The sequence below is a fragment of the Paeniroseomonas aquatica genome, from assembly GCF_030409335.1.
Lineage (GTDB): Bacteria > Pseudomonadota > Alphaproteobacteria > Acetobacterales > Acetobacteraceae > Belnapia > Belnapia aquatica.
The window spans coordinates 1-55,006 of the sequence record NZ_JAUFPN010000059.1 but is presented as its reverse complement, the minus strand read 5'-3'; the positions used below and the strand labels follow the sequence as shown (position 1 = coordinate 55,006).

General features: G+C 71.4%; 53 protein-coding genes and 1 other RNA gene (1 of these 54 cut by a window edge). 38 read left to right on the top strand and 16 right to left on the bottom strand.

All coding sequences use genetic code 11. The annotated features are described in order from the left end of the window. The 5 genes from QWZ14_RS06595 to QWZ14_RS06575 all read left to right on the top strand — a co-directional run. A protein-coding gene (locus QWZ14_RS06595; protein WP_290315835.1) for a molybdopterin-dependent oxidoreductase crosses the window boundary here: on the top strand, positions 1-936 show its 3' end. Its footprint begins 1,749 nt before the window's first position; the window shows 936 of its 2,685 coding nt (coding positions 1,750-2,685); its start codon lies off the left edge, out of view; its stop codon occupies positions 934-936. After that, a complete protein-coding gene (locus tag QWZ14_RS06590; protein ID WP_290315834.1) occupies positions 933-2,420 on the top strand; it encodes a 6-hydroxynicotinate reductase in 1,488 nt (495 codons plus the stop codon). Before QWZ14_RS06595 ends, QWZ14_RS06590 begins: the two co-directional genes overlap by 4 nt. Further along, complete coding sequence (locus QWZ14_RS06585; RefSeq protein ID WP_290315833.1) at positions 2,405-3,250, top strand: UPF0280 family protein; 846 nt, start codon at positions 2,405-2,407, stop codon at positions 3,248-3,250. Before QWZ14_RS06590 ends, QWZ14_RS06585 begins: the two co-directional genes overlap by 16 nt. A 183-nt stretch (positions 3,251-3,433) precedes the next feature. Next, positions 3,434-4,510 (top strand): mandelate racemase/muconate lactonizing enzyme family protein, encoded by a 1,077-nt coding sequence (locus tag QWZ14_RS06580; protein ID WP_290315832.1) that lies wholly within the window; start codon positions 3,434-3,436, stop codon positions 4,508-4,510. Then, the gene (locus QWZ14_RS06575) at positions 4,507-5,676 is read left to right on the top strand and encodes a benzoate/H(+) symporter BenE family transporter (protein WP_353959277.1); all 1,170 of its coding nucleotides are present in this window, start codon (positions 4,507-4,509) and stop codon (positions 5,674-5,676) included. Before QWZ14_RS06580 ends, QWZ14_RS06575 begins: the two co-directional genes overlap by 4 nt. Before the next feature lie 7 nt (positions 5,677-5,683). Here QWZ14_RS06575 and QWZ14_RS06570 read toward each other — a convergent pair whose 3' ends face one another. Continuing rightward, positions 5,684-6,658 (bottom strand): Bug family tripartite tricarboxylate transporter substrate binding protein, encoded by a 975-nt coding sequence (locus QWZ14_RS06570; protein WP_290315831.1) that lies wholly within the window; start codon positions 6,656-6,658, stop codon positions 5,684-5,686. A 60-nt stretch (positions 6,659-6,718) separates the two neighbouring features. Continuing rightward, entirely contained in the window at positions 6,719-7,132 is a 414-nt protein-coding gene (locus QWZ14_RS06565; RefSeq protein ID WP_290315830.1) for a glycine zipper domain-containing protein, read from the bottom strand. 170 nt (positions 7,133-7,302) lie between these two features. Here QWZ14_RS06565 and QWZ14_RS06560 point away from each other — a divergent pair, with 170 nt between their 5' ends. The 9 genes from QWZ14_RS06560 (at position 7,303) to QWZ14_RS06520 (ending at position 17,668) form a co-directional block, all read left to right on the top strand. Continuing rightward, the gene (locus tag QWZ14_RS06560; RefSeq protein WP_290315829.1) at positions 7,303-7,872 is read left to right on the top strand and encodes a chromate transporter; all 570 of its coding nucleotides are present in this window, start codon (positions 7,303-7,305) and stop codon (positions 7,870-7,872) included. Further along, complete coding sequence (locus tag QWZ14_RS06555; protein ID WP_290315827.1) at positions 7,865-8,404, top strand: chromate transporter; 540 nt, start codon at positions 7,865-7,867, stop codon at positions 8,402-8,404. The genes QWZ14_RS06560 and QWZ14_RS06555 overlap by 8 nt, the downstream gene beginning before the upstream one ends. A gap of 86 nt (positions 8,405-8,490) precedes the next feature. Beyond that, positions 8,491-10,557, top strand: coding sequence for a 3-hydroxyacyl-CoA dehydrogenase NAD-binding domain-containing protein (locus QWZ14_RS06550; protein WP_290315826.1), 2,067 nt, complete (start codon positions 8,491-8,493; stop codon positions 10,555-10,557). Positions 10,558-10,680: 123 nt separating this feature from the next. Next, a complete protein-coding gene (locus QWZ14_RS06545; protein ID WP_290315825.1) occupies positions 10,681-11,883 on the top strand; it encodes an acyl-CoA dehydrogenase family protein in 1,203 nt (400 codons plus the stop codon). A gap of 5 nt (positions 11,884-11,888) precedes the next feature. After that, a complete protein-coding gene (locus QWZ14_RS06540; RefSeq protein ID WP_290315824.1) occupies positions 11,889-13,031 on the top strand; it encodes an acyl-CoA dehydrogenase family protein in 1,143 nt (380 codons plus the stop codon). A 163-nt stretch (positions 13,032-13,194) separates the two neighbouring features. Continuing rightward, entirely contained in the window at positions 13,195-14,364 is a 1,170-nt protein-coding gene (locus QWZ14_RS06535; RefSeq protein ID WP_353959276.1) for an ABC transporter substrate-binding protein, read from the top strand. 9 nt (positions 14,365-14,373) lie between these two features. Then, positions 14,374-16,221: an ABC transporter permease gene (locus tag QWZ14_RS06530; RefSeq protein ID WP_290315822.1), complete on the top strand. Its 1,848-nt coding sequence runs from the start codon at positions 14,374-14,376 to the stop codon at positions 16,219-16,221. Further along, the gene (locus QWZ14_RS06525; RefSeq protein WP_290315821.1) at positions 16,208-16,966 is read left to right on the top strand and encodes an ABC transporter ATP-binding protein; all 759 of its coding nucleotides are present in this window, start codon (positions 16,208-16,210) and stop codon (positions 16,964-16,966) included. Before QWZ14_RS06530 ends, QWZ14_RS06525 begins: the two co-directional genes overlap by 14 nt. Continuing rightward, entirely contained in the window at positions 16,967-17,668 is a 702-nt protein-coding gene (locus tag QWZ14_RS06520; protein ID WP_290315820.1) for an ABC transporter ATP-binding protein, read from the top strand. A gap of 82 nt (positions 17,669-17,750) precedes the next feature. Here the strand turns inward: QWZ14_RS06520 and QWZ14_RS06515 are convergent, their stop codons facing one another. From QWZ14_RS06515 to QWZ14_RS06505, 3 genes are read right to left on the bottom strand one after another with little or no spacing between them, the layout of a single operon-like run. Then, positions 17,751-18,884, bottom strand: a complete 1,134-nt coding sequence (locus QWZ14_RS06515; protein WP_290315819.1) for a zinc-dependent alcohol dehydrogenase family protein — start codon at positions 18,882-18,884, stop codon at positions 17,751-17,753. A gap of 10 nt (positions 18,885-18,894) precedes the next feature. Next, positions 18,895-19,854, bottom strand: a complete 960-nt coding sequence (locus QWZ14_RS06510) for a tripartite tricarboxylate transporter substrate binding protein (protein ID WP_290315818.1) — start codon at positions 19,852-19,854, stop codon at positions 18,895-18,897. A 22-nt stretch (positions 19,855-19,876) separates the two neighbouring features. Continuing rightward, positions 19,877-20,854, bottom strand: coding sequence for a tripartite tricarboxylate transporter substrate binding protein (locus tag QWZ14_RS06505; RefSeq protein ID WP_290315817.1), 978 nt, complete (start codon positions 20,852-20,854; stop codon positions 19,877-19,879). 139 nt (positions 20,855-20,993) lie between these two features. Between QWZ14_RS06505 and QWZ14_RS06500 the strand changes: the two genes are divergently transcribed. The 6 genes from QWZ14_RS06500 to QWZ14_RS06475 all read left to right on the top strand — a co-directional run bounded on the left by QWZ14_RS06500 (position 20,994) and on the right by QWZ14_RS06475 (position 26,962). Beyond that, positions 20,994-21,548 carry a type 1 glutamine amidotransferase domain-containing protein gene (locus QWZ14_RS06500; RefSeq protein ID WP_290315816.1) on the top strand — a complete coding sequence of 185 codons (555 nt, stop codon included), beginning with the start codon at positions 20,994-20,996 and terminating at the stop codon, positions 21,546-21,548. Between the two features lie 104 nt (positions 21,549-21,652). Next, positions 21,653-23,263, top strand: coding sequence for a gamma-glutamyltransferase (ggt, locus tag QWZ14_RS06495; protein ID WP_290315815.1), 1,611 nt, complete (start codon positions 21,653-21,655; stop codon positions 23,261-23,263). Beyond that, complete coding sequence (locus QWZ14_RS06490) at positions 23,264-24,181, top strand: ABC transporter permease (protein WP_290315814.1); 918 nt, start codon at positions 23,264-23,266, stop codon at positions 24,179-24,181. Then, the gene (locus QWZ14_RS06485; protein WP_290315813.1) at positions 24,178-25,002 is read left to right on the top strand and encodes an ABC transporter permease; all 825 of its coding nucleotides are present in this window, start codon (positions 24,178-24,180) and stop codon (positions 25,000-25,002) included. The genes QWZ14_RS06490 and QWZ14_RS06485 overlap by 4 nt, the downstream gene beginning before the upstream one ends. Beyond that, positions 25,002-26,024, top strand: coding sequence for an ABC transporter ATP-binding protein (locus tag QWZ14_RS06480; RefSeq protein ID WP_290315812.1), 1,023 nt, complete (start codon positions 25,002-25,004; stop codon positions 26,022-26,024). The genes QWZ14_RS06485 and QWZ14_RS06480 overlap by 1 nt, the downstream gene beginning before the upstream one ends. Then, the gene (locus QWZ14_RS06475) at positions 26,021-26,962 is read left to right on the top strand and encodes an ABC transporter ATP-binding protein (RefSeq protein ID WP_290315811.1); all 942 of its coding nucleotides are present in this window, start codon (positions 26,021-26,023) and stop codon (positions 26,960-26,962) included. The genes QWZ14_RS06480 and QWZ14_RS06475 overlap by 4 nt, the downstream gene beginning before the upstream one ends. Before the next feature lie 51 nt (positions 26,963-27,013). Here QWZ14_RS06475 and QWZ14_RS06470 read toward each other — a convergent pair whose 3' ends face one another. The 3 genes from QWZ14_RS06470 to QWZ14_RS06460 all read right to left on the bottom strand — a co-directional run bounded on the left by QWZ14_RS06470 (position 27,014) and on the right by QWZ14_RS06460 (position 30,807). Continuing rightward, the gene (locus QWZ14_RS06470; RefSeq protein ID WP_290315810.1) at positions 27,014-28,471 is read right to left on the bottom strand and encodes a calcium-binding protein; all 1,458 of its coding nucleotides are present in this window, start codon (positions 28,469-28,471) and stop codon (positions 27,014-27,016) included. A gap of 162 nt (positions 28,472-28,633) precedes the next feature. Further along, a complete protein-coding gene (locus QWZ14_RS06465) occupies positions 28,634-29,275 on the bottom strand; it encodes an MBL fold metallo-hydrolase (protein WP_290315809.1) in 642 nt (213 codons plus the stop codon). Positions 29,276-29,280: 5 nt separating this feature from the next. After that, a complete protein-coding gene (locus QWZ14_RS06460) occupies positions 29,281-30,807 on the bottom strand; it encodes an ABC transporter substrate-binding protein (RefSeq protein ID WP_290315808.1) in 1,527 nt (508 codons plus the stop codon). 112 nt (positions 30,808-30,919) lie between these two features. On the opposite strand from QWZ14_RS06460, the gene QWZ14_RS06455 reads away from it, so the two are divergent. From QWZ14_RS06455 to urtE, 6 genes are all read left to right on the top strand, one after another. After that, positions 30,920-31,855 (top strand): DMT family transporter, encoded by a 936-nt coding sequence (locus QWZ14_RS06455; RefSeq protein WP_290315807.1) that lies wholly within the window; start codon positions 30,920-30,922, stop codon positions 31,853-31,855. Between the two features lie 204 nt (positions 31,856-32,059). Beyond that, positions 32,060-33,301, top strand: a complete 1,242-nt coding sequence (gene urtA, locus QWZ14_RS06450) for an urea ABC transporter substrate-binding protein (RefSeq protein WP_408903641.1) — start codon at positions 32,060-32,062, stop codon at positions 33,299-33,301. 49 nt (positions 33,302-33,350) lie between these two features. Next, the gene (urtB, locus tag QWZ14_RS06445) at positions 33,351-34,919 is read left to right on the top strand and encodes an urea ABC transporter permease subunit UrtB (protein WP_290315806.1); all 1,569 of its coding nucleotides are present in this window, start codon (positions 33,351-33,353) and stop codon (positions 34,917-34,919) included. A gap of 71 nt (positions 34,920-34,990) precedes the next feature. Continuing rightward, a complete protein-coding gene (urtC, locus tag QWZ14_RS06440) occupies positions 34,991-36,010 on the top strand; it encodes an urea ABC transporter permease subunit UrtC (protein ID WP_456307225.1) in 1,020 nt (339 codons plus the stop codon). Further along, positions 36,007-36,798 (top strand): urea ABC transporter ATP-binding protein UrtD, encoded by a 792-nt coding sequence (gene urtD / locus QWZ14_RS06435; RefSeq protein ID WP_290315804.1) that lies wholly within the window; start codon positions 36,007-36,009, stop codon positions 36,796-36,798. Before urtC ends, urtD begins: the two co-directional genes overlap by 4 nt. Positions 36,799-36,801: 3 nt before the next feature. Continuing rightward, positions 36,802-37,494 carry an urea ABC transporter ATP-binding subunit UrtE gene (gene urtE, locus QWZ14_RS06430; protein ID WP_290315803.1) on the top strand — a complete coding sequence of 231 codons (693 nt, stop codon included), beginning with the start codon at positions 36,802-36,804 and terminating at the stop codon, positions 37,492-37,494. A 1-nt stretch (position 37,495) separates the two neighbouring features. Here urtE and QWZ14_RS06425 read toward each other — a convergent pair whose 3' ends face one another. Together QWZ14_RS06425 and QWZ14_RS06420 are read right to left on the bottom strand one after the other, a co-directional pair. Next, a complete protein-coding gene (locus QWZ14_RS06425; protein ID WP_290315802.1) occupies positions 37,496-38,038 on the bottom strand; it encodes a GNAT family N-acetyltransferase in 543 nt (180 codons plus the stop codon). Positions 38,039-38,157: 119 nt separating this feature from the next. After that, positions 38,158-39,357, bottom strand: coding sequence for an amidase (locus QWZ14_RS06420; protein ID WP_290315801.1), 1,200 nt, complete (start codon positions 39,355-39,357; stop codon positions 38,158-38,160). A gap of 378 nt (positions 39,358-39,735) precedes the next feature. Here QWZ14_RS06420 and QWZ14_RS06415 point away from each other — a divergent pair, with 378 nt between their 5' ends. The 4 genes from QWZ14_RS06415 to QWZ14_RS06400 all read left to right on the top strand — a co-directional run bounded on the left by QWZ14_RS06415 (position 39,736) and on the right by QWZ14_RS06400 (position 45,050). Next, positions 39,736-40,545, top strand: coding sequence for a ferredoxin--NADP reductase (locus QWZ14_RS06415; protein ID WP_290315800.1), 810 nt, complete (start codon positions 39,736-39,738; stop codon positions 40,543-40,545). 506 nt (positions 40,546-41,051) lie between these two features. Continuing rightward, the gene (locus tag QWZ14_RS06410; protein WP_290315799.1) at positions 41,052-42,725 is read left to right on the top strand and encodes an MFS transporter; all 1,674 of its coding nucleotides are present in this window, start codon (positions 41,052-41,054) and stop codon (positions 42,723-42,725) included. 94 nt (positions 42,726-42,819) lie between these two features. Beyond that, a complete protein-coding gene (locus QWZ14_RS06405) occupies positions 42,820-44,718 on the top strand; it encodes an AMP-binding protein (protein ID WP_290315798.1) in 1,899 nt (632 codons plus the stop codon). Between the two features lie 134 nt (positions 44,719-44,852). Then, a complete protein-coding gene (locus tag QWZ14_RS06400; protein WP_290315797.1) occupies positions 44,853-45,050 on the top strand; it encodes a hypothetical protein in 198 nt (65 codons plus the stop codon). 47 nt (positions 45,051-45,097) lie between these two features. Here QWZ14_RS06400 and QWZ14_RS06395 read toward each other — a convergent pair whose 3' ends face one another. The 5 genes from QWZ14_RS06395 to QWZ14_RS06375 form a co-directional block, all read right to left on the bottom strand. Further along, positions 45,098-45,913 carry a TIGR00282 family metallophosphoesterase gene (locus QWZ14_RS06395; RefSeq protein ID WP_290315796.1) on the bottom strand — a complete coding sequence of 272 codons (816 nt, stop codon included), beginning with the start codon at positions 45,911-45,913 and terminating at the stop codon, positions 45,098-45,100. A gap of 4 nt (positions 45,914-45,917) precedes the next feature. Next, the gene (locus QWZ14_RS06390; protein WP_290315795.1) at positions 45,918-46,511 is read right to left on the bottom strand and encodes a 5-formyltetrahydrofolate cyclo-ligase; all 594 of its coding nucleotides are present in this window, start codon (positions 46,509-46,511) and stop codon (positions 45,918-45,920) included. Next, a non-coding RNA gene (ssrS, locus tag QWZ14_RS06385) (6S RNA) lies at positions 46,498-46,652 on the bottom strand. The genes QWZ14_RS06390 and ssrS overlap by 14 nt, the downstream gene beginning before the upstream one ends. Positions 46,653-46,759: 107 nt before the next feature. Next, positions 46,760-47,086 carry a cell division protein ZapA gene (locus QWZ14_RS06380; RefSeq protein WP_290315794.1) on the bottom strand — a complete coding sequence of 109 codons (327 nt, stop codon included), beginning with the start codon at positions 47,084-47,086 and terminating at the stop codon, positions 46,760-46,762. A 10-nt stretch (positions 47,087-47,096) separates the two neighbouring features. Beyond that, positions 47,097-47,330: a hypothetical protein gene (locus QWZ14_RS06375; protein WP_290315793.1), complete on the bottom strand. Its 234-nt coding sequence runs from the start codon at positions 47,328-47,330 to the stop codon at positions 47,097-47,099. A 144-nt stretch (positions 47,331-47,474) separates the two neighbouring features. On the opposite strand from QWZ14_RS06375, the gene QWZ14_RS06370 reads away from it, so the two are divergent. The 5 genes from QWZ14_RS06370 (at position 47,475) to QWZ14_RS06350 (ending at position 51,166) form a co-directional block, all read left to right on the top strand. Beyond that, positions 47,475-47,936, top strand: a complete 462-nt coding sequence (locus QWZ14_RS06370) for a hypothetical protein (RefSeq protein WP_290315792.1) — start codon at positions 47,475-47,477, stop codon at positions 47,934-47,936. Positions 47,937-47,998: 62 nt separating this feature from the next. Continuing rightward, on the top strand, positions 47,999-48,925 hold the full coding sequence (locus QWZ14_RS06365) for a class I fructose-bisphosphate aldolase (RefSeq protein ID WP_290315791.1): 927 nt from the start codon (positions 47,999-48,001) through the stop codon (positions 48,923-48,925). Between the two features lie 67 nt (positions 48,926-48,992). Continuing rightward, positions 48,993-49,637, top strand: coding sequence for a thiamine phosphate synthase (gene thiE, locus QWZ14_RS06360; RefSeq protein ID WP_290315790.1), 645 nt, complete (start codon positions 48,993-48,995; stop codon positions 49,635-49,637). Next, positions 49,638-50,435, top strand: a complete 798-nt coding sequence (locus QWZ14_RS06355) for a metallophosphoesterase (RefSeq protein ID WP_290315789.1) — start codon at positions 49,638-49,640, stop codon at positions 50,433-50,435. Then, entirely contained in the window at positions 50,435-51,166 is a 732-nt protein-coding gene (locus QWZ14_RS06350) for an FkbM family methyltransferase (protein WP_290315787.1), read from the top strand. Before QWZ14_RS06355 ends, QWZ14_RS06350 begins: the two co-directional genes overlap by 1 nt. Here the strand turns inward: QWZ14_RS06350 and epmA are convergent. Further along, the gene (gene epmA, locus QWZ14_RS06345) at positions 51,135-52,160 is read right to left on the bottom strand and encodes an EF-P lysine aminoacylase EpmA (protein ID WP_290315786.1); all 1,026 of its coding nucleotides are present in this window, start codon (positions 52,158-52,160) and stop codon (positions 51,135-51,137) included. The genes QWZ14_RS06350 and epmA overlap by 32 nt on opposite strands. 38 nt (positions 52,161-52,198) lie before the next feature. Here epmA and QWZ14_RS06340 point away from each other — a divergent pair, with 38 nt between their 5' ends. The 3 genes from QWZ14_RS06340 to QWZ14_RS06330 all read left to right on the top strand — a co-directional run bounded on the left by QWZ14_RS06340 (position 52,199) and on the right by QWZ14_RS06330 (position 54,757). Then, positions 52,199-53,173, top strand: coding sequence for a lysine-2,3-aminomutase-like protein (locus QWZ14_RS06340; protein WP_290315785.1), 975 nt, complete (start codon positions 52,199-52,201; stop codon positions 53,171-53,173). Positions 53,174-53,284: 111 nt separating this feature from the next. Further along, entirely contained in the window at positions 53,285-53,854 is a 570-nt protein-coding gene (gene efp, locus QWZ14_RS06335) for an elongation factor P (RefSeq protein ID WP_290315784.1), read from the top strand. Positions 53,855-53,902: 48 nt separating this feature from the next. Next, positions 53,903-54,757, top strand: a complete 855-nt coding sequence (locus QWZ14_RS06330) for an inositol monophosphatase family protein (protein ID WP_290315783.1) — start codon at positions 53,903-53,905, stop codon at positions 54,755-54,757. Positions 54,758-55,006 lie beyond the last annotated feature (249 nt).

The following is a 55,006-nucleotide window of genomic DNA, read 5'->3' as shown; positions in this document are numbered from 1 at the left end:
CGGGCCAATGCGCGCGGCGGGCTGCTGCGGCATGGCGTGGGCGTTGCCTGCATGTGGTACGGCATCGGCAATACCGGCATGTCCAATCCCTCGACCATGCGGGTGACCTTGGCCCCGGAAGGGCGGCTGGTCTTCCACAACGGTGCGGTGGATATCGGCCAGGGCAGCACCTCGGTGCTGCTGCAGGTCGTGGCCGATGCGGTGGGGCTGCCGGTGGCGGATTTCGCCCTGGTGCTCGGGGATACCGACCTGACCGCGGATGCCGGCAAGACCAGCGCCTCCCGCCAGACCTTCGTCAGCGGCCGGGCGGCGCTGGAGGCCGGGCTGGCGCTCCGGGATGCGATCCTGCTGCGCGCCAATGCCGGGCCGGAGGCGCGGCTCGCCTTGGAAGCTGGGCGGTTGCTGGTGGATGGGCGGGCGATTGCGCTCGAGGCGCCGCTGGAGGGGATCGGGCGCTTCGATCCGCCGACGGTGCCGATGGACGCGGATGGCCAGGGTTCGCCCTATGCGACCTATGGCTTCGCCGCGCAGCTCGCGGCGCTGGCGGTGGATACCGAGCTGGGGACGGTGCGGCTGGACCGCATCGTCGCGGCGCATGACGTGGGACGGGCGATCAACCCGATGCTGGTCGAGGGGCAGATCGAGGGCGGCATCGCCCAGGGCATCGGGCTGGCGCTGCTGGAGGAATACCTCCCCGGCCGGACCGAGAACCTGCACGACTACCTCATCCCGACCATCGGCGACGTGCCGGTGATCGAGAATATCCTCATCGAGGATCCGGAGCCGCTCGGCCCCTATGGCGCCAAGGGGATCGGCGAGCCGGCGCTGGTGCCGACGGCGCCGGCGATCTTCTCCGCCATCCGGGATGCGACCGGGGCGGAGATCACCCGCGTCCCTGCCCTGCCCCACCGCGTGCTGGAGGCACTCCGCACATGAGCGACCGGACCGCGATCTTCGGCGCCCGCGAGGGCAACGAGGGCATCGTGCGCTGCGATGCCTGCCCGGTGCTGTGCCGCATCCGCCCGGGGCGCGCGGGCGCGTGCAGCCGCTATGCCAACCGGGATGGCGCGCTGGTCCGGACCGATCCGCTGGTGCTGATGGAGCGGACCGTCGATGCGGGCGGGGAGACGGTTCCCTTCCTCGAAGGCTCCGAGGATTGGGCCGGGGGCTTGGCGCCCCAAAGGGACAAGGCGACCTTCGTCACCGCCATCGGCGCTGGCACGACCTACCCGGACTACAAGCCGGCGCCCTTCATCGTCGGCTCGCGCCATGCCGGCGTCGATACCGTCACCGTCGTGACCGAGGGGATCTTCAGCTACTGCGGCCTGAAGGTAAAGATCGACACCGACCGGCACCTCGGCGCCGAGACCGCCGCGGTGCGGGTCGATGGCGAGCAGATCGGCCATGTCACCACGGCCGAATACGGCAGCCAGATGCTGAGCCTCGGCGGGGTGCGGCACCTGACGGGCGGCTCGAAGCGGGAGGGCAACGTCACCTGCGCGGCCATGCTGGCGCTCTGCAACAAGCAGGCGGTGGAGGTCTCGATCGACGGCGGGCCGAGGCTGGTGCTGCAGGCGGGCACGGCGCCCATCGTCGACGGCACGCCGGAGCGGCGGATGCGGGTCGGCTGCGGCTCGGCCGCCATCGGCATCTTCGCCCGGCAGTGGCACGGCCATGTGGACGAGGTGATCGTGGTCGACGACCACATCACCGGGGTGCTCAGCGAGCACCAGGCGGGCAGGTGCCTCGACGTGCCGCCGAGCGGCATCCGCGTGCGCGGCCGGCGCTCGACCCCGGGGCGGTACTTCCAGGTGGCGCAGCCCGGCAAGGGCTGGGGCGGCACCGATATCACCGACCCGCTGGCGGTGATCGAGCGGATCGATCCGAAGATCGCCTGGCCGGGGCTGCGGCTGCTGCTGACCAGCACCACGGGCGAGGACTCGCTCTACTGCGTGCTGGATGAATCGTTGCGGCCGGTGCCGGTTCCGGCGCCGGAAGCCGTGGCCCGGACGGTCGAGCGGATCGGCGAGAATTGCGAGCCGGCGCTCACCTCCATCCTCTTCATGGCCGGCGCGGGCGGATCGTTGCGGGCGGGTGTGACCGAGAATCCCGTGTTGCTGACCCGCGAGGTGCAGGCCTCGCTGGTGCGGGTGACGATCGGCGGCGCGCCGTGCATGCTCTGGCCGGGGGGTGGGATCACCATCATGGCGGATGTGCTGCGGATACCGGATGGCGCCTTCGGCCATGTGCCGACGCCGGCGCTGGTGGCGCCGATCGAGTTCACCCTGGGCGCGGAGCTCTATGCCCGGCTGGGCGGGCATGTGGATCATGCGGTGCCGCTGGAGGCGCTGCTGGCCGAGCATGGCGGCGGCGCCCGGCGCGAGGGCTGGATCGCGGGGAACCCATGGCCGCTGCCCTAGCCTTGCTGCCGGACGGCCGGCTGCACCTGCAGGAAGGGCCGATCGACCTGGTGATCGGGCTGGAAGGCACCCGGGCCGGGATCGCCGAGGCGGCCCGGCGGGCGAGCGCGCGCTTCGACGGGCTGCTGGCCGGGCTGGTGGCCGAGCTGCCGCTGCTGCGCCAGCCGCTCGGCGTCGACCGGCCGGCGCTGCGCGGCGCGGTGGCGCGGCGCATGGCGGATGCGGTCTGGCCCTTCCGCGCCGGCTTCATCACCCCGATGGCGGCGGTCGCCGGGGCGGTCGCCGAGGAGGTGCTGGCCGCCGTCGCCGGCCTGCGCGGGCTGACCGCGGCGCATGTGAACAACGGCGGCGACATCGCGGTGTACCTGGCGCCGGGCGCCACGCTGCGGGTCGGCGTGGTGCAGCGGCTGGCGGTGGCCATGCCGGAGGCGCTGATCCGGCTCAGGGCCGGCGACGGGGTGCAGGGCATCGCCACCAGCGGCTGGCCGGGGCGAAGCTTCTCCTGCGGCATCGCCGATGCGGTGACGGTGCTGGCCGCCGGCGCCGCCCGGGCCGATGCCGCGGCGACGGTGATCGCCAATGCGGTGGATGCCGCGCATCCGAGCATCCGCCGGATGCCGGCGCAGCTGCTGGACCCCGACAGCGACCTCGGCGACCGGGAGGTGACCGTCGCGGTCGGGCCGCTGCCGGCGGCGGTGGCGGCCGAGGCACTCGATGCCGGCGAGGCGCGGGCCGAGGCGCTGCTCGCGGCCGGGCTGATCCAGGGCGCGGCGCTGGTGGTCGGCGACGCGGTGCGCCTGGTGGGCGGCAGCCTGGGCGACTGGCGGTAGGGCGGCTAGAGCGGTTTCCGTTCGCACTGGCTCACGGAGCCCGCTCTAGCTTGTTGTTCTGGCGAGCGAATATCTCCGGTCTGATGCGTCCATCAGATCGGAGTTTGCTCTAGGGTCGCGCCGGGCCGCGGATCCCGCGGCCGGGGCCGCGGGATCCGCGGCCGGGTCCAGGGGATACCATCCATGCGCATCACCGCCGTCACCGGCCGGATACTCAGCACGCCCTTCAGCTACGGCAATCCGGCCGGGCGGGGCGGCAACCTGCACCTCCGGGCCATGGACACGCTGCTGGTCCGGGTCGAGACCGATGCCGGCCTCACCGGCTGGGGCGAGGGCTTCGGCTTCTCCCTCGTCGGCACCACGCAGGAGGCGCTGGTCGGGCTGCTGGCCCCGGCCTGCCTCGGCGAGGACCCGGCGGACATCGCCGGGCTGATGCTGCGGCTGCAGCGGCGCTTCCACAATTTCGGCCGCAACGGGCCGATGAGCTTCGCGCTGGCCGGCCTCGACATCGCGCTCTGGGACATCGCGGCCCAGGCGGCGGGGGCGCCGCTGCATGCGCTGATCGGCCGGGGGAACCGGGACCGGGTGCCGGCCTATGCCAGCCTGCTGCGCTACGGCGATCCGGAGCTGGTCGGCCGCGCCGTCGCCACCGCGGTGGCGCGCGGCTATGGCCGGATCAAGCTGCACGAGGTCGACCTCGCCTGCATCCGCGCGGCGCGGGAGGCGGCGCCGGCCGAGATCCCGCTGATGCTCGACATCAACTGCGCCTGGGACACGGCGGAGCAGGCCGTGGAATTCTGCCGCGCCGTCGCCGGCATGAACGTCCGCTGGGTCGAGGAGCCGGTCTGGCCGCCGGAGGATTTCGCCGCCATCGCCGCGGTGCGGGCGGCGGGCGGCGTCGGCATCGCCGCCGGCGAGTGCCTGGGCGAGCCGGCGAGCCTCGGCGCCATGATGGCGGCCGGCGCGGTCGACGTGGTGCAGCCGAGCGTGACCAAGATCGGCATCAGCGGCGTCCTGGCGGTGCAGGCGCTGGCGAAGCGGCACGGCGTCGCGGTGGTGCCGCATTGCCCCTATTTCGGCCCCGGGCTGCTGGCCAGCCTGCACCTGCTGGCCGCGGCGCCGGTGGAGGAGCCGCTCGAGGTCTATTTCGCCGACCTGGCGACGCCGCCCTACCCCGGGCTGATCCCGCGCCAGGGCTTCGTCGCGGTGCCCGATGGGCCGGGCCTGGGCATGGAACTGGACCCGGTGGCCCTGGCTTGAGCGGGCTGCGCTCCGGCCTCTCCTGGCCGGCGCTGGCGGCCGGGCTGCTGGCGGGCTTCGTCGGCTTCGCCTCCTCCTTCGCCGTGGTGCTGCAGGGGCTGCGCGCCATGGGGGCGGATGCGGCGCAGGCAGCCTCCGGCCTGATGGCGCTGTCGATCGCGATGGGGCTCTGCGGCATCATCCTCAGCGCCTGGCGGCGGATGCCGATCAGCGTCGCCTGGTCGACGCCGGGGGCGGCGCTGCTGGCGGCCTCGGCCATGCCGGAGGGCGGCTTCCCGGTCGCGGTCGGCGCCTTCCTGATGTCCGCCACGCTGCTGGTGGCGGCGGGGCTGTGGCGGCCGCTGGGCCGGGCGGTCGCCGCCATCCCGGCGCCGCTGGCCAATGCCATGCTGGCCGGGGTGCTGCTCGGCCTCTGTCTCGCGCCGATGCGGGCGGTGGCGGAGGCGCCGGCGATGGGGCTCGCCATCGTGCTGGCCTGGGCGCTGGTCGGGCGGGTGAACCGGCTGCTGGCGGTGCCGGCGGCGGTGCTGGTGGCGGGCGGGCTGATCGCCGCGACCGTCGCGCTGCCCGAGGGCATCCTGGCGGCGGCGGGCCCGGTGCCCGTCTGGGTGACGCCGGCCTTCACCTGGCCGGCCGCGGTCGGCCTGGCGCTGCCGCTGTTCATCGTCACCATGGCCTCGCAGAACATCCCGGGCATGGCGGTGCTGGCGGTGAACGGCTACCGGCCGGCGCCGGGGCCGCTGTTCACCGTCACCGGCCTGTTCAGCCTGCTCGGCGCCCCGCTCGGCGGCCATGCGGTGAACCTCGCGGCCATCACCGCCGCGCTCTGCGCCAGCCCCGAGGCGCAGCCGGACCCGGCGCGGCGCTGGTGGGCGGCGGTGGTGGCCGGGCTCGTGTATGTCGGCTTCGGGCTGCTGGCCGGGGCGGCGGTCGCCTTCGTCGGCGCGGCGCCGCCGGTGCTGATCCAGGCGGTCGCCGGGCTGGCGCTGCTCGGCGCCTTCTCCGGCGCGCTGCACGGGGCGCTGGCGGTGCCGGCGCAGCGGGAGGCGGCGGTGATCACCTTCGTGGTCACCGCCTCGGGCCTGTCGGTGGCCGGGGTCAGCGGCGCCTTCTGGGGGCTGCTGGCGGGCGGGGCGATGCTGCTGCTGCATCGCCGCCGGGGGTAGGGCCGGCTCAGTCGGTGCGGATGTTCGCCGCCTCGGCGATGCGCTTCCAGACGGCGGATTCGCGGGCGATGGTCTCGGCGAACTCGGCCGGGCTGGTCCAGTTGGCGGCGGCGCCCTGCCCCGCCAGGCTGTCGCGGACCTCGGGCGTCTCGCTGGCGGCCTTCAGCACGGCCGAGAGCCGGTCGCGGATCGGCGCCGGCAGCCCGGCGGGGCCGAGGATGCTGTACCAATTGTCGGCCAGCAATTCGGGGTAGCCGAGCTCGGCGGTTATGGGCAGGTCGGGCGTCGCCGGGTGGCGGCGCCTGCTGGCCAGGGCGACGGCCACCAGCGCCCCGCTGCGGATATGCGGCATGATGACGGGCAGGTCGGCGAAGAGCAGCTGGATCGAGCCGCCGAGCAGGTCGACCACCGCCGGCGCCGCGCCGCGATAGGGCACCACCGTCACGTCGAGCCCGGTCTGGCTGCGGAACAGCTCGGCCGCCAGGTGGGAGATGCCGGCCGAGCCGGCGGTGCCGATATTCAGCTTGCCCGGGTTGCGGCGGCCATACTCCAGCAGCCCGGCCATGTCCTTCACCCCGAGCGAGGGCGTCGCCACCAGGGCTTCCGGCACCAGCGTCAGGATGCTGAGCGGGGTGAAGTCCTGCGGCACCCGGTAGGGCATGTTGGCGCTGACATGCGGCAGGATGACCAGCGGGCCGCTGCTGGTGACGACCAGGGTATGGCCGTCGGGCGCCGCCTTGGCCGCGGCATCGACGCCGATGGTGCCGCCGGCGCCGCTGCGGTTCTCGATCACCACCGGCTGCTTCAGCATGGCCGACATCGGCTGGGCATAGAGCCGGGCGATGATGTCGTTCGGCCCGCCGGGGGGATAGGGTACCAGCAGGCGGATCGGGCGGGAGGGCCATTCCGCCGGCTGCGCCAGGGCGGGACGGGCGAGGCTCGGGACCGCGGCGGCGGCCAGCAGGTGGCGACGGTGCAGCATTGGCGTTCCCCCGGTTTTGCCGGGGATGATGCGGCGCCGGGCCGCATCCGCCAAGGGTGGCTACCAGCGCGGCTGCGGCTCCGCATAGGGCCTGTCGGGGTAGGGTTCGTAGGACTGCGGCTGCTCGTAGGGCTGCTGGTACTGCGGCTGGTAGTCCGGCTGCTGGTATTGCGGCGGGTACTGGGACGGCTGGTATTGCGGCTGGGCGTAGTAGCCCTGCGCCGCCGCCGCATTGCGCTGATCGGCGGAATTGCCGAGCACGCCGCCCACCAGGGCCCCCGCCGCGGCGCCGCCGATCACCGCGCCCGGCCCGCGGCCGATGACCGCACCGAGCAGGCCGCCCGCCGCCGCGCCGCCGATGGCACCCGTCGCGGTACTGGAAGCCGGCGCGGCATAGTACGGCTGCGGCTCCACCACCACGCAGCCGCCCAGCGGAAGGACGGCCACGGCGGCCAGCCAGAACTTCGAGGTCATGCCGAGTTGTCTCCGATCCGCCGCCGTAACGCGCGGGGGCGGGGAAGGTCGCATCAGGCAACGGCGATGCGGTGGCGGCATGGCGATGGGGTGGCGGAAGCAAGGCCATGGCCTCGACACGCCGGGCGGATTGCCGGAGCATCGGTGCCTTGCCTAACCCAGGGGATTCGATGCCCGAGACACCCCTCCCCCCGGCCGCACCGCAGGCGGGGCTGGGCGAGATCCTGCGGGTCTTCACCAGCCTCGGCATGGCCAGCTTCGGCGGCGGGCTGGCGGGGTGGATGCACCGGGAGGTCGTCGAGAAGCGACGCTGGCTGAGCGAGGAGGGCTTCCTCGCCGGCGTCGCCCTGGGCCAGGTGCTGCCGGGGGCGAACAGCGTGAACCTGGCGCTCTATATCGGGCAGCAGCTGCGGGGCGTACCCGGAGCGGCCGCGGCCTTCCTCGGCATGCTGGGGCCGCCCTTCCTCTTCATCCTCGGGCTGGCCCTGCTCTATGGCTGGGGGGTGGGCTTCGCCGGCATGGGGGTGGTGCTGGGGGGCGTCGCCGCGGCGGGGCTGGCCAACTCGGCCTATACCGGGCTGCGGACGGCGCGGCACCTGCGGGGACTCGGCCCCTGGGCGGTGGCGGCCGGGACCTTCGCCGCGATAGGGCTGCTGCGGCTGCCGATGATCCCGGTGGTGCTGGTGGCGGCGCCGGCCAGCATCGGCCTCGCCTGGTGGCGGGAGACGCGGCGTGCCTGACCGCATCCTAGCGCTGCTGGCGGTCTTCGCGCCGCTGTCGCTGGTCTCGCTCGGCGGCGGGCCCTCGGTCTTCGCCGAGATGCAGCGCCAGGGCGTCGAGGTGCATGGCTGGCTGACCGCGGCGCAGTTCGTCGACCTCTTCGCCATCTCCCGCGCGGCGCCGGGGCCGGGGTCGCTGATCGCGGCGCTGATCGGCTGGGAGGCGGCGGGGTTCTGGGGCGCGCTGGCGGCGGCGCTCGGGCTCTATGTCCCCTCCTCCTGCCTGCTGCTGCTGGTCGGGCATTGGTGGCGGCGGCGCGGCGACAGCCCGCTGCGGCGGGTGATCGAGCGCGGGCTGGCGCCGATCGCGGTCGGGTTGATCTTCGCCGGGGTCTATACCCTGATCCGCGCCGATGGCGCCGGCTGGCTGGAGGTCGCGACGCTTCTGGTCTGCACCCTGGCCTTGTGGCGCGGCGCCAGCCCCTATCTGGTGATGGGGGTGGTCGCGCTGCTCTACACCGGCCTGCTGCAGGGCGGCGCGATCGGCCGATAGCAAGCTATCTAGTCGTGTTGACAGCGGTCGGGGCCGGCAACAGGATGCGCCGCCGATCGCACCATGAAGCAAACGAGGACCGTCCAATGGCCCAAGGCCCCCAATTCGTCGAGCATGCCCGGGACGGGGATGTGCATGTCGTCCGCATCGCCAATGCGCCAGTCAACACGCTGCGGACCGAGGTGCGGGCCGGGCTGATGGCCGGGCTCAAGGCGGCCGCCGGGGCCAAGGCCGTGGTCATCATCGGCTCGGGGCGCAATTTCAGCGCCGGCGCCGAGATGACCGAATTCGGCAAGCCGCGGGTCGCGCCGTCCCTCACCGATGTCTTCGATGCGATCGAGGCCTCGCCGGTGCCGGTCGTGGCCGCGATCCATGGCAATGCGCTCGGCGGCGGGCTGGAGCTGGCGCTCGCCTGCCATGCCCGCGTCGCCGCCCCCGGCGCCCAGGTCGGCCTGCCCGAGGTGAAGCGCGGCTTCGTGCCCGGCGCCGGCGGCACCCAGCGGCTGCCGCGGATGATCGGGCTCGAGGCGCTGAAGATCATCGTCGGCGGCGAGCCGGTGACCGCCGAGCAGGCGGTGAAGATGGGCTTCGTCGACGCGGTGGTGACCGGCGACCTCGAGAAGGCCGCGGTCGACTGGGCGCGGGCCAATGCCGGCAAGTCCTTCACCCTGGCGCGCAACCGCCAGGACAAGATCGGCGGCTACGACGCGACCGCCTTCGATGCCGCGGTGAAGCCGCTGCTGGCGCGCGCGCGCGGCCAGGAAAGCCCCAAGGGCTGCGTCGAGGCGGTGCGGGCCGCCTTCACCCTGCCCTTCGAGGAGGGCATGAAGGTCGAGCGCGACCAGTTCCAGCGGCTGGTCGCCGGCGAGCAGAGCCAGGCGCTGCGGCACATCTTCTTCGGCGAGCGCGAGGCGCAGCGCGTCACCGACCTGCCGGCCGATACCAAGCCGCTGACGGTGAACAAGCTGGTGGTCATCGGCGGCGGCACCATGGGCGGCGGCATCGCCATGTCGGCGGCGAATTTCGGCCTGCCCGTGACCATCGTCGAGACCTCGGAGGAGGCGCTGCAGAAGGGCCTCGAGCGCTGCGCGCAGAACTGGCAGCGCAGCGTCACCTCCGGCCGCATGTCCCAGGCCGAGGTCGACAAGCGCAAGTCGCTGCTCACCGGCAGCACCGATTTCGAGGGCACCGTCGGTCAGGCCGACCTCGTCATCGAGGCGGTGTTCGAGAACATGGCGGTGAAGAAGGAAGTCTTCGCCCGGCTGGACAAGGCGGCCCGTCCCGGCGTGGTGCTGGCCTCCAATACCTCGACGCTCGACATCGACGAGATCGCCTCGGCCACCGCGCGGCCCGAGCTCGTCATCGGGATGCATTTCTTCAGCCCGGCCAATGTCATGCGGCTGCTGGAGAACGTGCGGGGGACCAAGACCGGCTATCCTGCCATCGCCACCGCGACCGAGATCGGCAAGCGGATCGGCAAGCTGCCGGTGCTGGTCGGCAATTGCGACGGCTTCGTCGGCAACCGGATGACCGGCAAGCGCGGCCCGCAGGTGGAGAAGCTGCTGCTGGAGGGCTGCCTGCCGGCCGACATCGACCGGGTGATGGAAGCCTACGGCATGGCGATGGGGCCGCTGGCGACGGGCGACCTCGCCGGGCTCGATATCGGCATGGCGGTGCGCAAGGCGCGCGGCACCGTGGCGCCGATCGCCGATGCGGTCTGCGCGCAGGGGCGCTTCGGGCAGAAGACCGGCAAGGGCTGGTACAACTACGACGAGAACCGCAAGCGCATCCCGGCGCCGGAGGTCGAGGCCATCATCCTCGACGTCGCCGAGAAGATGCAGGTGCGGCGCCGCACGATCGACGACCAGGAAATCCTCGAACGCCTCCTGCTGCCGATGGTGAACGAGGGGGCGCGCATCCTCGAGGAAGGCGTCGCCGCGCGGGCGATCGATATCGACGTGATCTTCTGCAACGGCTTCGGCTGGCCGGCCTTCCGCGGTGGCCCGATGTTCTGGGCGGACCGGATGGGGCTGAAGGCGGTGCGCGACAAGCTGGCGCATTATGCCGAGGCGACGGGCGACCGGAACATGGAGCCTTGTGCGTTGATCGAGAAGCTCGCTGCCGAGGGCGGGAGCTTCGCCAAAGGCAAGTGAAGGTTGGGGAGAAGGTATTCTCCCCAAGCCCCTCATCTATTTCTATAAGTTAACTAATAAAAATAGAGGAGGGTGCGGGAGGATACTTCCTCCCGTGCTTTCTTCTCCCAGAAGGAGCCCCCCATGGACCTCCGCTTCACCGACGCCGAGATCGCCTTCCGCCAGGAAGTCCGCGACTTCATCGCCAAGGAACTTCCCGCCGAGACTCGGGCCCGCATGGTCGCCGGCCGCAGCCCCACCAAGGCCCAGGTGGTCGAGTGGCAGCAGAAGCTGAACAGCCGCGGCTGGGCTGCGCCGGAATGGCCGAAGGAGGCCGGCGGCCCCGGCTGGACGCTGGCCCAGCGCTACATCTTCCGCGAGGAGCTGCAGCAGGCCCCGGCCCCCTCCCCGCTCGGCTTCAACATCAACATGTGCGGCCCGGTCATCATCGAGTTCGGCACCGAGGAGCAGAAGAAGAAGTTCCTGCCGCGGATGCTGAACCTCGACGATTGGTGGTGCCAGGGCTTCTCCGAGCCGGGCGCCGGCTCCGACCTCGCGGGCCTCAAGACCCGCGCGGTGAAGGAGGGCGACCACTGGGTGGTGAATGGCCAGAAGACCTGGACCACCCTGGCGCAGCACGCCGATTGGATCTTCCTGCTGGTCCGCACCGACCCCGCGGCGAAGAAGCAGGAGGGCATCTCCTTCCTGCTCTGCGACATGAAAACGCCGGGGATCACCGTCCGCCCGATCATCACCATCGAGGGCGGGCATGAGGTCAACGAGGTCTTCTTCGACGACGTGAAGGTGCCGCTCGAGAACCTGGTCGGCCAGGAGAACCGCGGCTGGGATTGCGCCAAATTCCTGCTCGGCAACGAGCGCTTCGGCCAGGCGCGCGTGGGTGCGAGCCGCGAGCGCATCCGCCGCCTGAAGCTGATCGCGCAGGAGAGCATGGACGGCGGCGAGCCGCTGATGAACGACCCCGACTTCCGCCGCAAGGTGACGGAGATCGAGGTCGAGCTGAAGGCGCTGGAGATGACCGTCATGCGCGTCATCGCCACCGAGACCAAGCGGAAGGACAAGAAGCCGGACCCCGCCACTTCGGTGCTGAAGATCAAGGGCACCGAGATCCAGCAGATGTGCTCCGAGCTGCTGATGAAGGCGGCCGGGCCCTATGCCTGGGTCGATGGCGACCCGGACGAGGAAGAGGGCAGCAACGACGTGGACGTGGCGCCCGACTGGGCCTTCGGCCTCGCCGGCGTCTACTTCAATTGGCGCAAGCAGAGCATCTACGGTGGGTCGAACGAGATCCAGCGGAACATCATGGCCAAAGCATTCCTGGGGCTCTGAGACACATGGACTTCGACCTGACGGAAGAGCAGCGCCTCCTCCAGGACAGCGTGGCGCGCCTGCTCGGCGACAAGTACGGCTTCGAGCAGCGCAAGGCCTACATGAAGACCCCCGACGGCTGGAGCCGGGAGATCTGGGCGCAATATGCCGAGCTCGGTTTGCTGGGGTTGCCCTTCGCCGAGGATGAGGGCGGCTTCGGTGGCGGCCCGGTGGAGACCTTGCTGGTCGCGGAGCAGCTCGGCCGCGCCATCACCCTCGAGCCCTGGCTGAGCACGGTGGTGATCGGCGGCGGCTTCCTCCGCAACGGCGCTTCCGCCGCGCTGCGCAGCAAGCTGGTGCCGCAGGTCGCGGCCGGCGAGCTGCTGCTGGCCTTCGCCCAGGCCGAGCGGCAGTCCCGCTACGATTTGTTCGACGTGCAGACCACGGCGAAGAAGGACGGCGACGGCTGGGTCATCACCGGCCGCAAGGGCTACGTGGTGCATGGTGATTCCGCCGATACGCTGATCGTCACCGCCCGCACCGCCGGCGGGGCGCGGGACCGGAAGGGCGTCGGCGTCTTCCTGGTGGATGCCAAGGGGCCGGGCGTGCAGCGCCGCGGCTACCGCACCGTGGACGGCCAGCGGGCGGCGGAGGTCGAGTTCTCCGGCGCGCGGGCGACCGCGGTGCTGGGCAACCCCGAGGACGGGCTGCCGCTGGTCGACCAGGTGGTGGACGAGACCATTGCGGCGCTCGCCGGCGAGGCGGTGGGCGCCATGCAGGTCGCCCATGACATGACCATCGACTACATGAAGACGCGCCAGCAGTTCGGCCGGCCCATCGCCTCCTTCCAGGCGCTGCAGCACCGCGCGGCGGATATGCTGGTGGCGCTGGAGCAGGCGCGGTCGATGTCCTACTACGCCGCGATCTCGGCCGAGGAGCGCAACCCGGCCGAGCGGCGCAAGGCGATGGCCGCGGTGAAGGTGCAGATCGGCCGCTCGCAGCGCTTCGTCGGCCAGCAGTCCATCCAGCTGCATGGCGGCATCGCCATGACCATCGAGTATGCCTGCGGCCATTACTTCAAGCGGCTGACGGTGAACGACGCGATGTTCGGCGATGCCGACCACTACGTCCGCTTCCTGGCCGATACCGGCGGGCTGGTCGCGGCCTGAGGCAACGCCTGGGCGAGGCCGCGGCCTCGCCCGGGATTAGCAAATTCCGTTTGCACAATAACGGCTGGTGGGCTTCCATGCGGCCTTCGCAGCTGCAGCGATACCGGGGGCTTGCATGACGGAACGGGCGATCGGGCGCCGCCATATTCTGGCAGGCGCTGGCATGGCATTGGCGGCACCGCGCATTGGCAACGCCCAGGCGGCCGGGCCCATCCGCATCGGCGAGATCAACAGCTACACCGCCCAGCCGGCCTTCCTGCAGCCCTATCGCAACGCCTGGACCCTGGCGCAGGAACAGGTGAACGCCGCCGGCGGCATCAACGGCCGGCCGATCGAGACGGTCTTCCGCGACGACGCCGGCCGGCCCGAGGATGCGGTGCGCCTCGCCGGGGAGCTGGTGAATGCGGAGAAGGTGAGCCTGCTGGCGGGTGGGTTCCTGTCCAACGTCGGGCTGGCGCTCGGCGACTTCGCCAACCAGAACAAGAAGCTCTTCGTCGCCAGCGAACCGCTGACCGATGCGCTCGTCTGGGCGCGCGGCAACCGCTACACATTCCGGCTGCGGGCCAGCACCTACATGCAATCCGCCATGCTGGTCGAGGAAGCCGCCAAGCTGCCGGCCAAGCGCTGGGCGACGGTCGCGCCGAACTACGAATACGGCCAGTCCGCCGTGCGCTGGTTCAAGGAGTTGCTGACCAAGGCCCGGCCTGACGTCAGCTTCGTCGCGGAGCAATTCCCCGCCCTCGGCCGGATCGATGCAGGGGCCACGGTGCAGGCGCTGGCGGCGGCCAACCCCGAGGCGATCTTCAACGTCACCTTCGGCGCCGACCTCACCAATTTCGTCCGCCAGGGCAGCACCCGCGGGCTGTTCGAGCGCCGCCGCGTCGTCTCCCTGCTGACCGGCGAGCCGGAATACCTCGACCCGCTGGGCGACGAGGCGCCGGAGGACTGGATCGTCACCGGCTATCCCTGGGACCAGATCGACACGCCGGCGCATACCCCCTTCCGCGATGCCTACCGGAAGCGTTGGAACGACTACCCCCGGCTCGGCAGCGTGGTCGGCTACGACACGGTCATGGCGATCGCGGCGCTGCTGAAGAAGGCGCCCGCGCTGGAGACCGAGCCGCTGGTCGATGCCATGGCGGGGCTGCAATTCCAGTCGGTGCTCGGGCCGGTGGAATTCCGCGCCATCGACCACCAATCCACCATGGGGGCCTTCGTCGGCCGCACCGTGCTGAAGAACGGCAAGGGCGCGATGGCCGATTGGCGCTATGCCGATGGGAAGGACTACCTGCCCGCGGATGAGGTGGTGCGGACGCTGCGGCCCCAGGCGTAACACGCGACCTTGGAGAACCTGGTCCTCCAGGCCCTCAGCGGCCTGGCGAGCGCCTCCTCGCTCTTCCTCGTGGCCTCCGGGCTGACCGTCATCTTCGGGGTCAGCCGCGTGGTCAATTTCGCCCATGGCTCGCTCTACATGCTGGGCGCCTATCTCGCCTGGACCCTGGTGACCAGCCTGCCGCGCGGGCATCTCGGCTTCTGGGGCGGGGTGCTGGGGGCGGCGGTGCTGGTCGGGCTGATCGGGCTGGTGGTGGAGGTGCTGCTGCTGCGGCGCATCTATCGGGCGCCGGAGCTCTTCCAGCTGCTGGCGACCTTCGGCGTGGTGCTGATCGTGCAGGACCTCGCGCTGCTGACCTGGGGCGCGCAGGACCTGCTGGGTCCGCGGGCGCCGGGGCTGCGCGGCAGCACCGAGATCCTCGGCCTGCGCTTTCCGCTGTACGAGCTGTTCCTAATCGGGGTCGGGCCGGTGGTGCTCGGGCTGCTGTGGCTGCTCTTCCACCGCACGCGCTGGGGCACGCTGGTGCGGGCGGCGACGCAGGATAGGGAGATGGTGGGGGCGCTCGGCGTCAACCAGCGGATGCTGTTCACCTCGGTCTTCTTCCTCGGCAGCCTGCTCGCCGGGCTCGGCGGCGCGCTGCAGCTGCCGCGGGAGAGCGTGAACCTGCACATGGACCTCTCGATCATCACCGAGGCCTTCGTGGTCGTGGTGGTGGGCGGGCTCGGCAGCCTCTCGGGCGCGGCGCTGGCGGCGCTGCTGATCGGGGAGCTGCATGCCTTCGGCATCCTGATCGTGCCGAAGATCACACTGGTGCTGGTCTTCCTGGTGATGGCGATCGTGCTGGTGGTGCGGCCGCATGGGCTGCTCGGCAAGCCGGAGGCGGCGGCGCGCGGCGGCCAGGGCAGTGCGGAACCCTTGGTCGGGCCGGCGCCGGCGGCGCTGAGGTGGGCGGCGCTGGCGGCGGCGCTGCTGGCGGTGGCGGTGCCGCCCTTCCTCGGCGACTACGGGATCAGCGTGCTGACGGAGATGGCGATCTTCGTGCTGTTTGCCGCCAGCCTGCACCTCATCATGGGACCGGGCGGCATGGCGAGCTTCGGGCATGCGGCCTATTTCGGCCTCGGCGCCTATGGGGCGGCGCTGGCGGCGCAATGGCTCGGCGCGCCGATGCTGGCGGGGCTGGCGATCGCCCCTGTCATGGCCGGCATCTTCGGCCTGGTCTTCGGCTTCTTCTGCGTGCGGCTTTCCGGCGTCTACTCGGCGATGCTGACGCTCGCCTTCGCGCAGATCGCCTGGTCGGTCGCCTTCCAATGGGTGGAGGTGACGGGGGGCGACAACGGCATCCTCGGCGTCTGGCCGGATGCCTGGGCGGCGCCGAAGCTGGTCTACTACTACCTGGCGCTGGGGCTCTGCCTAGGCGCCACGCTGCTGCTGCGGCGGGTCATCCATGCGCCCTTCGGCTACGCCCTGCGGGCGCAGCGGGACAGCAGCCTGCGGGCCGAGGCGATCGGCATCGATGCCTTCCGCATCCGCTGGCTGGGCTTCGGCCTCGCCGCCGCGGCGGCGGGCGTCGCCGGCGGGCTGTTTGCCTATGGCAAGGGCAGCGTCTTCCCGACCTATATGGGCATCCCCCGCAGCGTCGATGCGCTGCTGATGGTGCTGCTGGGCGGGGTGCAGACGCTCAGCGGGCCGATCGTCGGGGCGCTGGCCTTCACCGGGCTGCAGGAACAGCTGGTGCGGCTGACCGATCTCTGGCGGCTGGTGCTGGGCTGCGTCATCGTCGCGCTGGTGCTGTTCTTCCCGCAGGGGCTGGCGGGGGCGGCCCGGGCCCGCTGGGAGGCATCGCGTGGCGACGCTTGAGGTCGAGGGGCTGGCCAAGAGCTTCGGCGGCGTGCGCGCCGTGCAGGGTGTCTCCTTCACGGTGCAGCCGGGCGAGATGCTGGCGCTGATCGGCCCCAACGGCGCCGGGAAATCCACCTGCTTCAACATGCTGAACGGCCAGCTGCGGCCGGATGCGGGGGTGGTGAAGCTGCTGGGCCGGCCCATCACCGGGCTGGCGCCGCGGGCGGTGTGGCGGCTCGGCGTCGGGCGGACCTTCCAGATCACCGCGACCTTCGGCTCCATGACCGTGCTTGAGAACGTGCAGATGGCGCTGCTGTCGCACCAGCGGCGGCTCGGCGGGTTGTGGCGGCCGGTGGCGCGGATGGACGCGGCGCCGGCCCGGGCGCTGCTGGAGCGCCTCGGCATGGCCGAGCAGGCGGCACGGCCCTGCGGCATCCTCGCCTATGGCGACCTGAAGCGGGTGGAGCTGGCGATCGCCCTGGCGAATGCGCCGAAGCTGCTGCTGATGGACGAGCCGACCGCGGGCATGGCGCCGCAGGAGCGGGTGGCGCTGATGGCGCTGACCGCCGCCATCGCGCGGGAGAGCGGCATCGCGGTGCTCTTCACCGAACACGACATGGACGTGGTCTTCGCCCATGCCGACCGCATCCTGGTGCTCGACCGCGGCGCGCTGATCGCCGAGGGGGCGCCGGCCGCCGTGCGGGCGGACCCGCGGGTGCGGGAGGTCTATCTCGGCTCCGGCGCGGTGACGGGGGCGCATTAGATGCTGCAGGTCACCGGCCTCTCGGCGCATTACGGGCGGGCGCATATCCTCGACGGCGTGGCGCTGGAGGTGGCGGCGGGCGAGGTCGTCGTGCTGCTTGGGCGCAATGGCGCGGGCAAGTCGACCACGATGAAGGCCATCATGGGCCTCGTGCCGCCGAGCGGGGGGCAGGTGTGCTTCGCGGGCGCCGAGATCGCCGGGTGGGAGCCGTTCGAGATCGCCCGCCTCGGCCTCGGCTACGTGCCGGAGGAAAGGCGGATCTTCACGGGTCTCACCGTGATGGAGAATCTGGAGGTCGGGCGGCGGCCTGCCGGGCCGGGGCAGCGGGCCTGGACGCCGGAGCGGTTGTTCGAGCTGTTCCCGAGCCTCGGCGCCATGCGGGACCGGCCGGGCGGGCGGATGAGCGGCGGCGAGCAGCAGATGCTGACCATCGCCCGGACGCTGATGGGCAATCCCAGGCTTGTCTTGCTCGATGAGCCGAGCGAGGGGCTGGCGCCGGTGATCATCGAGCGGATGGCGAGGGCGATCGGCCGGCTGAAGGCGGAGGGGCTGGCGATATTGCTCTCGGAGCAGAACCTGCATTTCGCCCAGGCGGTGAGCGACCGGGCGACCATCATCGAGAAGGGGCGGATCCGCTGGAGCGGGACGATCCCGGAGTTGATGGGGGCGGAGGCGGTGCGGGAGCAGTACTTGTCGGTGTAGGTAGCCTGAAGGGGCCTTGCCCCTTCAGGCTACCCCACCAAAGGCCGGAGGGCCTTTGGAGACCATCGGTCTGCTGCCCGGCCTAGCCGTTCGGCCGCAGCACCTGGCGCAGCACGTTGCCATCCGCCAGCCGGTCGAAGCCGGCGTTGATCTCGGACAGCGGCAGGCTGCCCGACTTCAGCCGCTCCACCGGCAGCTTGCCGCGCTTGTACATGCCGAGGAAGCGCGGGATGTCGCGCTCCGGCACGCAGCTGCCCATGTAGCTGCCGAGGATGGATTTCTCGTCGCCCACCAGCCCGGCATGCATGTAGCTGAAATTGGCGCCCTGGGCCGGCAGCCCGGCGCTGACCACGCTGCCGCCGCGGGCGGTGACGGCATAGGCGAGCTCCATCGCGCGGATGTTGCCCGCGGTTTCGATGACGGTATCGACCCCGCCATCGGTGGCCGCCTTGATCTGCTCGACCACATCCTTGTCGGTGGCGAGGAAGGTATCCGTCGCGCCCCATTGCCGGGCGAGGCCGAGCTTCTCCGGGCTGGTGTCGATCGCGATGATCCGCTCCGCCCCGCCGGCGACGGCCGCGAACAGCGCATTCATGCCGACCCCGCCGAGGCCCAGCACGGCGATGGTATCGCCCGCCCGCATCCCCGCGGTGTTCAGCACCGCCCCGGCACCGGTCATGACCGCGCAGCCGAAGATGGCGGCATCGTCGAGCGGCACGGCCGGGTCGATCTTTACCGCCGAGCGGCGGCCGACCACGGCGTATTGCGCGAACAGCGACAGCCCGCTGCCGTGGTTGATAGGCGTGCCGTCCAGCCGGCTGATCCGCTTGGCCCCCGAGAGCAGCGTCCCCGCCGCGCGCGCCGCATTGCCGACGTTGCAGATGTTCGGCCGGCCCCGCACGCAGTTGCGGCAGACCCCGCAGGAGGCGACGAAGACGGTGATGACGTGGTCGTCCCGCTTCAGGTCCGTCACCCCCTGGCCGACCTCGCGCACGATCCCCGCCCCCTCGTGGCCGATGACCACGGGCAACGGCCGCGGCCGGATGCCCTCGATGGCGGAGAGGTCGGAATGGCAGAGCCCGGCGGCGGCGACCTCGATCAGCACCTCGCCGGGCCCGGGGCCCTCGAGGTTCACCTCCTCGATGACCAGGGCGTTGCTGCTGGCATAGGGGCGCGGCAGCCCCTGCTGGTACATGATGGCGGCCTGCATGCGCATGAGGCGGGTCCTATTCGATGTGGATATTGGCCGCGCGGGCCACTTCGGTGTTGATGGCGATCTCGCGCGGGATGCGGGCGCGGAATGCCGCCGGCCCCTCGCCTTCCACCACGCCGCCGCTCTCCTCGATCCGGGCGATGACGTCGGGGCGTTGCAGCAGGCCCTGCACGTCGGCGACGATGCGGTCGAGAAGCGGGGTGGGCAGCCCGGCGGGGGCGACGAAGCTGTACCAGGGCGAGGTGTCGCGGATCGGGAAGCCGGCCTCCGCCATGGTCGGCACCTCGGGGAAGACCTTGGACCGCCGCGGCGCGGCGATGGCGAGCGGCCGCAGCTTGCCGTCGCGGGCCAGGGCGATGACGCCGGAGAGCGTCGAGAAGGTGATCGGCACCCGGCCGCCGATGACGTCCTGCACAGCCGGCATGGCGCCGCGATAGGGCACGTGGGTGAGTTCCACGCCGGCCGCGCGCATGAACATCTCGGTGGCGAAGTGGCCCGAGGTGGCGACGCCGGAGGAGGCCGCGGCCATGCCCGGCCGGCGCTTCGCCGCCTCCACCACGTCGCGCACCGTCCGGTAGGGCTGGTCCGGCCCGGTGAACAGCACGGTCGGCGAGGAGTAGATGACCACGATCGGGGTGAAGTCGCGGATGGTATCGTAGGGCAGCCGCGAGAAGACCGCCGGGTTGGTGGTCAGGTTGCTGGTGCAGAGCATCAGCGTGTAGCCGTCGGGGGGTGATTTCACCACCGCCTCGGCGGCGATCATCTGGCTGGCGCCGGGGCGGTTCTCGATCACCAGCGGCTGGCCCCAGAGCTGCTGCAGCGGGTCCTGCAGGATGCGGGCGGCGAAATCGGTCGGGCCGCCGGCGGGGAAGCCGACCAGCAGGCGCACCGGGCGGTCCGGCCAGGCACCCTGGGCATGCGCTGCCACCGGCAGCAGGGCGGCGGCGGCGAGCGAGCGGCGGGTCAGCATCATCCTGGACCTCCCTGATGGTTTCTCATTCGGCCTTGATGTCGGCGGCGCGGGCGATGGCGGTCCAGCGGCCGATCTCGGCGCGGTAGCGGGCGGTGAAGGCGGCCGGGCCCTCGGCCAGCGGAATGGCGGCGCTGTCGAGGAAGCGCTGGCGGATCTCAGGCCGGGCCAGCAGCCCGGCGATGTCGTCGGCGATCTTCTGCTGGATCGGCGCCGGGGTCCCGGCGGGGGCGATGATGCCGTACCAGCCATTGGTATCCGCCACGTCGAAGCCGGCCTCGACGAAGGTCGGCACCCCCGGCAGGCTCTCGATCCGGTCGGGCCCGGAGACCGCGATCGGCCGCAGCTTGCCGTCGCGCAGCAGGGCGATGGCGCCCGACAGCGTGCTGAAGGTGATGGCGACGCGGCCGCCGACGACATCGGCCAGCGCCGGCGGCGCGCCGCGATAGGCGACCGGGGTGATGTCGATGCCGGCGGCAAGCCTGAAGACCTCGCCGGCGAAATGCCCGGGCGAGCCCATGCCGGAGACCGCATAGGCCATCCCCGGCTGCGCCTTGGCCGCGGCGACGACATCGGCCAGCGTGTGCAGCTTCGTCTCCGGCCCGGTGAAGAGCACCGTGGGCGAGACATAGATCAGCACCACCGGCGCGAGATCGGCCAGGCTGTCGAAGGGCATCTGCGGCTGGATCGCCGGGTTGATGGTATTCGGGCTGTTGCCGAGCAGCAGCGTGTAGCCGTCGGGCGCGGCGCGGGCGACGGCCTCGGAGCCGATGATGCCATTGGCGCCGGCGCGGTTCTCGATCACCAGCGGCTGGCCCCAGAGCGCCTGGAGATGCGGCTGCAGCAGCCGGGCGGCGAAATCGGTCGGGCCGCCGGCGGGATAGCCGATGACGAGGCGCACCGGACGCTCGGGCCAGCCGCCCGGCCCCTGGGCCCTGCCCGGCCCGGCCGCCGCCAGGGCCAGCGCGGCCGTCCCCGCCAGCATCCCGCGTCTCTCGATCATCCGTTTCCCCGCCATCGCCTGGCTTGCGCCGTTTGCCGGACGATCCGCCGTGCGACGGATGCCGTCAAGCGAAGGGGGGCGGCGCAACCCGGGCCGGGGGGCGCCGTTGTCGCGGCCATCCGGCAAGCAGGAGATTGCAATGGCAGGCGAATTGAACGGGCGCTCGGTCGCGGTCCTGGCCACCGACGGGGTGGAGCAGGTGGAGCTGACCGAGCCGGTGAAGGCGCTGAAGGCGGCCGGGGCGAAGGTCGTCGTGGTCGCGCCGAAACCCGGCACCATCCAGGGCTGGAACCACATGGACAAGGGCGATGCCATCCCGGTGGACCAAGCGCTCGACCAGGTGGATCCGGCGGGCTTCGACGCTCTGCTGCTGCCGGGCGGCGTGGTGAACCCGGACCAGCTGCGGCTGGAGCCGAAGGCGATCGACTTCATCCGCCACTTCGTGCAGGCGAAGAAGCCGATCGCGGCGATCTGCCACGGCCCCTGGACCCTGATCGACGCCGGCGGGGTCAGCGGCCGGCGGATGACGAGCTGGCCTTCGCTGAAGGCCGATCTCGGCAATGCCGGGGCGCAGTGGGAGGACAGCGAGGTGGTGACCGACCGCGGCCTGGTCACCTCGCGCAAGCCGGATGACATCCCGGCCTTCAACCGCAAGATGATTGAGGAATTCGCCGAGGGCCGCCACGACCGCTGAGGCGGCACCGGGGGGCGCCGGCCGAGGGCGCCCTGGCCTCGGCTTCGGCGCTTCCCCGGGCGGGCGGTCCGTGCTGGTGTGACGGCTCCCGAGGGAGCCTCGCCATGTACCCGACCCTGCGTTCCCACCGTCCGCTGCTGATGGGCCGCAACGGGGCGGTGGCGACCAACCATCCGGTGGCGACCCAGGCCGGACTCGACGTGCTGCGGGCCGGCGGCACGGCGATGGATGCGGCGGTCGCCGTCTCCCTCACCCTCGGCGTGGTCGAGCCGCATATGTCGGGTCTCGGCGGCGACGGCTTCTTCCACGTGCATGTGCCGGGGCGCCCGGGCTTCTGCGTGAATGCGACCGCGGCGGCGCCGGCGGCGGCGACCGCCGAGCGGTATCGTGCGGCGGGCGGCGTGCCGGTGGCCGGGCCGCTCAGCATCCAGACGCCGGGGCTGCTGGCCGGGCTGGCGCTGCTGCATGCCGGGCATGGCACGATCCCCTGGGCCCGGCTGGTGGCCCCTGCCGAGGCGGCGGCGCGGGACGGCTTCGCCGCGACCCATGCCTTCCGGCATTTCGCCGGCGACAACCTCGGCCGGCTGCGGCCGGATGCCGGCAGCGCCGCGCGCTTCCTGGCGGCGGGCGAGGCCCCTGCCCTGGGTGCCCTGGTGGTGCAGCCGGAACTGGCGGAGACCCTGGGCGGGATCGCCCGCGACGGGGCCGAGGGCTTCTACCGCGGCGCGCTGGCCAAGCGGCTGGCGGCCGGCATCGCCGCGGCGGGCGGGCTGGTGGCCGAGGCGGATCTCGCCGCCTGCACGGCCGAGCTGCAGGCGCCGATCATTGTGCCCTACCGCGGCTTCGAGGTGCGGCAGACCGGGCCGAATTCCACCGGCTTCACCTTCCTGCAGATGCTGCGGATCATCGAGCGCTTCGACCTGGCGGCGCTGGGCCGGGACAGCGCGGCGCTGATCCACCTGCTGGTGGAGGCGAAGAAGCGGGCCTTCCTCGACCGCGAGGCGCATGGCACGGACCCGCGGGCGCGGGCGGTGCCGCTGGAGCGGCTGCTCTCGGCCGAGCATGCCGCGGCGCATGCGGCGGCGATCGACTTCCGGCGCGCCGCCGACCTGCCGGTGCGGCCGATGGCCGAGGGCGACACGACCTATTTCTGCGTGGTCGACCGGGCGGGCCATGCCGTCTCGGCGATCCAGTCGATCAACTCGGCCTTCGGCAGCGGGGTGACGGCGGGGGATACCGGCGTGCTGATGAACAACCGCATGGCCTATTGGCACCTGGACGAGGGGCATGCGAACCGGCTGCGGCCGGGGCAGCGGGTGCGGCACACGATGAATGCGCCGATGGTCTTCCGCGACGGGAAGCTCTGGGGCGCCTTCGGCACGCCCGGGGCGGACAACCAGGTGCAGGTCAACCTGCAGATCCTGGTGGGCATGGCGGATTTCGGCCTGGATCCGCAGCAGGCGGTGGAAGCGCCGCGCTGGACCAGCAGCCAGCCGGGCCAGGCGGCGAACTACCCGCATGGCGGGGATGCCGTGCTGACCATGGAGGCCGGGCTGGCCGCGGCGGCGCCGGGGCTGGAGGCGCTGGGGCATAGGGTCAAGCTGGTGCCGCCGCTGGAGGGGGCCTGCAGCGTGGCCGCCATCCGGGTGCTGGAGAACGGGGTGCGGGCGGCGGGCAGCGATCCGCGGCGGGATGGCTGGGCGGGGGCCCATTAGGTGCTGAAATTCGCGCTGCGGCGGTTGGTGCTGGCGCTGCTGGTGGCGCTGACGGTGATGACCCTGAGCTTCGCCCTCACCCGGGTCTCCGGCGATCTCGCCATCTCCATCGCCGGAGCCTCGGCGACCGAGCAGGATGTGGCGCTGATCCGCCACGCCTACGGGCTGGACCGGCCGCTGGCGGTGCAGTTCCTCGACTGGGTCGGGCGCGCCGCAGTGGGCGACTTCGGCGAGAGCTATTTCTTCAAGGCGCGGGTTTCCGACCTGATCCTCGAGCGGATGCCGATCACCCTGACGCTCGGCCTGACCGGGCTGGCGATCGCGCTGGTGGTCTCCATCCCGCTCGGCGTGCTGGCGGCGGTGCGGGAGAACAGCTGGATCGACCGGCTGGTGCAGCTGTTTGCCATGATCGGCCAGGCGATGCCGAGTTTCTGGCTGGGGCTGATCCTGATGATCACCCTCGGGCTGAACCTCGGCTGGCTGCCCATTTCGGGGACGGGGTCGTGGCAGCATTACGTCATGCCGGGGATCGTGCTGGCGTTTTCCGCCATCCCGGCGCTGACGCGGCTGACCCGCAGCGGCATGATCCAGGCGCTGGGCTCGGATTACATCCGCACGGCGCGGGCCAAGGGGCTGTCGCGGCTGTCGATCCTGGGGAAGCATGCGCTGCGCAACGCGGCGATCCCGGTGGTCTCGATCGCGGCGGTGCAGCTCGGCTTCATGCTGGGCGGGTCGATCGTGATCGAGACGGTCTTCGCGCTGCATGGCGTGGGCTTCCTCGCCTGGGAGAGCATCAGCAAGAACGACTTCCCGGTGGTGCAGGCGGTGGTGCTGGTCCTCGCCCTGATCTACATCGCGCTGACCATGGCGGCGGATCTGCTGAACGGGCTGCTCGACCCGCGGCTGCGCGCGCAATGAGAAAGGCGGGGCTGATCCTCGGCGGGATCATCATTGGCATCGTCCTGGTCTGCGCGGTCTTCGCGCCCTGGATCATGCCGCAGGATCCCTTCGCCCAGGACCTCGACAACCGGCTGGCGGTGCCCTTCTGGATGGAGGGCACGAAGCCGGGATACTGGCTCGGCACCGACGGGATCGGGCGGGACTACCTCTCGCGGCTGATCTACGGGGCGCGGATCTCGCTGCTGATCGGGCTGCTGACGGTGGTGACCTCGGGGGCGATCGGCATCACCCTCGGCGTGGTCGGCGGCTTCTTCGGCGGCCGCGTCGATGATGCGGTCCTGTTCGCCATCACCTGCCGGCTGGCGATCCCGGTGGTGCTGGTGGCGCTGGCCGTGGTCGGGCTGCTGGGGTCGAGCCTGACCTTGGTTATTCTCGTGCTGGGGCTGCTGCTCTGGGACCGCTTCGCCGTCGTGGCGCGGTCCACCACCATGCAGGTGCGCAACCTCGATTACGTCGCGGCGGCCTGGGCGGCGGGGTGTTCGACGCCGCGGATATTGCTGGCCGAGGTGCTGCCGAACATCGCCAGCCATCTGGCCGTGGTGGCGACCCTGGAGATGGCGCTGGCGATATTGCTGGAGGCGACCTTGAGCTTCCTCGGCCTCGGGGTGCCGCCGCCCCTGCCCTCCTGGGGGCTGATGATCGCGGAGGGGAAGGACTACATGTTCTTCTCTCCTTGGGTGATCTTCATTCCCGGCGTGGCGCTGTTCGTGCTGGTGATCGGCATCAACCTGCTGGGCGACGGGCTGCGCGACCTGCTGGGGACGGGGGATACGCGGTGATGGCGTCCGATCGTGGAGCGCCGCAGGCGCGGAGCGTGAATCGGCCGCCGCCAGAGGCAAAGTCACTGCTGGAAATCGAGGGGCTGCGGGTCACCTTCGGGCAGACGGCGGCGGTGCGCGGCGCCTCCTTCAGCGTGGCGCGGGGGGAGACGCATTGCGTCGTCGGCGAGAGCGGCTGCGGCAAGTCCGTCACGGCGCTGGCGGTGATGGATCTGCTGGTGCAGGGCGCGCAGCGAAGCGCGGACCGCCTGCAGTTCGGCGGGGAGGATCTGCTGACCCTGCCGGCCAAGCGCATGGCGGCGCTGCGGGGCGACCGCATGGCGATGATCTTCCAGGAGCCGATGACCAGCCTGAACCCGGCCTATACCATCGGCTCGCAGATGGCGGAGGTCTTCACCCGGCATCGCGGCGGCGGCCGGGCGGCGGCGCTGGAGCGGGCGGCGGGCTTGCTGGGCCGCGTCGGCATCACCGCGCCGGGGATGCGGCTGGGGCAGTTTCCGCACCAGCTCTCGGGCGGGCTGCGGCAGCGGGTGATGATCGCCATGGCGCTGATGTGCGACCCCGAGCTGCTGATCGCGGATGAGCCGACGACGGCGCTGGATGTCACGGTGCAGGCGCAGATCCTGCGGCTGCTGGCGGAGTTGCAGCGCGACTTGGGGCTGGCGATCCTGCTGATCACCCATGACCTCGGCATCGTCGCACGGATCGCCGACAAGGTGAGCGTGATGTATGCGGGCGAGGTAGTGGAGAGCGGGGCGACGGCGCCGATCTTCGCCGCGCCGTCGCATCCCTATACCCGCGGGCTGCTGCGCTGCGTGCCGGTGCCGGGCAAGGTGAAGCGGGACGAGCTGCTCGGCAGCATCCCCGGCGTGGTACCGCGCATCCCGCCGGGTTTTGTCGGCTGCGGCTTCCGCGACCGCTGCGAGCATGCGGTGGCCGGGTGCGCGGCGCCGGTGCCGCGGCAGAATGCGGGGGGTGGGCATGAGTATCTCTGCCGCCTGGCGCCGGGATGGGCGGCATGAGCGGGCCGGCGATCGAGGTGCGGGGGCTGCGGCGGGTCTTCCGCGTGGGCGGCGGGCTGCTGGGGCGGGACCGGGAGGTCGTCGCGGTCGACGATGTCTCCTTCAGCGTGCCGAAGGGCGGCGTGCTGGGGGTCGTCGGGGAATCCGGCTGCGGCAAGTCGACCCTGGCGCGGGTGATTTTGGGGCTGCTGCCGCCAACCGCCGGTGAGGTGCTGGTCGAGGGGCAGCGGCTGGACACGATGGACCGGCGGGCGCGGGCGCGGCTGATCCAGCCGGTGTTCCAGGACCCCTTCGCCTCGCTCAATCCGCGGCGGCGCATCCGCGACATCGTGGCGATGCCGCTGGAGGCGCAGGGGGGCATCGGGCGGCGCGAGGTGGAGGCGCGGGTCCTCGAGATGCTGGGGCGGGTGGGCCTGTCCGCCGAGCAGGCGGGGCGGTATCCGGCGCAGCTCTCGGGCGGGCAGCGGCAGCGGGTGGCGATCGCGCGGGCGCTGGTGCTGCGGCCGCGCATCGTCATCTGCGACGAGCCGACGTCGGCGCTGGATGTCTCGGTGCAGGCGCAGATCCTGAACCTGCTGGCGCAGTTGCGGCGGGAACTGGATCTGACGTTGCTGTTCATCAGCCACAACCTGGCGGTGGTGGAGCATGTGGCGACGGAGGTGGCGGTGATGTACCTCGGGCGCATCGTCGAGCGGGGCGAGGCGGATGCCCTGTTCCGGGCGCCGCGGCATCCCTATACGCGGGCCCTGCTGGCGAGCGTGTTGACGCCGGAGCCCGGGCTTGGCGTGCCCGACGTGGGCCTGGGGGATATCCTGCCGGACCCGGCGAATATCCCCCCCGGCTGCCGCTTCCACCCGCGTTGCCCCGTGGCGGAACCTCGCTGCGCGACGGACGTCCCGCAACGCGGCGCCGTCGAATGCCTGCTCGCGGCGGACTAATAAAAATAGAAGGGGGCTTGGGGGGATACCTCCCCCCAAACCTTTCTTCCCTTACGCGATCACGAAATCCGCCGCCGACACCCCCGCCGGCTTCGTCGTCAGCACGGCGAAGTTCAATAGATCATCGCGCGAGCCGCCATCCGCATCGAAGAAGAGGTTGCCGGTGTCCGCGTCGTAGAGGATGCGGTCATCGGCGGATTCGGCGGCGGAGAGCAGGGCGAAGGATTCCGCCGCCAGCACGCCGGCGGGCAGGCCCTGGAAGATCCGGCCGTCGAGCTGGATGGTGTCGTCGGCCGCGACGAAGTCGACGAGGCTGTCCGGGCTGGTGTCGCAGGTGTTGAAGACGAAGGTATCGGCGCCGCCGCCGCCAAGCACGGAATCCTGGCCGGCGCCGCCGGTCAGAGTATCGTTGCCGGCGCCGCCGACGAGGAAGTCACGGCCGCTGCCGCCGGTGACGGCATCGTCGCCCATGCCGGCGTTGACGTAGTAGGCCTCATCGTCGCCGCCGTGGTCGATGACGTCGTTCGCCATGGTGCCGAGCTGGACCGCCTCGAACTGATCGCCGCGCTGGGTGCCGGCGACCAGGTCGCGGACGTCGAAGGTGGAGCCGGCCGTCGCCTTGAAGGTGATGCCCTCGTCGTCGAAGCGGCTGATGGGGCCGGCCAAGCCATCGGCGCCGTCCTCCATCTGGAAGCGGACCGCGAGGCCGCCATCCTGGTTCAACATGGTGCCGGCGTCGTTGGCGTTGCCATTGCCGACCTCGGCGCTGGTGAAGGTCAGGCGGATCTGCTCGCCGTGACCGTGCTTCACCAGGACCGTGTCGTCGCCGGCGCCGAGGTCGATGACATCGGCCCCGTCGCGGGAGGGCTTGAAGACGGCGGTGTCGTTGCCGGCGCCGCCAAGCAGGGAATCATCGCCGCGGCCGCCCTTGAGCCAATCGTCGCCGGCGCCGCCGACGAGGAAATCATTGCCCTTGCCACCGGTCAGGCTGTCGTTGCCCATGCCGGCGTTGATGTAATAGGCCTCGCGGCTGCCGCTGACGTCGGTGCGGTCGTCCTTGGCGGTGCCGAGGGTGACGGCGTCGAACTGGTCGCCGCGCTGGGTGCCGGCGACGAGGTCCCGCACGTCGAAGGTCAGGCCGGGGCTGGCCGACTTGAAGGTGATCCCCTCATCGTCGAAGCGGCTGATGGGACCGGTCAGGCCATCGGCGCCGTTCTCGGCCTGGAGCCGGACGGCGAGGCCGCCATCCTGGTTGGCCATGGTGTTGGAATCGAGCGGGTTGCCGTTGCCGACCTCGGCGCTGGTGAAGGTCAGGCGGACCTGCTCGGCCGAGCCCTTCACCAGGACGGTGTCCTCACCCTTGCCGAGGTCCTGGCTGGTGGCGGCGTCCCGGGTGACGTCGAGGCGGGCCACATCATTGTGGCCGCCGCGCCAGAGTCCGGCCAGCGGCGCCTTGGCATGCTGCAGGAACTCGGCGATCGGGGCGAAGTCGAAATGCTTCCAGGCCATGCTGATGCTCTCTCCCAATATGACGCGCCTCGCGGCGCGTCGCATGGGTTACGAACAGGCAATCCGGACGGATGCGCAACCAGCGGGAATTTCACTGAACTCCGGCCGAGCCGAAGGTCGCGCATGATCGGTCATGTTACAGCGCGTTTACGCGCGCCGGCCTCAGCCCTGCAGGAAGGGGTTCCGCTGCCTCTCATGCCCCAGGGTCGAACCCGGCCCATGGCCGCAGAGGAAGGAGATGTCGTCGCCGAGCGGCAGCAGCTTGCCGTGGATGGCCGCGAGCAGCGCCGCGTGGTCGCCATAGGGGAAGTCGGTGCGGCCGATCGAGCCGCGGAAGACCACGTCGCCGACCACCGCCAGGCGCAGCGCCTCGCTGACGAAGACGACGTGTCCCGGGGTGTGGCCGGGGCAGTGCAGCACGGCGAATTCCTCGCCGGCGATGCTGACCGCATCGCCTTCGGCCAGCCAGCGGTCGGGCGTCACGTTGCGGGCGGTGATGCCGTATTTGGCGCCCTGGGCCTCGAGACCCTCGAGCAGGAAGGCGTCGCGCCGGTCCGGGCCGATGATCGGCGGCGCGTCGGGCAGCGCGGCCTTGAGTTCGGCGGCGCCGCCGGCATGGTCCATGTGGCCATGGGTCAGCAGGATCGCCTCGATGCCGAGCTTGAGCTCGGCGACGGCGGTGAGGATGCGCTCCACCTCGCCGCCGGGGTCGATGACCACGCCGCGCAGGGTGACGTCGTCCCAGAACAGCGAGCAATTCTGCTCGAAGGGGGTGACCGGGATGATCGCGGCTTTCAGCGCCATGCGGCCTATTTCCATTTCGCCAGGTAGAACCGCGGGAGCTCGTCCCGGTACGGCCTGAAGTCGAGCTGCCGGCTGAAGCCGTAGATGGTGACGTAGGTGTGCAGCGGCAGCCAGTAGGCGTTCTCGGTGATGCGGCGGATGGCGGCGCTGTAGGCGGTCTTGCGGGTGGCCTCGTCGGTGGTGGCGCCGCCCTCGAGGATCAGCTTCTGCAGCTCCGGGTCGCGGGTGTAGTCCTCCGAGCCGCCGCCGAACATGACCGGCAGCACGGCGGAGACGTCGTTGATCGAATAGCTGCCCCAGCTGCCCATGTACAACGGGTTGCGCCCCTCCCAGGCCCGCTGCACCGCGGCGGCGACCTGCATCTGGTTCACCTTGGCGCGGATGCCGACGGCGCCGAGGTAGCTCTGCACCGAGGCGGTCCATTGCGGGGTGACGTAGCTGACCAGCTCCATCTCGAAGCCGGCGGCGAAGCCGGCCTCGGCCAGCAGCGCGCGCGCCTTGGCGGGATTGTAGTCGTACAGCACCGCGGCCGCGGCGTCGCAGCCGAACTGCGAGGGGTAGCAGGGCGCGGCGGGCACGCGGGAGCCGCCGGTGATGAGGCGGGTGGCGATGGTCTCGCGGTCGATCGCATGCCAGATCGCCTGGCGGACCTTGAGGTTGGTCAGCGGGTTGCCGGACCCGCTGCGGCCGGCGGCGTCGATCGAGAGGTAGCCGATGCGCATCGATTCCTGGCGCACCGCCTGGACCATCGGCAGGCGGTTGATGTTCTCGTACTGGTCGGGGTTGACGTTCCAGACCCAGTCGGCGCGGCCCGAGAGCAGCTCCGTCATCTCGGTCGTCGCGTCGGGGACGAAGCGGACGTGCAGGCGGCGGATCGCCGGGCGGCCCTTCGGGCTGCCGGCCCAGTACTCCTCGAAGCGCTCGTACTCGACGCTGGCGCCGGGCTCGAATTTGGTGATCCGGTACGGGCCGGAGCCGACGGGGGCCTTGGTATAGGCCTCCGGCCCGACCCGCTGGCGATAGGCCGCGGGGTAGATCGGGATGACGAGCGCGAAGTATTCGAGCGCGGCGGGCGTCGGCTGCTTCAGGTTCACCCGGACCTTGAAGTCGTCGATCTTCTCGGCGTTGGCGATCCAGGAGAAGTTGCTGGGCGTCGCCACCCGGCTTTCCGGGTTGCTGGCGAGGTTCAGCGTATAGACCACGTCATCGGCGGAGAAGGCGCTGCCGTCGTGGAACTTCACGCCGCGGCGGAGGGTGAACTCGAGCTGCTTGGGGTCGACCCAGCGCCATTCGGTGGCCAGCAGCGGCTTCAGCTCGAAGGTCTCGGGGTCGCGGTGGACCAGCGTGTCCCAGGCCTGGTGCGCCTGCACGAGGCCGGTGCGGAGCGAGTTGTAGTAGGGGTCGATGTTCGGCAGGGCGAAGCGGTCGACGATCCGCAGCGTGTCCTGCGCCTTCTGCGCCGCCGCCTGCTGCCCGAGGGCGAGGCCCGCCGCCGTGCCGGCGCCCGCTAGCAGCATATCCCGTCGCAGCATGCCCCCATCTCCCGCTTGCCCGGAGCGAGGCTAGGGCAGCCGCCCCGGTGGCAGCAAGCCGCGGCGCGGCAGGCGGGCTGGACGGGCCGCGCCGCGCCCCGCAGGCTGCGCCATGCCCGAGTCACCGCGCGCCACGACCGGCGGAGCCCTGCCGCCCCGGGCGGTCGCCGTCATGCTCCTGCTCTGCCTGGTCTGGGGACTGAACCTGGTCGCCATCAAGCTCGGCAATGCCGGCATCCCGCCGGTGCTGCAGGCCGGGCTGCGGTCGGTCATCGCCACCGCGGTGCTGTTCGGCTGGTGCGCCTGGCGGGGCGGCGGCATCGGCGCCGCGCTTGGCCCCTGGCGGCAGGACGGCAGCCTGCTGCCCGGGGTGGCGGCGGGGCTGCTCTTCACCCTCGAGTTCGTCGCCCTCTTCATCGGGGTCGGCCTCACCACCGCCTCCCGCGCCGTGGTCTTCCTCTATGGCGCGCCCTTCTTCGTGGCGCTGGGGGCGCATTGGCTGATCCCGGACGACCGGCTGACCCGGGCCAAGGCGGTCGGGCTGCTGGTCGCCTTCGGCGGGCTGGTGCTGGCCTTCGCCGAGGGGCTGCGGGCGCCGGCCGGGGATGCGGCGCTGCTCGGCGACCTGCTGTGCCTGCTGGGCGGGGCGCTCTGGGGGGCGACGACGGTGCTGGTGAAGGCCTCGCGGCTGCGGGCCTCGCCGCCGGTGACGGTGCTGCTCTACCAGCTTGTCGTCTCGGCGCCGCTGCTGCTGCTGGCCTCCTGGGCGCTGGGCGAGACCTGGCGGATCGTGCCGACGCCGCTGGTACTGGGGGCGCTGGCCTACCAGGGGATCGGCATCGCCGGGGTCAGCTACGCCGCCTGGTTCTGGCTGGTCTCGCGCCACTCGGCCTCGCGCTTGGCCGCCTTCAGCGTGCTGACGCCGATCTTCGGCGTGCTGGCGGGCTGGCTGCTGATGGGGGACCGGCTGGGCAGCCTGTTCGGCGCGGCGGTGGCGCTGGTGGCGCTGGGCCTCTGGCTGGTGAACCGGCCGGCGCGGCCGGGGTAAGGGCGGCGGACCCGGCCCGCTTCGCTGCGACGCAACATGCGTCGCTTCCTGGCACGGCTGCCTGTTTTTTGAGCGGAAAGAATCGGCGCCGGCGCGGTGCAGGCCGGCAACCGTTTGGCACGCATCTCGCAACGCCGCTTCGCATCCGAACGCCCGGCAAGGGTGACGCGGCTGCTTGCCGCCAACAGGAAGGAAAAATCGGTGATTTCGAACGCCTCCCGTTTCACCCGGCGCGCGACGCTCGGCGGCCTCGGCGCCGCCCTCGCCCTGCCCTATGTCAAGCCCTCCTTCGCGCAATCGGCGCCGATCAAGGTCGGCGTGCTGCATTCGCTCTCGGGCACCATGGCGATCAGCGAGACGGCGCTGCGCGATACCGTGCTGATGATGGTCGAATACGCCAACAGCAAGGGCGGCGTGCTCGGCCGCCGGCTGGAAGCCGTGGTGGTCGACCCCGCCTCCAACTGGCCGCTGTTCGCCGAGAAGGCGCGGGAGCTGCTGGCCGTCCACAAGGTGGACGTGACCTTCGGCTGCTGGACCTCGGTCTCCCGCAAATCGGTGCTGCCGGTCTTCGAGGAGCTGAACGGGTTGCTCTTCTACCCCGTCCAGTACGAGGGCGAGGAGGAGAGCAAGAACATCTTCTACACCGGCGCCGCGCCGAACCAGCAGGCGATCCCGGCGGTTGAGTACCTGATGTCGAAGGACGGCGGCGAGGCCAAGCGCATCGCCCTCCTTGGCACCGACTACGTCTATCCCCGCACCACCAACCGGATCCTGCGCGGCTTCCTGAAGTCGAAGGGCATCGCCGATGCCGACATCATGGAGGAATACACCCCCTTCGGTCATTCCGACTGGCAGGGCATCGTGGCACGGGTAAAGCGCTTCGCCGGCGAGGGCAAGAAGACCGCCATCGTCTCCACCATCAACGGCGATGCCAACGTCCCCTTCTACCGCGAGCTCGGCAACCAGGGGATCAAGGCCGAGGACATCCCCTGCGTCGCCTTCAGCGTGGGCGAGGAGGAGCTGGCCGGCATCGACACCAAGCCGCTGGTCGGGCACCTCGCTGCCTGGAACTACTTCATGTCCACGCCGGGGAAGCCGAACGAGGAGTTCAAGGCGCTCTGGCAGTCCTACATCAAGAACCCGAAGCGGGTGACCAATGACCCGATGGAGGCCACCTACACCGGCTTCCGGATGTGGATGCAGGCCGCCGAGAAGGCCAAGTCCACCGCGGTCGCCGCCGTCACCCCGGCGCTGATCGGGCAGAAGCTGATGGCGCCCTGCGGCTACGAGGAGGAGATGCTGGCGAACCACCACCTCTCGAAGCCGGTGCTGATCGGCGAGATCCAGGCCGATGGCCAGATCACCACGGTCTGGAAGACCCCGGATGCGGTGAAGGCCGAGAATTGGTCGACGTACATTCCGGAGAACGCCAACCGCCGTCGGTAAGCATGTGGGGCGGCGCCGCGGTCGCGGCGCCGCTGGTCCGAAGGGCATTATGGAAAAACTCATTGCAGGACTCCTGCTGCTGCTGGTGCTGGCCTTGCCGGCCCGGGCGCAGGACGCATTCACCACCGCCCTGCCCGGACTGGCCGGCGGCTTCAGTGAGGCGGCGGCGGCGGTGGAGCAGTTGGGCGCCTCGGCGGATCCCCGCGCCCTGCCGGTGCTGCGCGCCATGGCCGAGGGCCGCCTGCAGAAGACGCCGGAGGGGGCGCTGCGCGTCCCGCAGGGGGATGGCTTCGTCGACCCCGCGACCGGGCAGCCGGCCGATGCGGCGGGCGCCGAGACGGTGCGGCTGAACAACCGGGTGCGCCAGGCGTTGCGCGGGGCGCTCGGGCAATTGCAGATCATCTCGCCTGATGCGGGCGAGCGGCTGGCCGCCGCCGAGGGCGTGTTCCGCAGCCGCAGCGCCGCCAACGTGCCGCTGCTGGAGGCGGCGCTGGCGAAGGAGACGGTGCCGCGCATCCGCGAGCAGATGGAACTCGCCCTCGCCGCCTCACAGCTCGTCGGCACCGAGGCCGAGGGCAAGCGCAGCGCCATCGCCCGGCTGGGCTCGGCGGGCACCACCGAGGCGCGGGCGCTGCTGATCGAGGCGCGGATCGCCAATCCGGATATGGCGACGGCGATCGATGTCTCGCTCGCCGCCATCGAGCAGACGCTGGCGATCCGCCGGGCGGCGGAGACGCTGTTCCAGGGGCTCAGCCTCGGCTCGGTCCTGCTGCTGGCGGCGCTGGGGCTGGCCGTCACCTTCGGCGTCATGGGCGTGATCAACATGGCGCATGGCGAGTTCGTCATGCTCGGCGCCTACGCGACCTTCATGGTGCAGGAGGCCTGCCGCGGCATTCCCTGGCTGGCGCCCTGGTCCCTGCCCCTTGCGGTGCCGGCGGCCTTCCTGCTGGCAGCGGCGGCGGGGGCGATCCTCGAGCGCGGGCTGATCCGGCACCTGTACGGCCGGCCGCTCGAGACGCTGCTGATGACCTTCGGCGTCGGCATGATCCTGCAGCAGGCGGTCCGCAGCATCTTCGGGGCGCAGAACCGGGAGGTGACCTCGCCGGCCTGGATGCAGGGCACGATGATGTTGCCGGGCGGCATCGCGGTGACGCAGAACCGCATGTGGATCATCGTCTTCGGCATCGCCGTGCTGCTGCTGGTGATCGCCGCCATCCGCTACACCCGCTTCGGCCTCGAGATGCGGGCGGTGGTGCAGAACCGCCGCATCGCGGCGACCATGGGCATCCGCACCGGCCGCGTCGATGCGCTGACCTTCGCCTTCGGGTCGGGCATCGCCGGCATGGCGGGGGTGGCGCTGAGCCAGATCGACAATGTCTCGCCCAACCTCGGCACCGGCTACATCATCGACAGCTTCATGGTGGTGGTCTTCGGCGGCGTCGGCTCGCTGGCCGGGACGCTGGTGGGGGCGCTCACCCTCGGCGTCGTCAACAAGGTGCTGGAGCCCTACGCGGGCGCGGTGCTCGCCAAGGTCTTCGTGCTGGTGGCCATCATGCTGTTCATCCAGCGCCGCCCGCGCGGATTGTTCGCACTCAAGGGACGGGCCGCGGAATCATGAGCGCCTCCCTCGCCGCCCCTGCCCCGGCCGGCGCCGGCCGCATGACCCTGCGGCTGGTGCTGATCGGCGCGATGCTGGTCCTCGCCATGCTGCCGGTGCTGAACCGGCTGCCGCCGGACAGCGCGCTCCATGTCTCGGACTTCATCGTCAGCATCACCGGCAAGTGGATCACCTATGCCATCCTCGCCCTGGCGATCGATCTGGCCTGGGGCTATGCCGGCATCCTCTCGCTCGGGCACGGCGCCTTCTTCGCGCTCGGCGGCTACGCGATCGGGATGCACCTCATGCGGCTGATCGGGCCGCGCGGGGTCTATGGGCATCCGACCCTGCCGGATTTCATGGTCTTCCTCGGCTACCGGGAATTGCCCTGGTACTGGCTGGGCTTCGAGCATTTTCCCTTCGCCATCCTGATGGCGATGGCGGTGCCTGGGCTGCTGGCCGGGGTGGTCGGCTACCTCGCCTTCCGCAGCCGGATCACCGGCGTCTACCTCTCGATCATCACCCAGGCCATGACCTATGCGCTGATGCTGGCCTTCTTCCGCAACGACATGGGCTTCGGCGGCAACAACGGCTTCACCGACTTCAAGGAGTTGCTGGGCATGCCGCTGAACACCCCCTCGGCCCGCAGCACGCTGTTCTACGCCTCGCTCCTGCTGCTGCTGGGCTCGCTCTGGGTCTGCGGCCGGGTGACGCGGTCGAAGCTCGGCCGGGTGCTGGTGGCGATCCGCGACGCCGAGAGCCGGACCCGCTTCCTCGGCTACGACGTGACGCAGCACAAGCTCTTCGTCTTCGTGCTCTCGGCCATGATCGCCGGGCTGGCCGGGGCGCTGTATGTGCCGCAGGTCGGCATCATCAATCCCGGCGAGTTCAGCCCGGGCAACAGCATCGAGGCGGTGATCTGGGTGGCGGTCGGCGGGCGGGGCACGCTGGTGGGGGCGCTGCTCGGCGCCTTCTCGGTCAATGCGCTGAAGACCTGGCTGACCACCGTGGCGCCGGACCTCTGGCTCTTCGCCCTCGGCGGGTTGTTCGTCGCGGTGACGCTGTTCCTGCCGCGCGGCCTGATCGGCCTGTTCCAGAAGGAGCGGAGATGAGCGCGACCGAACTCGCGGCCGGGGCGCCGCACCCGCCCCGCGGCCAGGCCGTGCCCGATGCGGTGCTCTACCTCGACGGCGTCTCGGTCGTCTTCGACGGCTTCCGGGCGCTGAACAACCTCTCGCTCATCGTCGAGGCGGGCGAGCTGCGCGCCATCATCGGCCCGAACGGCGCGGGCAAGACCACCATGATGGATGTCATCACCGGCAAGACCCGGCCGACCGCGGGGGTGGTGCGCTTCCACGACCACGACCTGACCAGGCTGGACGAGGCGACCATCGCCAACCTCGGCATCGGGCGGAAATTCCAGAAGCCGACGATGTTCGATGCGCTGACCGTCTTCGAGAACCTCGAGCTGGCACTGAAGGCGCCACGCGGGCCGTTTTCCTGCCTGCGCTGGGTGCTCGACCGGACATCCCGCCAGAAGATCGAGTCGACGATGGCGGAGGTCGGGCTGACGGCGCGGGCGCATGACCGCGCCGGGGTGCTCAGCCACGGCCAGCGGCAATGGCTGGAGATCGGCATGCTGCTGATGCAGGACCCGGAGCTGCTGCTGGTGGATGAGCCGGTGGCGGGCATGACCGACCAGGAGACCGAGCATACCGCGGCGCTGCTGGTCCGCATCGCCGGCGCCCGCAGCGTCGTCGTCGTCGAGCACGACCTGGAGTTCGTCCGGGCGCTGGGCTCCAAGGTGACGGTGCTCTGCGAGGGGTCGATGCTGTCCGAGGGCAGCATCGACCATGTGCAGAACGACCCGCGGGTCATCGAAGTCTATCTGGGGCGCTGAACCATGCTGCGGGTAGAGAACATCGACCTGTCCTACGGCGCCTCGCGCTGCCTCCGCGGAGTCTCGCTCGAGGCCGACCCCGGGCGCATCACCTGCGTGCTCGGGCGGAACGGCGTCGGCAAATCCTCGCTCATGCGGGCGATCGTCGGGCTGGAGAAGGTGCAGTCCGGCCGCATCCTGTGGGAAGGCAAGGACATCGCCCGCATGGCCCCGGCGGAACGCGCACGGGCCGGCATCGGCTACGTGCCGCAGGGGCGGGAGATCTTTCCCTTCCTGACGGTGCAGGAGAACCTCGAGACCGCGCTGGCAGCGGCGCCGCGCGGCGCCCGGGTGCCGGAGGAGATCTTCGTGCTCTTCCCCATCCTCAAGCAGTTCCTGGCGCGGCGGGGCGGCGACCTCTCGGGCGGGCAGCAGCAGCAGCTGGCGATCGGCCGGGCGCTGACGGCGCGGCCGCGATTGCTGATATTGGACGAGCCGACCGAGGGCATCCAGCCCAACGTCATCAAGGACATCGCCCGCATCATCCGCCTGCTGGCGCGGGAGAAGACGCTGGCGGTGGTGCTGGTGGAGCAATACTACGAATTCGCCCGCGACCTGGCGGACCGGATCGCGGTGATGGTGCGCGGGGAGGTGGCGCTTGGCGGCCCGGTCGGGGAGCTCGAGGACGAGGCGGTGCGGAAGCTGCTGACCGTCTAGCTCACTCGCCAGAATCGCCGGGCACGTCGCGGTCGGCCAGGCCGATGCCGCGCTGCATGAAGACGAGGTCGACCCAGCGGCCGAACTTCAGCCCCGCCGAGCGCAGCACCCCCGCCTGGCGGAAGCCGAGCGAGAGATGCAGGCCGATCGAGCCGACGTTGTCGCTGTCGCCGATGAGGGCGAACATCTGGCGGAAGCCGGCCTCCGTGGCACGCTGCAGCAGCGCCGCCACCAGCGCCTTGCCGACCCCCTGCCCGCGCACGTTGTCGCGGACGTAGATGCTGTCCTCGGCGGTGAAGCGGAAGGCGGAGCGGTCGCGGAACTGGGTGTAGTAGGCGAAGCCGACGATGCCCTGGCCCTCGTCGCCCTCCGCCTCGGCCACCAGCCAGGCCCAGCCGCTGTCCTGCACCTTCTCCAGGCGCTCGGCCATCATCGCCTGGTCGGGTGGCACCTCCTCGAAGGTGCCGGCGCCGTGCAGGACGTGGTGGGCGTAGATGGCGGTGATCGCCGGCAGATCCGGCGGCCCGGCATCACGGATGATCATGCAGCATCCCTCGGTGGACAGCGGCTTGCGGTGTCCCCCGTCCTAACCGGCAGTGGCCGCCGGCACAAGCGAGGTGCGCCGGGCGCGGGCCGCCCCCGCCGCCGTGCCGGCCCGGATGCTCAGCCGGCCCGGCCGAGCGCCGCGGCCAGCCGCCCCGCCAGGGCCAGCAGCGCCCGGTCCCGCCCGGCGGCGGTGACCAGCGAAAGCCCGACCGGCGTACCCTCGGCCCGGCCCAGCGGCAGCGACACCTCCGGCAGGCCGCAGAGGCCGGCGATGGCGGTGACGCCCATGCTGCGCTCCCGCACGGCATTCTGCTCCGCCAGGGAGGCGTCCAGCTTCGGTGCCGGAACCGGGGAGGTCGGGTAGGCCAGCACCGCGCCGCCGGCGAGCAACGCCTGCAGCCGCGCCCGGAAGGCGCGGCGGAAGCTGCGGCCAGCCGCGGCCTTGCCCGGGTCCATGGCGCGGGCGGCGGCGAATCGCTCGCCGACGCCGGGGCCGAAGGCGGGCCGGGTCGCCTCGACCCAGCTGCCGAGGGTGGCCCAGGCCTCCTCGGCCTGCACGCAGCGGAAATGCTCGTAAAGGGTGCCGAGGCCCTCGGGCGCCACATCGACCCAGACGGCGCGGCCGAGCAGGGTCTCCAGCACCAGCATCGGCTCGGCCAGGGCGACGACGGTGGCAGGGGCGGCGTTGATCCAGGCCTCGTTGGCCTTCAGCAGCGGGCCGAGGGCCGGGGCACCGGCATCCTCCGGCAGCAGCACCTCGCCGACCCGGGCCAGCACCGCGGGATCGCGGGCGAACCAGCCGGGGGTGTCGAAGCTCGGGCCGAGGCCGCGGGCGCCGGCGAGGCTGATGGCGCCCCAGCTCGGCCGGATGCCGAAGACGCCGCAATAGCTGGCGGGGATGCGGACAGAGCCGCCGGTGTCCGAGCCCAGGGCGAAGTCGACCAGACCGGCGGCGACGGCGGCGGCCGAGCCGCAGGAGGAGCCGCCGGGGAAGCGATCGGGCGCCGCCGGGTTCAGCGGGGTGCCGTACCAGACATTCTCGCCGGTCAGGCCATAGGCCAGCTCGACCGTCTTGGTCTTGCCGCACAGGCTCGCGCCCGCCTCGAGGAGGGATCGCACCACCGGGGCGGTGGCGGCGGCCGGCGGGTTGGTCCGGGCCCAGTCGGGGTTGCCATAGGTGGTGGGGTGGCCGGCGACGTCGAAGAGATCCTTGACCGCGAAGCCCAGCCCGGCGAGGGGGCCGCCGGCGGCGCCGGCGACCGCGGCCCGGCAACCCGGCACGAAGGCGCCGGCGGTATCGTTCAGCCAATCGGGCATGAGGCCTTCGGTTCCATGGTTGGGGTTGCAGCCCAGGGCCGGCACCTGGCGCCTTCGGCCAAAGCCTGGCCAGGCCGTGCCCGACCGCGGAGGACCAGACGCGACGAACGGTCCAATGATGGTGCTGCGCCCCGCGCCGGCCGTCTGTACGGCAGATGACACAGATGCCCGGAATGCATCCTGCGGCACCCCGATCGAAATTTCCGAAACCCTCGGTAAACCCAAGATTTTGCGGCGCAACCCGATCCCGGCCGGCACCGCAGCCGTTGGTCAATTTCCTGTTACAACGAATGCCGGGGTCGACGCGCCCTGGACGCATGCCGCGGCCGCGCCGGAAGCGGTTGCACTTTCCGCCGCAGCGCAGCATCTAGCTGGGCCATGGACGCCCTCGCCCCCCGCCCGAAGCCGACGATCCCGCCCGCCTTCTTCGGCGAGACGGTCACCTGGGTCCACCACTGGACCGATCGCCTCTTCAGCTTCCGCTGCACCCGCGACCCGACCTTCCGCTTCGTCGCCGGCCAGTTCGCTATGATCGGCCTGATGGTCGAGGGCAAGCCGCTGGTGCGGGCCTATTCGGTGGTGAGCCCGCCCTGGGACGAGGAACTCGAGTTCCTCTCGATCAAGGTGCAGAACGGGCCGCTGACCTCGCGGCTGCAGCACATCAAGCTCGGCGACACGGTGCTGATCGGCAGGAAGCCGACCGGGACGCTGCTGACCGAGAACCTGCTGCCGGGCAAGACGCTCTGGCTGCTGGCGACCGGCACCGGCCTCGCGCCCTTCATGTCCCTCATCCGCGAGCCGGATGTCTACGAGCGCTACGAGCATGTCGTGGTCGCCCATACCGTGCGCGAGGTGAAGGAGCTGGCCTACCGGGAGATCATCAGCAAGGAGCTGCCGGAGCACGAGTTCCTCGGCGAGATGCTGCGCGACAAGCTGCTCTACTACCCGAGCGTGACGCGGGAGCCCTTCCCCACCCAGGGGCGGATCACCACCCTGCTCGAATCCGGCAAGGTCTGCACCGACCTCGGCCTGCCGCCGCTCTCGGCCGAGCATGACCGGGTGATGCTCTGCGGGTCCGAGGCGATGAATGCGGATGTGAAGGCGCTGCTGGAAGCGCGCGGCTTCACCGAGGGGTCCAACAACAGCCCCGGCACCTATGTGGTCGAGAAGGCCTTCGTGACCAAATAGGCGGCAGCGGCGGCGGCGGTCCGTCGCCCCACGGCCACAGGCGGCGGAAAAACCCGCCTTCCTCCGGCCGGAATGACTATCGCGTCATAATTCGTCCATTTTGCCCTGGCGCAATGCGCCGGGGCGAGGGGCATGCGCGACCCTGGCCCCGGGCCGGTGGCCGCCCGGCACCTGCGCCCGGCAAGGGGCTTTCGAGCGCCCTCGGGCGCGGTCCGGGCGGGGCCGCCGGGCGGCTGGGCATTTCCGTTGCACGGCGCACCCCGTTCCTCGCGGCGAACGGCAAATTCTTGCCTATCGATAAACGTTTTGTCATCTTCTTAATAGTTGAGCTTGGCGGCGACCTTCCGGACATTGCGTTCCAGGAGGGAAATCAGTGCGCCAGGGCCGTCAGGTCCCGCTGCCACGGCTCTCCGGCGTGACGTCAACCCGGTGCCATCTGGCCGGGAGAAGGGCAGGAAATGAGCGCATATACGGCATCGTCGCTTGAGGCGGCAAAGACCCGGTCCATGACCAAGGAAGAGCGGAAGGTCATCATCGCCTCCTCGCTCGGCACCGTCTTCGAATGGTACGACTTCTACCTGTTCGGCTCGCTGGCGGTGGTCATCGGGGCGAATTTCTTCAACCCGCTCGGCGCCGACGGCCAGCCGATGTTCAACGAGGCGACGCGCAACATCTTCGCGCTGCTCGCCTTCGCCGCCGGCTTCCTGGTGCGGCCCTTCGGCGCCCTGGTCTTCGGCCGGCTCGGCGACCTGGTCGGGCGGAAGTACACCTTCCTCGTCACCATCCTCATCATGGGCACCTCGACCTTCGTGGTCGGCATCCTGCCCACCTCGGCCGACATCGGCATCTCGGCCGCGGTCATCCTCATCATCCTGCGGATGCTCCAGGGCCTGGCGCTGGGCGGCGAATACGGCGGCGCGGCGACCTACGTGGCCGAGCATGCGCCGCAGGGCCGGCGCGGCTTCTACACCAGCTTCATCCAGATCACCGCGACGGCGGGGCTGTTCCTGTCGCTGCTGGTGATCCTGTTCACCCAGCTCGCGGTCGGCGACGCGAACTTCAAGGCCTGGGGCTGGCGCATCCCCTTCCTCGTCTCGGTCCTGCTGCTCGGCATCTCGGTCTGGATCCGCCTCCAGATGGAGGAGAGCCCGGCCTTCGTGAAGATGAAGGCGGAGGGCACCGGCTCCAAGGCGCCGATCGGCGAGGCCTTCGGCCAGTGGAAGAACGCCAAGGTCGCCCTGCTGGCGCTGGTCGGGCTGACCATGGGCCAGGCGGTGGTCTGGTACACCGGGCAGTTCTACGCGCTGTTCTTCATGGGCAGCGTGCTGAAGGTGGACGGCTTCACCACCAACATGCTGATCGCCTGGTCGCTGCTGCTGGGCTCGGGCGGCTTCGTGCTGTTCGGCTGGCTGTCCGACAAGATCGGCCGCAAGCCGATCATCCTCGGCGGCTGCCTGCTGGCGGCGCTGACCTACTTCCCGCTGTTCAAGCTCATGAGCGCGGAGGCCAATCCGGCCCTGCACAAGGCGCATTCCGAGATCTCGGTCCAGGTGGTCGCGGACAAGTCGAGCTGCTCCTTCCAGTTCAACCCGACCGGCACGGCGAAGTTCAACCAGCCCTGCGACGTGGCCAAGGCGGCGCTGGCGCGCGCTTCCGTCAACTACACGGTCGAGGAAGCCCCGGCGGGGAGCATCGCCGCGGTGCGCATCCAGGGCGCGGCGCCGATCCCGGCGGATTCGCCGACCTTCGCGCGTGACCTCGGCGCGGCGCTGACCGCGGCGGGCTACCCGGCGGCCTCCAACCCCTCGGTCGTGAAGATGTCGAGCCCCTTCGACATCTTCCGCGAACAGCCGGCGGTGCTGATCGGCATCCTGACGATCCTGGTGATCTACGTGACCATGGTCTACGGCCCGATCGCCGCGGCGCTGGTCGAGCTCTTCCCGACCCGCATCCGCTACACCTCCATGTCGCTGCCCTACCACATCGGCAACGGCTGGTTCGGCGGGCTGCTGCCGGCGACGGCCTTCGCCATGATCGCCCAGACCGGCGATGTCTACTACGGGCTCTGGTATCCCATCGTCATCGCCCTGATCACCGTGGTGGTCGGCGCGCTCTTCGTGCCGGAAACCAAGAACGTCGATATCTTCTCCGAGGATGGCGCCGGCTCCAGCCGGCGCTGAACCCCGGCGACGCAGGCAAGGCGCCGGGGGAGACCCTGGCGCCTTTTCCATGTCCGGCGCACCTTGCCGCCAAAACCAGACGGGGAGCGACACCATGACGGGCTATGACGCCACCTATGCGGCCTGGCGGGCGGCGCCGGAGGACTACTGGCGCGCCGCGGCACGGGGGATCGACTGGGACCGGGCGCCGGAGCGGATCTTCGACCCCGCCGCCGGCGTCTATGGCCGCTGGTTCCCCGATGCCCGGCTCAATACCTGCCACAACGCGGTCGACCGGCATGTGGCGGCGGGACGCGGCGGCCAGCCGGCCATCATCCACGACAGCCCGGTCACCGGCCGGGTCGAGACCCTCACCTATGCCCGGCTGCTGGAGCGGGTCTCGAAGCTGGCCGGGGCGCTGGCGGCGCTCGGCGTCGGCCAGGGCGACCGGGTGGTGATCTACCTGCCGATGGTGCTGGAAGCCCCCGTCGCCATGCTCGCCTGCGCCCGGCTGGGCGCGGTGCATTCGGTGGTCTTCGGCGGCTTCGCCGCGGCCGAGCTGGCGGCGCGGATCGCCGATGCCCGGCCCAAGGTCGTCATCAGCGCCTCCTGCGGGCTCGAGCCCAAGGGGAGCGAGGTCCGGGTCATCGCCTACAAGCCGCTGCTGGACGCGGCGATCGCGCTGTCGCCGCACAAGCCGTTGGGCTGCCTGATCCTGCAGCGGCCCGAGCTGGCCTGCGACCTGACCCCCGGGCGGGACCAGGACCTGCTGGCGGCGGAGGCGGCGGCGGCGGCGCACGCCTGCGTGCCCGTCGCGGCGACCGACCCGCTGTATATCCTCTATACCAGCGGCACCACCGGCAAGCCGAAGGGCATCGTCCGCGACAACGGCGGGCATGCGGTCGCGCTGCACAACTCCATGGCCATGCTCTACGGCGTCGGGCCGGGGGATGTGATGTTCACCGCCTCCGACGTCGGCTGGGTGGTCGGGCATTCCTACATCGTCTATGCGCCGCTGCTGGTCGGCGCGACCACCGTCGTCTACGAGGGCAAGCCGGTGGGCACGCCGGATGCCGGCGCCTTCTGGCGGGTCTGCGCCGAGCACAAGGTGAAGGCCTTCTTCACCGCCCCCACCGCCATCCGCGCCATCAAGCGGGAGGATGCCGAGGGCAGGCTCTTCGCCACCTACGACCTCTCGCGGCTCGAGGCGCTGTTTCTGGCCGGCGAGCGCTGCGATCCGCCGACCGCGGAATGGGCGGCGGCGATGCTGGGCAAGCCGGTGATCGACCATTGGTGGCAGACCGAGACGGGCTGGGCCATCACCGGCAATTTTCGCGGCATGGGGCTGTTCCCGGCCCGATTCGGCAGCGGCGGCAAGCCCTCACCCGGCTACGAGGTCGCGGCGCTGGACGAGGCGGGGCAGCCGCTGCCGGCCGGGCAGACCGGGACCCTGGCGATCCGCCTGCCCTTGCCGCCGGGTTGCCTGGCGACCCTGTGGCATGCCGACGACCGCTGCCGCGAGGCCTACCTCGAGGCCTTCCCCGGCTGGTACAACACCTCCGACGCCGGGGTGGTGGACGCCGAGGGCTATGTCTCCGTCATGTCCCGCACCGACGACATCATCAACGTCGCCGGCCACCGGCTGAGCACCGGGGCGATGGAGGAGGTGCTGGCGGCGCACCCGGACGTGGCGGAATGCGCGGTCGTGGGCGTGAAGGACAGCCTGAAGGGCCAGGTGCCACTGGGCCTGGTGGTGGTGAAGGCGGGAATCACCAAGACCGAGGCGGATCTGGCGCGCGAGCTGGTCGCCCTGGTGCGCGACCGCATCGGGCCGGTGGCGGCCTTCCGGGATGCGCGGATCGTCTCCCGCCTGCCGAAGACCCGCAGCGGCAAGATCCTGCGGGCCACGCTTCGGAAGATCGCGGATGGCGAGGCGTATGTGGTGCCGCCGACGATCGACGATCCGACGATCCTGGAGGAGATGCAGGGGACCCTGGCGGCGCTGGTGAAGTAGGGAAGGTCGGGGAGAAGGCATTCTCCCGTTGGACGCATGCGTCCAACCCCTCATCGGTTTTTCTGCGTTGGACGTGGGGGCAACCAGGATTTTCGGGGCGCGTTGGCGGGGGCATCAGCAGAGAGGGCGCCGCCATGAGCGACAAGACATCCGGCAAGCCGGGCACCGATCCGACCGCGCCGGACAACGAGGACGACCGCGCCGCGGGCACGATCGACAACCCGGTCTCGCCCGGTGAGGTCCAGCCCGGCGAGATGGGCGAAGCCGCCGCCGCCCGCGGTGGCCCCGTCGACATCACCCCGACCCGCAAGCACCCCCTGCGCGACGAATAGACATAGATGAAGGGTCCGGGGAGATTACCTTCTCCCCGGCCTTTGCCTTATGCCGCCGGCATCACCTGCGACAACCGCCCCCCGACCCGCAACGGCTCGATCCGCGTCGCCAGCCCGGTCGCGTCGCTCGTCTCGACGAACACCCCGCACACCGTCGCCTCGCCCTCCGCCGGCGCCAGCTTCTCGCCGGGCATCTTGCGCCAGAAGCGCAGCGCCGCGCCGCCCTTCTGCATGCCGATAACGCTGTCGTAGTCGCCGCACATGCCGGCGTCCGACTGGAAGGCGGTGCCGCCCGGCAGGATCTGGTGGTCGGCGGTCGGCACATGGGTGTGGGTGCCGACGACGAAGCTCACCAGCCCGTCGAAGCTGTGGCCGAAGGCGCATTTCTCGCTGCTGGCCTCGGCATGGACGTCGATGACGGAGGCATGGATGGTCCCGCCCAGGCGGTGCTTCTGGATCTCGGCCTGGACCGCGCGGAAGGGGTCGTCGAGCGGGTCCATGAAGAGCCGGCCCATCACCTGCACGACCAGCGCGCGGCGGTTGCCGGGGACATCCACGACCACGGCGCCGCGGCCGGGGGTGCCCGGCGGGAAATTCGCCGGGCGGAGGATGCGCGGCTCCTGCTCCATGTAGGGGATGATCTCCTTGCGGTCCCAGCTGTGGTTGCCGAGGGTGATCACGTCGGCCCCGGCGGCGAGGAAGGCGCGCGCCATGTCGGGGGCCAGGCCGAAGCCGTGGCTGGCATTCTCGCCGTTCACGATGACCAGGTCGGCGCGGAGCTTGGCCTTCAGGCCCGGCAGGGCGGCGGTCAGCGCGTCCCGGCCGGAGCGGCCGACGACATCGCCGAGGAACAGGATTCTCAACCGATCAGGCCCCGCATGCGATCACACCTTGTTCCGTCGCCACCTGCCGCAGGCGGAAGTCGAGCGGCCCGGCCGGCACCTCGACCGCCTCCTGGGCGGCATAGGCGCAACCCATTGCCACGGCATGGGGCAGCATGGCCAGGGTCCGGTCGTAGTAGCCGCCGCCGTAGCCGAGCCGCCTGCCGGCCCGGTCGAAGGCCAGCAGCGGCACCAGCAGCCAGTCGGGCGCGAGCTCCTCGCCCGTGGCGGGCTGGCGCGTGCCCATGGGGCCGGCGGCGAGCGGATCGCCCCAGGCCCAGCGACGGAAGCGCAGGGGCTGGCCGCGCCTCGGGGTGACCGGCAGCACCAGGCGGTGACCGCGGACCTCGAGCGCCTGGAGCAGCGGGCGGGTGTCGATTTCCTGGCCCATGGGCCAGAAGCCGGCGATCACGGCGCCGGCCGGGGGCGGCGCCTCGGCCAGCAGCCGTTCGGCGAGCCGGGCGCCCAGCGCCGGGTCGCAGCCGGCGCGGCGGGCGAGGGCCGCGCGCCGGGCCTCGGCCTTCCGCCCGGCCAGCAGCTCGGGGCAGAGGTTGGCGTCGTCTGAGTGCGGAGCCACCATGGCCGTTGGCGTCTCATCCTCCCAAGGCCTGCGTGAGCAGGTGGGCACCGGGTACCCGGACCAAGATCCGGACAGAGCCAGCTCCCTGAGGATGCTTATTGGCCCTGGGGATGTGTAACCTGACGCACCGGGCAGCCCCGCCCCTGCCATATAGGGGGCCCGGGGCGGCGGGGCTAGGCCCCGCTTCGGGGTATGGCGGCGGTGGGGCTAGACCCCACCGCGGGGCATGACGGCGGCGGCCGGCCCCGTCAGGCGTGGTCCAGGGTCTGCGCCAGGCCCTCGATCCGCTCGGCGATGCGGGCCAGCCGTTCCGCCAGCTGGGGATCTCCCGCCGCGCCGCCGGGCTGGCCCGATTTCAGCCGCTGGAGCTCGCCGCGCATGTCGCCGCCCTCGTCGGCCAGCAGCAGCGCCACGTGGAGCAGCATGCGCGCCTCGGAGAACTGCCCGCCCATGCCGCGGATGAGCTTGACCTTGTCCTCGATCTGGGCGGCGAGGGCGGCGACGTGGTGCTCCTCGCCATCCTTGCAGCCGATGGTATGGCTATAGCCGTTGACCCGGACGGTGACCTGCCCCACGCGCTGCTCCTCAGTCCGTCTCGCTCGGCGCGGGGCGCAACTCCTCCGCGAGGGCGACGCGCAGCCGGGCGATGGTCGCATCCAGCCGCTCCGCCATGGCGGCGACCTCGGCGCGGGGCACCGTCTCGGAATCCTCGCGGCCGGTCACGGCACGGGGCCGGGCGACGGCCTGGGCCAGGCGCTCGACCGCCGCCTCAAGCCGTGCCGCCGCCATCGCCATCGGGTCCCTTGCGCCGTCGCTCATGCCGCCCCTGCCAGATGGTAGCCCGAATGGCCGGGCAGCGCGCTGGACGCCCCTGCCCCGGCATGCTGGAAGCCTTCGCATGCGCGCCGGAGCGGGTCAACGGCTCGCGCGGGGACCAATAGGAATGCGCGACGGGACAGGCGCATGACGGCAGCGGACGGCCCAGCGGAGGCGGGACTCGCGCCCGCCGTGGTGGTGCACGGGCTGGCGGAGGCGCGGGCCGCGCTGGCCCTGGCCGGGCCGGCCGGGGTGGTGCTGCTCTCGGCGCCGGGGGCGGCGGGCAGCCTGGGGCCGGGCTGGTTCCAGGCGATCGTCGCCGCCGCCCGGGCGGCGCATCCGGCGGTGCCCTGCCGGGCGGTGCTCGACTGCGCCGATGCGCCGGGCCACGCGCTGGCGGCCTTCCGCGCCGGCATCGCCACGGTGGTGCTGGACCCGGCCTGCCCGGCCTTCGCCGCGGTGGCGGGCGCGGCGGCGGCCTGCGGCGCCCGGGTCTGGCCGGCGCGGCCGCCGGCGCTCGACCTCGGCCCGCTCGGGGTCGCCGGCTGGGCGGCGGGAAAATGCCGCGGCCGGGACAAGCTGTCGGCATGGTTACGCCCGGCCGGGTGACAGCCGGGCAACCTCGCGCTACAGGACGGCATCCGCCAGATACCGGCTCAAAAGGGAATCCCATGAAGCTGACGCAGAAGGTCCAGGAGATCCTTTCCTGGTACGAGAGCGACAATCCCGGCACCAAGGGCAACCTCGCCCGCATCCTGATGGAAGGCAAGCTGGGCGGCACCGGCCGCATGGTGATCCTGCCGGTCGACCAGGGCTTCGAGCACGGCCCGGCCCGCAGCTTCGCGCCGAACCCGGCGGCCTATGACCCGCGCTACCACTTCGAGCTGGCGATCGAGGCCGGGCTGAACGCCTATGCCGCGCCGCTCGGCATGATCGAGGCCGGCGCCAGCACCTTCGCCGGCGCCATCCCGACCATCCTGAAGGTGAACAGCAGCAACAGCCTGTCCACCACCAAGGACCAGGCCGTGACCGCCACCGTCTCCGACGCGCTGCGCCTCGGCTGCGCCGCCATCGGCTTCACCATCTACCCCGGCTCCGAATACCAGTTCGAGATGATGGAGGAGCTGCGCGAGCTCGCCGCCGAGGCCAAGGCCGCCGGCCTCGCCGTGGTGGTCTGGTCCTATCCGCGCGGCCCGAACCTCGACAAGGTCGCCGAGACCGCTCTCGACATCTGCGCCTATGCCGCGCACATGGCGGCGCTCTGCGGCGCCCACATCATCAAGGTGAAGCCGCCGACCGAGGCGATCAGCTTCGAGGCGGCGAAGAAGACCTACGAGAAGTCGCCGGTGCCGAACCTCGGCGAGCTGTCCGGCCGGATCACCCATATCGTGCAGGCCTGCTTCGGCGGCCGCCGGCTGGTGGTCTTCTCGGGCGGCGAATCCGGCACCGTCGAGAGCATGATGGCCATGGCGCGCGGCATCCACGCCGGCGGCGGCAACGGCTCCATCATCGGCCGCAACACCTTCCAGCGGCCGAAGGCCGAGGCGCTGCAGCTGCTCTCCGACATCATCGGCATCTACCAGAAGCCGGCCGGCTGATCGGCGGGAAGCGCCCGGCCGCGGCCGGGCGCTTCCCAAACCGCCGGTCCCGCGCCAGATAGGGCGCATGGACCCTGATTGCCGGCTGTATCTCATCACCCCCCCCGTATTGCCGCCGCGCTTCGCCTGGCAGCTCGCCCAGGCGCTCGACGCCGGGGATGTCGCCAGCCTGCAATTGCGGCTGAAGGATGCGACGCCGGACGAGGTCCGGCGGGCCATCGAGGAACTCATGCCCATCGCCCAGGCGCGCGATGTGGCCTTCCTGCTGAACGACGACGCGGCGCTGGCGGCCGAGATGGGCTGCGACGGCGCGCATCTCGGGCAATCCGACGGCGACCACGTCGCGGCGCGGGCCCTGCTGAAGGACCGCATCCTCGGCATCACCTGCCACGGCAGCCGCCACCTGGCGATGCGGGCGGGCGAGCAGGGCGCCGACTACGTCGCCTTCGGCGCCTTCTTCCCGACGGCCACCAAGGAGGTCTCCGAGGCGGCCGAGATGGAGGTGCTGGAGTGGTGGTCGGAGGTCTTCGAGGTGCCCTCGGTCGCCATCGGCGGCATCACGGCGGCCAATTGCGCGCCGCTGGTCCAGGCGGGGGCCAATTTCCTGGCGGTGGTCGGCGCGGTCTGGAACCATCCGGAAGGACCGGCGGCCGGGGTGAAGGCGATGAACCAGGCGATCGCGGCGGCCGGCGCCATGGCAGCGGAGGATTGAATGTTCAGCGCCGGGGATTGGATCGCGGCACCCATCGAGACCGCCGGCGAGACGGTCTTCGCGGTGGGGGACGTGCATGGCTGCACCCCGCTGCTCGAGGCCATGCTGGCGGGGATCGAAGGGCTGCTGCCGGTGGCGGCGCCGCGGCTGGTCTTCCTCGGCGACATGATCGACCGCGGGCCGGATGGCATCGGCACCCTGCGGCGCTGGGCCAGGGCCGAGCCGGTGCCGGGGATCGCCCGGGTGGACCGGCTGCTGGGCAACCATGAGCAGATGCTGCTGCTGGCCGCGCGCGGGGATGCCGCGGCGCGCGACCTCTGGCTCTCGCTGAACGGCGAGACGATGCTGGGCGAGCTGCAGGCCGCGAGCGGGCGGCTGGGACAGGTGCCGGATGCGGCGATGCTGCGGGCGGCGCTGGGCCAGCGGACGGAAGCGGCGCTGGGGAAGCTGATCTCCCACGTCCAGGTCGGCAACCTGCTGCTGGTGCATGCCGGGCTGGACCCGGCGCAGGACCGGGACGCCTTCCTGGCGCTGCCCTGGGACGACATCGCGCTGCGGCCGAAGCACTGGGCCTGGATCACCGGCGGCTTCCTCGATTGGAAGGACGGCTTCGGCGGGACGGTGGTGGTGCATGGGCATACCCCGCCGGCCAAGCAGCGGCCCTTCACCGGGCTGGAGGACCCGCATGTGCTGGCGGAGGGGCGGCTGAACCTCGATGGCGGCAGCGCCGTCACGGGCGTGGTCGCCGCGGCGCAGCTCGAGACGGGACGCTACCGGGTGCTGCGGGCCGCCGCCTAGTGGACGAGATCGGCTTCCACCGCTGCCTCCACCGGCCCGGCACCCTGCTCGACGTCGGCGCGCATGATGGCGGCTTCACCCTGCCGCTGGCCGCCCTCCCCGGCGCCCGCGTGCTGGCCTTCGAGCCGCTGCCGGCAAGCTTCGCCCGGCTGCGGGCGGCGGTGGCGGGCCTTACCAACGTCACCATCCGCGAGGAGGCACTGGGGGACGCGGCCGGCGAGGCGGTGCTGCGCCTGCCGGTGGTCGACGGCGTCCCGAACGAGCAATGGGCCAGCATGGCCAAGGACTACGCCGGGCACGGGCCACGCGTGGCGGAACAGCGCGTCACCGTGCCGCTGCGGCGGCTGGACGAGTTCGGCCTCGAGGACCTGACGGCGGTGAAGCTCGATGCCGAGGGCGCCGAGTACGAGGTGCTGCGCGGCGGGCGGGAGACGCTGCTGCGCTGCCGCCCGGTGCTCTCGATCGAGATCGAGGAGCGGCACCGGATGGGCGCCACCTGGGCGGTGCCGGCCTACCTCGATGCCCTGGGCTACGACGGCTTCTGGGAGCACTGGGACGAGTGGCGGCCGATGGCGGGCTTCGACCGCGCCTCCATGCAGGTGGCGAGCGCGGACCCGACGGTGTTTGCCGCCTCGGACCCCTATGTCTTCGTCTTCTACTTCCTGCCGCGGGAGAGCAGCGACGGGATGCTGGCCAAGCTCAGAACTGGGGCAGCCACAGCACGTCGCTGATCGACCGCGCGCCGCTGGCCAGCATCGCCAGCCGGTCGAAGCCGAGGGCGATGCCGCTGCCGGCGGGCATGCCGTGCTCCAGCGCGGCGAGGAAATCCTCGTCGACATCCCAGCCCTCGCCGGGATGCAGCGCCCGGCGGGCGGCGACGTCGGCGACGAAGCGGGCGCGCTGCTCGGCGGCGTCGGTCAGTTCGTCGAAGGCATTGGCCAATTCGAGGCCGGCGGCGAAGAGCTCGAAGCGCAGGGCGGCGCGGGGGTCGGCGGGGTCGCGCCGGGCCAGCGCGGCCTGAGGCGCCGGCCAATGGGTGAGGAAGGTGGCGCGGTCGCGGCCGAGGTTGGGCTCCACCCGTTCGAGCAGCAGGCGGAAGAAGAGATCCTCCCACCCCTCGCCCTCCCGCGGCGGGATGCCGATGGCGGCCGCCGCGGCGCCGAGGGCGGCGGCGTCGCCCTCGGTTGCCAGGATGTCGAGGCCGTTGCACCAGCGGTGGAAGGCCTCGGCCATGGTCAGGCGTTCGAAGGGCAGGCGCAAGTTGGTGGTGGTGTCGCCATGGGTGACGTGCCTGGGGCAGACGGCACGGATGAAGGCTTCGGTCTGGTCCATCAGCCCGGCCAGGGACAGGCCCGGGGCGTACCATTCCAGCATGGTGAATTCGGGGGCATGGCGCGGGCTGGCCTCGCCGTTGCGCCAGACCCGGGCCAGCTCGAAGACCGGGCCGGCGCCGGCGACCAGCAGGCGCTTCAGGGCCAGCTCGGGCGAGGTGCGGAGCCAGAGGGTGCGGGGCTCGCCGATGCCGAGGTGGGGGATGAACTCGCTGCGGAAGGCGTGGAGGTGGACCTCCATGCCGGGCACCGGGACCAGGCTCGGGGTCTCCACCTCGGTGAAGCCATGCCCGGTGAAGAAGGCGCGGGTCGCGGCGGTCAGGGTGGCGCGGCGGCGGAGAAAGGGCAGCCGGTTCGCCAGGCTTTCGGGGTGCCAGTTCGGGAGGGAGGCCATTGCCGCCGATCATGCCAGGGATTAGCCACGGCCGCATCATGGCACCCCGCACGCTCCGCTCCGCCGAAGACCTCCATGCCGCCGGGCTGATCCCCGCGGCGGCGCTGGCCGCGGCCGGCCGGGTCGGCGCCCGCTACAGCATCGCGGTGACGCCGGCGGTCGCCGGGCTGATCGACCGCGCCGACCCGGCCGACCCGATCGCCCGGCAATACGTCCCGGATGCGGCGGAGCTGGTGACGGCGCCGCACGAAAGCGCCGACCCGACCGCCGACGCGCCCTTCACGCCCCTGCCGGGGGTGGTCCACCGCTACCCCGACCGGGCGCTGCTGAAGCCGCTGCTGGCCTGCCCGGTCTATTGCCGCTTCTGCTTCCGGCGGGAGGCGGTGGGGCCGGATGGCGGGGTGCTGGGCGAGGCCGAGCTGGAGGCGGCGCTCGGCTGGTTCGCGCGGACGCCGGCGGTGCGGGAGGCGATCCTGACCGGGGGCGACCCGCTGATGCTCTCGGCCCGGCGCTTAGGGGAGATCCTGCGGCGGCTGGCCGCGATCCCGCATATCGAGCTGCTGCGGATCCATAGCCGGGTGCCGGTCGCGGCGCCGGGGCTGGTGACGGCAGCGATGGCGGCGGCCCTCGACCTGGGCAAGCCGCTGTACCTCTGCGTCCATGCCAACCACGCGCGGGAATTCTCGGCCGAGGCGCAGGCGGCGCTGCGGCGGCTGCATGGGGCGGGGGTGGTGCTGCTCGGGCAGAGCGTGCTGCTGCGCGGGGTGAACGACAGCGAGGCGGCGCTCGAGGATCTGTTCCGGGCCATGCTGCGGGCCCGGGTGAAGCCGTATTACCTGCACCAGCTGGATGCGGCGCCGGGGACGGCGCGCTTCGCGGTGCCGGTGGCCGAAGGCCGAGCCCTGCTGCGGGGGCTGCGACGGCGGGTGACGGGGCTCGCCTGGCCGACCTATGTGCAGGAGACGCCGGGCGGCGGCGGCAAGGTGCCGCTGGGGCCGGTCTTCGAGGCCTGACCACGGAAGGTTGCCACTTTCCGTCTTCGCTATTACACCCGGCCACCCAACGCGCCGGCTCCGCCGGGGCGCCATCGCTCATTCACCTCACCACACGGCAGGTCCCGCCCCATGGCAAAGATGCAAGCCAACCAGATGCGTGCCGGCATGGTCATCGAATTCGAGGGCCAGCGCTACACCATCCTCAAGCAGAACATCATGATCCCGGGCAAGGGCAACGCGATCATCCAGGTCGACATGCGCAACATCAAGACGGGGTCGAAGAAGGACCAGCGCTGGCGCACCGCGGACGTGGTCGAGCGGTTGATGACCGAGGATAAGGAATTCACCTATTCCTATGCCGAGGGCGACACGCTGATCCTGATGGATCCGGAGACCTACGAGCAGACGACGGTGCCGAAGGACATCCTCGGCGACCGCCTGCCCTTCCTGGTCGAGAACATGACCGTCAACGTCCGCCTGATCGAGAGCGAGCCGGTGGCGATGACCCTGCCGGAGCAGGTGACGCTCGAGGTGGTCGAGGCCGATCCGGTGGTGAAGGGGCAGACCGCCACCTCCTCCTACAAGCCGGCGATGCTCTCGAACGGCATCAAGACCATGGTGCCGCCCTTCGTGACCACCGGCGAGCGGGTCGTGGTCAAGACCGAGGACGCCTCCTACGTGGAACGCGCCAAGAGCTGACGCGCCAGCCCCGCCCCCGCCTGGCCGCCATTTACTAAGGACCGCATCTTGGCCCCCTCCTCGCCCCGCCTCTCTCCCGCCCTCAACGTCGTCGTCTCGGCGGTCCAGAAGGCGGGCCGCCGCCTGCTGCGCGACTTCGCCGAGGTCGAGCAGCTGCAGGTCTCGGCCAAGGGCCCGGGGGATTTCGTTTCGGCCGCCGACATCCGGGCGGAGGAATCCCTCCGCGCCGACCTCGGCCGGGCGCGCCCGGGCTTCGCCTTCCTGATGGAGGAGAGCGGCGCGCACGGGTCGGCGGACTGGGAGTGGCGCTGGGTGGTCGATCCGCTGGACGGCACCAGCAACTTCCTGCACGGCATCCCGCACTGGGCGATCAGCGTCGGGATCGAGAAGCGGATCGATGCCCAGCGTTCCGAGATCGTCGCCGGGGTGATCTACAACCCGGCGGCGAACGAGATGTTCTGGGCAGAGAAGGGCGTCGGCGCCTTCCTCAACGACCGCCGCCTGCGCGTCTCCGGCCGCCGCGACATGCGGGAGGCGCTCTTCGCCACCGGCATCCCCTTCGCCGCCGCGCCGCGTCGGGCCGAATTCAGCCACACCCTGTCGAAGCTGATGCCGCAGGTCGCCGGCGTCCGCCGCTTCGGCGCCGCGGCGCTCGACCTCGCCTGGGTCGCCGCCGGCCGCTACGACGGCTACTGGGAGCTGAACCTGAACAAGTGGGACATGGCGGCGGGGCTGATCATGGTGAAGGAGGCCGGCGGCTTCGTCACCGACCCCGAGGGCGGCGACGCCTATGCCGAGGGCAATGTCGTCGCCGGCAACCAGGCGCTGCACGGCAAGCTGCGCGACGTGGTGGTCGAGGGAATCGCCGCCGCCGAGGCCGGGCGCACTCGCCAGCAAGGCTGATCGCGCAAGACCCCGCGAAACCCGACGTAGTGCCATGGACGCCGCCCGCCACGCTGGCCTAGTTTGCTCCGCGTGACGAATGCCCTGAAATTGCTGTGCCTGCTGGGGGCCGCCCTGGCGCTTCCCACGGCTCCGGCCACTGGCCAGACCCTGGCTGCCGAACGGGCTGCGCCGGCCCGCGCCCGGGCGGCACCGGCCGCACCGGCGCGCCCGCCCGCCCGGCCGGCCGCCCGCCGGCGCACGGCGCCC

What these genes read in the sequence shown, in the direction of transcription:
- QWZ14_RS06500 (WP_290315816.1), top strand. Translation starts at nt 20,994, where the DNA reads ATGGCAGGCGAATTGAACGGGCGCTCGGTCGCGGTCCTGGCCACCGAC.
- QWZ14_RS06460 (WP_290315808.1), bottom strand. Translation starts at nt 30,807, where the DNA reads ATGCTGCGACGGGATATGCTGCTAGCGGGCGCCGGCACGGCGGCGGGC.
- urtB (WP_290315806.1), top strand. Translation starts at nt 33,351, where the DNA reads ATGGAAAAACTCATTGCAGGACTCCTGCTGCTGCTGGTGCTGGCCTTG.
- QWZ14_RS06480 (WP_290315812.1), top strand. Translation starts at nt 25,002, where the DNA reads ATGGCGTCCGATCGTGGAGCGCCGCAGGCGCGGAGCGTGAATCGGCCG.
- urtD (WP_290315804.1), top strand. Translation starts at nt 36,007, where the DNA reads ATGAGCGCGACCGAACTCGCGGCCGGGGCGCCGCACCCGCCCCGCGGC.
- QWZ14_RS06515 (WP_290315819.1), bottom strand. Translation starts at nt 18,884, where the DNA reads ATGCGCATGCAGGCCGCCATCATGTACCAGCAGGGGCTGCCGCGCCCC.
- QWZ14_RS06580 (WP_290315832.1), top strand. Translation starts at nt 3,434, where the DNA reads ATGCGCATCACCGCCGTCACCGGCCGGATACTCAGCACGCCCTTCAGC.
- QWZ14_RS06415 (WP_290315800.1), top strand. Translation starts at nt 39,736, where the DNA reads ATGGACGCCCTCGCCCCCCGCCCGAAGCCGACGATCCCGCCCGCCTTC.
- QWZ14_RS06365 (WP_290315791.1), top strand. Translation starts at nt 47,999, where the DNA reads ATGAAGCTGACGCAGAAGGTCCAGGAGATCCTTTCCTGGTACGAGAGC.
- QWZ14_RS06570 (WP_290315831.1), bottom strand. Translation starts at nt 6,658, where the DNA reads ATGCTGCACCGTCGCCACCTGCTGGCCGCCGCCGCGGTCCCGAGCCTC.
- QWZ14_RS06470 (WP_290315810.1), bottom strand. Translation starts at nt 28,471, where the DNA reads ATGGCCTGGAAGCATTTCGACTTCGCCCCGATCGCCGAGTTCCTGCAG.
- QWZ14_RS06550 (WP_290315826.1), top strand. Translation starts at nt 8,491, where the DNA reads ATGGCCCAAGGCCCCCAATTCGTCGAGCATGCCCGGGACGGGGATGTG.
- efp (WP_290315784.1), top strand. Translation starts at nt 53,285, where the DNA reads ATGGCAAAGATGCAAGCCAACCAGATGCGTGCCGGCATGGTCATCGAA.
- QWZ14_RS06355 (WP_290315789.1), top strand. Translation starts at nt 49,638, where the DNA reads ATGTTCAGCGCCGGGGATTGGATCGCGGCACCCATCGAGACCGCCGGC.
- QWZ14_RS06390 (WP_290315795.1), bottom strand. Translation starts at nt 46,511, where the DNA reads ATGGTGGCTCCGCACTCAGACGACGCCAACCTCTGCCCCGAGCTGCTG.
- QWZ14_RS06370 (WP_290315792.1), top strand. Translation starts at nt 47,475, where the DNA reads ATGACGGCAGCGGACGGCCCAGCGGAGGCGGGACTCGCGCCCGCCGTG.
- QWZ14_RS06535 (WP_353959276.1), top strand. Translation starts at nt 13,195, where the DNA reads ATGGCATTGGCGGCACCGCGCATTGGCAACGCCCAGGCGGCCGGGCCC.
- QWZ14_RS06425 (WP_290315802.1), bottom strand. Translation starts at nt 38,038, where the DNA reads ATGATCATCCGTGATGCCGGGCCGCCGGATCTGCCGGCGATCACCGCC.
- QWZ14_RS06505 (WP_290315817.1), bottom strand. Translation starts at nt 20,854, where the DNA reads ATGATCGAGAGACGCGGGATGCTGGCGGGGACGGCCGCGCTGGCCCTG.
- QWZ14_RS06585 (WP_290315833.1), top strand. Translation starts at nt 2,405, where the DNA reads ATGGCCGCTGCCCTAGCCTTGCTGCCGGACGGCCGGCTGCACCTGCAG.
- QWZ14_RS06545 (WP_290315825.1), top strand. Translation starts at nt 10,681, where the DNA reads ATGGACCTCCGCTTCACCGACGCCGAGATCGCCTTCCGCCAGGAAGTC.
- QWZ14_RS06455 (WP_290315807.1), top strand. Translation starts at nt 30,920, where the DNA reads ATGCCCGAGTCACCGCGCGCCACGACCGGCGGAGCCCTGCCGCCCCGG.
- QWZ14_RS06420 (WP_290315801.1), bottom strand. Translation starts at nt 39,357, where the DNA reads ATGCCCGATTGGCTGAACGATACCGCCGGCGCCTTCGTGCCGGGTTGC.
- QWZ14_RS06400 (WP_290315797.1), top strand. Translation starts at nt 44,853, where the DNA reads ATGAGCGACAAGACATCCGGCAAGCCGGGCACCGATCCGACCGCGCCG.
- QWZ14_RS06565 (WP_290315830.1), bottom strand. Translation starts at nt 7,132, where the DNA reads ATGACCTCGAAGTTCTGGCTGGCCGCCGTGGCCGTCCTTCCGCTGGGC.
- urtC (WP_456307225.1), top strand. Translation starts at nt 34,991, where the DNA reads ATGCTGGTCCTCGCCATGCTGCCGGTGCTGAACCGGCTGCCGCCGGAC.
- ggt (WP_290315815.1), top strand. Translation starts at nt 21,653, where the DNA reads ATGTACCCGACCCTGCGTTCCCACCGTCCGCTGCTGATGGGCCGCAAC.
- epmA (WP_290315786.1), bottom strand. Translation starts at nt 52,160, where the DNA reads ATGGCCTCCCTCCCGAACTGGCACCCCGAAAGCCTGGCGAACCGGCTG.
- thiE (WP_290315790.1), top strand. Translation starts at nt 48,993, where the DNA reads ATGGACCCTGATTGCCGGCTGTATCTCATCACCCCCCCCGTATTGCCG.
- QWZ14_RS06510 (WP_290315818.1), bottom strand. Translation starts at nt 19,854, where the DNA reads ATGATGCTGACCCGCCGCTCGCTCGCCGCCGCCGCCCTGCTGCCGGTG.
- QWZ14_RS06475 (WP_290315811.1), top strand. Translation starts at nt 26,021, where the DNA reads ATGAGCGGGCCGGCGATCGAGGTGCGGGGGCTGCGGCGGGTCTTCCGC.
- QWZ14_RS06590 (WP_290315834.1), top strand. Translation starts at nt 933, where the DNA reads ATGAGCGACCGGACCGCGATCTTCGGCGCCCGCGAGGGCAACGAGGGC.
- QWZ14_RS06560 (WP_290315829.1), top strand. Translation starts at nt 7,303, where the DNA reads ATGCCCGAGACACCCCTCCCCCCGGCCGCACCGCAGGCGGGGCTGGGC.
- QWZ14_RS06375 (WP_290315793.1), bottom strand. Translation starts at nt 47,330, where the DNA reads ATGAGCGACGGCGCAAGGGACCCGATGGCGATGGCGGCGGCACGGCTT.
- QWZ14_RS06410 (WP_290315799.1), top strand. Translation starts at nt 41,052, where the DNA reads ATGACCAAGGAAGAGCGGAAGGTCATCATCGCCTCCTCGCTCGGCACC.
- QWZ14_RS06405 (WP_290315798.1), top strand. Translation starts at nt 42,820, where the DNA reads ATGACGGGCTATGACGCCACCTATGCGGCCTGGCGGGCGGCGCCGGAG.
- QWZ14_RS06465 (WP_290315809.1), bottom strand. Translation starts at nt 29,275, where the DNA reads ATGGCGCTGAAAGCCGCGATCATCCCGGTCACCCCCTTCGAGCAGAAT.
- QWZ14_RS06340 (WP_290315785.1), top strand. Translation starts at nt 52,199, where the DNA reads ATGGCACCCCGCACGCTCCGCTCCGCCGAAGACCTCCATGCCGCCGGG.
- QWZ14_RS06485 (WP_290315813.1), top strand. Translation starts at nt 24,178, where the DNA reads ATGAGAAAGGCGGGGCTGATCCTCGGCGGGATCATCATTGGCATCGTC.
- urtE (WP_290315803.1), top strand. Translation starts at nt 36,802, where the DNA reads ATGCTGCGGGTAGAGAACATCGACCTGTCCTACGGCGCCTCGCGCTGC.
- QWZ14_RS06540 (WP_290315824.1), top strand. Translation starts at nt 11,889, where the DNA reads ATGGACTTCGACCTGACGGAAGAGCAGCGCCTCCTCCAGGACAGCGTG.
- QWZ14_RS06520 (WP_290315820.1), top strand. Translation starts at nt 16,967, where the DNA reads ATGCTGCAGGTCACCGGCCTCTCGGCGCATTACGGGCGGGCGCATATC.